General features: G+C 67.4%; 49 protein-coding genes (1 of these 49 only partly in view). 18 read left to right on the forward strand and 31 right to left on the reverse strand.

Annotated elements, in window-relative coordinates; translation table 11 throughout:
• Positions 1 to 115: 115 nt before the first annotated feature.
• The 9 genes from nadC to queE all read right to left on the reverse strand — a co-directional run bounded on the left by nadC (position 116) and on the right by queE (position 8,243).
• Positions 116 to 991, reverse strand: coding sequence for a carboxylating nicotinate-nucleotide diphosphorylase (nadC, locus tag AC3A6M_RS13230; protein ID WP_487853174.1), 876 nt, complete (start codon positions 989 to 991; stop codon positions 116 to 118).
• Entirely contained in the window at positions 988 to 2,130 is a 1,143-nt protein-coding gene (nadA, locus tag AC3A6M_RS13235) for a quinolinate synthase NadA (protein WP_487853175.1), read from the reverse strand. The genes nadC and nadA overlap by 4 nt, the downstream gene beginning before the upstream one ends.
• A gap of 102 nt (positions 2,131 to 2,232) precedes the next feature.
• A complete protein-coding gene (locus AC3A6M_RS13240) occupies positions 2,233 to 3,834 on the reverse strand; it encodes an ABC-F family ATPase (protein WP_487853176.1) in 1,602 nt (533 codons plus the stop codon).
• Between the two features lie 115 nt (positions 3,835 to 3,949).
• Positions 3,950 to 4,549: a hypothetical protein gene (locus tag AC3A6M_RS13245; protein ID WP_487853177.1), complete on the reverse strand. Its 600-nt coding sequence runs from the start codon at positions 4,547 to 4,549 to the stop codon at positions 3,950 to 3,952.
• A 76-nt stretch (positions 4,550 to 4,625) separates the two neighbouring features.
• On the reverse strand, positions 4,626 to 5,555 hold the full coding sequence (gene ldcA, locus AC3A6M_RS13250; RefSeq protein ID WP_487853178.1) for a muramoyltetrapeptide carboxypeptidase: 930 nt from the start codon (positions 5,553 to 5,555) through the stop codon (positions 4,626 to 4,628).
• Positions 5,552 to 6,472 carry an alpha/beta fold hydrolase gene (locus AC3A6M_RS13255; protein WP_487853179.1) on the reverse strand — a complete coding sequence of 307 codons (921 nt, stop codon included), beginning with the start codon at positions 6,470 to 6,472 and terminating at the stop codon, positions 5,552 to 5,554. Before AC3A6M_RS13255 ends, ldcA begins: the two co-directional genes overlap by 4 nt.
• 142 nt (positions 6,473 to 6,614) lie before the next feature.
• Positions 6,615 to 7,151 (reverse strand): tRNA adenosine(34) deaminase TadA, encoded by a 537-nt coding sequence (tadA, locus tag AC3A6M_RS13260; RefSeq protein WP_487853180.1) that lies wholly within the window; start codon positions 7,149 to 7,151, stop codon positions 6,615 to 6,617.
• Positions 7,132 to 7,590 carry a 6-carboxytetrahydropterin synthase QueD gene (gene queD, locus AC3A6M_RS13265; RefSeq protein WP_487853181.1) on the reverse strand — a complete coding sequence of 153 codons (459 nt, stop codon included), beginning with the start codon at positions 7,588 to 7,590 and terminating at the stop codon, positions 7,132 to 7,134. The genes tadA and queD overlap by 20 nt, the downstream gene beginning before the upstream one ends.
• A gap of 17 nt (positions 7,591 to 7,607) precedes the next feature.
• Complete coding sequence (queE, locus tag AC3A6M_RS13270; protein ID WP_487853182.1) at positions 7,608 to 8,243, reverse strand: 7-carboxy-7-deazaguanine synthase; 636 nt, start codon at positions 8,241 to 8,243, stop codon at positions 7,608 to 7,610.
• A 190-nt stretch (positions 8,244 to 8,433) separates the two neighbouring features.
• On the opposite strand from queE, the gene AC3A6M_RS13275 reads away from it, so the two are divergent.
• The 3 genes from AC3A6M_RS13275 to AC3A6M_RS13285 all read left to right on the forward strand — a co-directional run bounded on the left by AC3A6M_RS13275 (position 8,434) and on the right by AC3A6M_RS13285 (position 12,973).
• Entirely contained in the window at positions 8,434 to 8,913 is a 480-nt protein-coding gene (locus AC3A6M_RS13275; protein ID WP_487853183.1) for a hypothetical protein, read from the forward strand.
• 180 nt (positions 8,914 to 9,093) lie between these two features.
• The gene (locus AC3A6M_RS13280; RefSeq protein ID WP_487853184.1) at positions 9,094 to 10,053 is read left to right on the forward strand and encodes a sensor domain-containing diguanylate cyclase; all 960 of its coding nucleotides are present in this window, start codon (positions 9,094 to 9,096) and stop codon (positions 10,051 to 10,053) included.
• A gap of 73 nt (positions 10,054 to 10,126) precedes the next feature.
• Entirely contained in the window at positions 10,127 to 12,973 is a 2,847-nt protein-coding gene (locus tag AC3A6M_RS13285; RefSeq protein ID WP_487853185.1) for a M16 family metallopeptidase, read from the forward strand.
• 121 nt (positions 12,974 to 13,094) lie between these two features.
• Here the strand turns inward: AC3A6M_RS13285 and AC3A6M_RS13290 are convergent, their stop codons facing one another.
• The 4 genes from AC3A6M_RS13290 to AC3A6M_RS13305 all read right to left on the reverse strand — a co-directional run bounded on the left by AC3A6M_RS13290 (position 13,095) and on the right by AC3A6M_RS13305 (position 16,998).
• Entirely contained in the window at positions 13,095 to 15,332 is a 2,238-nt protein-coding gene (locus AC3A6M_RS13290; protein WP_487853186.1) for a DUF2382 domain-containing protein, read from the reverse strand.
• A 22-nt stretch (positions 15,333 to 15,354) separates the two neighbouring features.
• On the reverse strand, positions 15,355 to 15,780 hold the full coding sequence (locus AC3A6M_RS13295) for a YsnF/AvaK domain-containing protein (protein WP_487853187.1): 426 nt from the start codon (positions 15,778 to 15,780) through the stop codon (positions 15,355 to 15,357).
• Between the two features lie 100 nt (positions 15,781 to 15,880).
• A complete protein-coding gene (locus AC3A6M_RS13300) occupies positions 15,881 to 16,147 on the reverse strand; it encodes a hypothetical protein (RefSeq protein ID WP_487853188.1) in 267 nt (88 codons plus the stop codon).
• Positions 16,144 to 16,998, reverse strand: a complete 855-nt coding sequence (locus tag AC3A6M_RS13305; protein WP_487853189.1) for a DNA/RNA non-specific endonuclease — start codon at positions 16,996 to 16,998, stop codon at positions 16,144 to 16,146. The genes AC3A6M_RS13300 and AC3A6M_RS13305 overlap by 4 nt, the downstream gene beginning before the upstream one ends.
• Before the next feature lie 169 nt (positions 16,999 to 17,167).
• Here AC3A6M_RS13305 and AC3A6M_RS13310 point away from each other — a divergent pair, with 169 nt between their 5' ends.
• From AC3A6M_RS13310 to AC3A6M_RS13325, 4 genes are all read left to right on the forward strand, one after another.
• Positions 17,168 to 17,554: a hypothetical protein gene (locus AC3A6M_RS13310; RefSeq protein ID WP_487853190.1), complete on the forward strand. Its 387-nt coding sequence runs from the start codon at positions 17,168 to 17,170 to the stop codon at positions 17,552 to 17,554.
• Positions 17,555 to 17,812: a DUF5985 family protein gene (locus AC3A6M_RS13315; protein WP_487853191.1), complete on the forward strand. Its 258-nt coding sequence runs from the start codon at positions 17,555 to 17,557 to the stop codon at positions 17,810 to 17,812.
• The gene (locus AC3A6M_RS13320) at positions 17,809 to 18,087 is read left to right on the forward strand and encodes a DUF5985 family protein (RefSeq protein ID WP_487853192.1); all 279 of its coding nucleotides are present in this window, start codon (positions 17,809 to 17,811) and stop codon (positions 18,085 to 18,087) included. The genes AC3A6M_RS13315 and AC3A6M_RS13320 overlap by 4 nt, the downstream gene beginning before the upstream one ends.
• An 87-nt stretch (positions 18,088 to 18,174) precedes the next feature.
• Positions 18,175 to 18,486 carry a hypothetical protein gene (locus tag AC3A6M_RS13325; protein ID WP_487853193.1) on the forward strand — a complete coding sequence of 104 codons (312 nt, stop codon included), beginning with the start codon at positions 18,175 to 18,177 and terminating at the stop codon, positions 18,484 to 18,486.
• A gap of 6 nt (positions 18,487 to 18,492) precedes the next feature.
• On the opposite strand, the gene AC3A6M_RS13330 is transcribed toward AC3A6M_RS13325, so the two are convergent.
• From AC3A6M_RS13330 to AC3A6M_RS13340, 3 genes are all read right to left on the reverse strand, one after another.
• Positions 18,493 to 19,335 carry a phytanoyl-CoA dioxygenase family protein gene (locus AC3A6M_RS13330; protein ID WP_487853194.1) on the reverse strand — a complete coding sequence of 281 codons (843 nt, stop codon included), beginning with the start codon at positions 19,333 to 19,335 and terminating at the stop codon, positions 18,493 to 18,495.
• A gap of 143 nt (positions 19,336 to 19,478) precedes the next feature.
• On the reverse strand, positions 19,479 to 19,904 hold the full coding sequence (locus tag AC3A6M_RS13335) for an NUDIX hydrolase (RefSeq protein ID WP_487853195.1): 426 nt from the start codon (positions 19,902 to 19,904) through the stop codon (positions 19,479 to 19,481).
• Positions 19,901 to 23,206, reverse strand: a complete 3,306-nt coding sequence (locus AC3A6M_RS13340; RefSeq protein ID WP_487853196.1) for a response regulator — start codon at positions 23,204 to 23,206, stop codon at positions 19,901 to 19,903. Before AC3A6M_RS13340 ends, AC3A6M_RS13335 begins: the two co-directional genes overlap by 4 nt.
• Before the next feature lie 143 nt (positions 23,207 to 23,349).
• Here AC3A6M_RS13340 and AC3A6M_RS13345 point away from each other — a divergent pair, with 143 nt between their 5' ends.
• The 4 genes from AC3A6M_RS13345 (at position 23,350) to AC3A6M_RS13360 (ending at position 27,479) form a co-directional block, all read left to right on the forward strand.
• Positions 23,350 to 24,462 carry a mechanosensitive ion channel family protein gene (locus tag AC3A6M_RS13345; RefSeq protein WP_487853197.1) on the forward strand — a complete coding sequence of 371 codons (1,113 nt, stop codon included), beginning with the start codon at positions 23,350 to 23,352 and terminating at the stop codon, positions 24,460 to 24,462.
• A gap of 147 nt (positions 24,463 to 24,609) precedes the next feature.
• Complete coding sequence (locus AC3A6M_RS13350) at positions 24,610 to 25,020, forward strand: KGG domain-containing protein (RefSeq protein WP_487853198.1); 411 nt, start codon at positions 24,610 to 24,612, stop codon at positions 25,018 to 25,020.
• Between the two features lie 387 nt (positions 25,021 to 25,407).
• Complete coding sequence (gene glf, locus AC3A6M_RS13355) at positions 25,408 to 26,562, forward strand: UDP-galactopyranose mutase (protein WP_487853199.1); 1,155 nt, start codon at positions 25,408 to 25,410, stop codon at positions 26,560 to 26,562.
• An 86-nt stretch (positions 26,563 to 26,648) separates the two neighbouring features.
• A complete protein-coding gene (locus AC3A6M_RS13360) occupies positions 26,649 to 27,479 on the forward strand; it encodes a metallophosphoesterase (RefSeq protein ID WP_487853200.1) in 831 nt (276 codons plus the stop codon).
• Between the two features lie 16 nt (positions 27,480 to 27,495).
• On the opposite strand, the gene AC3A6M_RS13365 is transcribed toward AC3A6M_RS13360, so the two are convergent.
• From AC3A6M_RS13365 to AC3A6M_RS13375, 3 genes are all read right to left on the reverse strand, one after another.
• Positions 27,496 to 28,767: a lipoprotein-releasing ABC transporter permease subunit gene (locus AC3A6M_RS13365; protein WP_487853201.1), complete on the reverse strand. Its 1,272-nt coding sequence runs from the start codon at positions 28,765 to 28,767 to the stop codon at positions 27,496 to 27,498.
• 76 nt (positions 28,768 to 28,843) lie between these two features.
• Complete coding sequence (locus AC3A6M_RS13370; RefSeq protein WP_487853202.1) at positions 28,844 to 30,088, reverse strand: glycosyltransferase; 1,245 nt, start codon at positions 30,086 to 30,088, stop codon at positions 28,844 to 28,846.
• Positions 30,089 to 30,511: 423 nt separating this feature from the next.
• The gene (locus AC3A6M_RS13375; protein ID WP_487853203.1) at positions 30,512 to 31,729 is read right to left on the reverse strand and encodes a DUF2863 family protein; all 1,218 of its coding nucleotides are present in this window, start codon (positions 31,727 to 31,729) and stop codon (positions 30,512 to 30,514) included.
• Between the two features lie 150 nt (positions 31,730 to 31,879).
• Between AC3A6M_RS13375 and AC3A6M_RS13380 the strand changes: the two genes are divergently transcribed.
• The gene (locus tag AC3A6M_RS13380; RefSeq protein WP_487853204.1) at positions 31,880 to 33,172 is read left to right on the forward strand and encodes an NCS2 family permease; all 1,293 of its coding nucleotides are present in this window, start codon (positions 31,880 to 31,882) and stop codon (positions 33,170 to 33,172) included.
• Here the strand turns inward: AC3A6M_RS13380 and AC3A6M_RS13385 are convergent.
• Complete coding sequence (locus AC3A6M_RS13385) at positions 33,157 to 35,832, reverse strand: GGDEF/EAL domain-containing response regulator (protein WP_487853205.1); 2,676 nt, start codon at positions 35,830 to 35,832, stop codon at positions 33,157 to 33,159. The two genes, AC3A6M_RS13380 and AC3A6M_RS13385, sit on opposite strands and share 16 nt — an antisense overlap.
• Before the next feature lie 300 nt (positions 35,833 to 36,132).
• Positions 36,133 to 36,765 (reverse strand): response regulator, encoded by a 633-nt coding sequence (locus tag AC3A6M_RS13390; RefSeq protein ID WP_487853206.1) that lies wholly within the window; start codon positions 36,763 to 36,765, stop codon positions 36,133 to 36,135.
• A gap of 217 nt (positions 36,766 to 36,982) precedes the next feature.
• Between AC3A6M_RS13390 and AC3A6M_RS13395 the strand changes: the two genes are divergently transcribed.
• Positions 36,983 to 37,789 (forward strand): DUF481 domain-containing protein, encoded by an 807-nt coding sequence (locus AC3A6M_RS13395; RefSeq protein ID WP_487853207.1) that lies wholly within the window; start codon positions 36,983 to 36,985, stop codon positions 37,787 to 37,789.
• Here AC3A6M_RS13395 and AC3A6M_RS13400 read toward each other — a convergent pair.
• The 4 genes from AC3A6M_RS13400 to AC3A6M_RS13415 all read right to left on the reverse strand — a co-directional run bounded on the left by AC3A6M_RS13400 (position 37,777) and on the right by AC3A6M_RS13415 (position 40,449).
• Complete coding sequence (locus AC3A6M_RS13400) at positions 37,777 to 38,202, reverse strand: GFA family protein (RefSeq protein ID WP_487853208.1); 426 nt, start codon at positions 38,200 to 38,202, stop codon at positions 37,777 to 37,779. The genes AC3A6M_RS13395 and AC3A6M_RS13400 overlap by 13 nt on opposite strands.
• Positions 38,199 to 39,497: an MFS transporter gene (locus AC3A6M_RS13405; protein ID WP_487853209.1), complete on the reverse strand. Its 1,299-nt coding sequence runs from the start codon at positions 39,495 to 39,497 to the stop codon at positions 38,199 to 38,201. The genes AC3A6M_RS13400 and AC3A6M_RS13405 overlap by 4 nt, the downstream gene beginning before the upstream one ends.
• The gene (locus AC3A6M_RS13410) at positions 39,494 to 39,817 is read right to left on the reverse strand and encodes a thioredoxin family protein (protein WP_487853210.1); all 324 of its coding nucleotides are present in this window, start codon (positions 39,815 to 39,817) and stop codon (positions 39,494 to 39,496) included. Before AC3A6M_RS13410 ends, AC3A6M_RS13405 begins: the two co-directional genes overlap by 4 nt.
• Before the next feature lie 224 nt (positions 39,818 to 40,041).
• Positions 40,042 to 40,449: a hypothetical protein gene (locus tag AC3A6M_RS13415; RefSeq protein ID WP_487853211.1), complete on the reverse strand. Its 408-nt coding sequence runs from the start codon at positions 40,447 to 40,449 to the stop codon at positions 40,042 to 40,044.
• Positions 40,450 to 40,698: 249 nt separating this feature from the next.
• On the opposite strand from AC3A6M_RS13415, the gene AC3A6M_RS13420 reads away from it, so the two are divergent.
• From AC3A6M_RS13420 to AC3A6M_RS13430, 3 genes are all read left to right on the forward strand, one after another.
• A complete protein-coding gene (locus AC3A6M_RS13420; protein WP_487853212.1) occupies positions 40,699 to 40,881 on the forward strand; it encodes a DUF3606 domain-containing protein in 183 nt (60 codons plus the stop codon).
• Between the two features lie 190 nt (positions 40,882 to 41,071).
• The gene (locus AC3A6M_RS13425) at positions 41,072 to 42,217 is read left to right on the forward strand and encodes a mechanosensitive ion channel family protein (RefSeq protein WP_487853213.1); all 1,146 of its coding nucleotides are present in this window, start codon (positions 41,072 to 41,074) and stop codon (positions 42,215 to 42,217) included.
• A gap of 82 nt (positions 42,218 to 42,299) precedes the next feature.
• Positions 42,300 to 43,169 (forward strand): SDR family oxidoreductase, encoded by an 870-nt coding sequence (locus tag AC3A6M_RS13430; RefSeq protein WP_487853214.1) that lies wholly within the window; start codon positions 42,300 to 42,302, stop codon positions 43,167 to 43,169.
• A gap of 41 nt (positions 43,170 to 43,210) precedes the next feature.
• On the opposite strand, the gene AC3A6M_RS13435 is transcribed toward AC3A6M_RS13430, so the two are convergent.
• The 3 genes from AC3A6M_RS13435 to AC3A6M_RS13445 form a co-directional block, all read right to left on the reverse strand.
• The gene (locus AC3A6M_RS13435; RefSeq protein ID WP_487853215.1) at positions 43,211 to 45,637 is read right to left on the reverse strand and encodes a penicillin-binding protein 1A; all 2,427 of its coding nucleotides are present in this window, start codon (positions 45,635 to 45,637) and stop codon (positions 43,211 to 43,213) included.
• Positions 45,638 to 45,745: 108 nt separating this feature from the next.
• Positions 45,746 to 48,565 (reverse strand): bifunctional diguanylate cyclase/phosphodiesterase, encoded by a 2,820-nt coding sequence (locus AC3A6M_RS13440; protein WP_487853216.1) that lies wholly within the window; start codon positions 48,563 to 48,565, stop codon positions 45,746 to 45,748.
• A 52-nt stretch (positions 48,566 to 48,617) separates the two neighbouring features.
• Positions 48,618 to 49,943 carry a chloride channel protein gene (locus AC3A6M_RS13445; protein ID WP_487853217.1) on the reverse strand — a complete coding sequence of 442 codons (1,326 nt, stop codon included), beginning with the start codon at positions 49,941 to 49,943 and terminating at the stop codon, positions 48,618 to 48,620.
• Positions 49,944 to 50,017: 74 nt separating this feature from the next.
• On the opposite strand from AC3A6M_RS13445, the gene AC3A6M_RS13450 reads away from it, so the two are divergent.
• Entirely contained in the window at positions 50,018 to 50,524 is a 507-nt protein-coding gene (locus tag AC3A6M_RS13450; RefSeq protein ID WP_487853218.1) for a MarR family winged helix-turn-helix transcriptional regulator, read from the forward strand.
• Between the two features lie 159 nt (positions 50,525 to 50,683).
• On the opposite strand, the gene AC3A6M_RS13455 is transcribed toward AC3A6M_RS13450, so the two are convergent.
• Positions 50,684 to 52,099 (reverse strand): metallophosphoesterase family protein, encoded by a 1,416-nt coding sequence (locus tag AC3A6M_RS13455; RefSeq protein WP_487853219.1) that lies wholly within the window; start codon positions 52,097 to 52,099, stop codon positions 50,684 to 50,686.
• Between the two features lie 171 nt (positions 52,100 to 52,270).
• Here AC3A6M_RS13455 and AC3A6M_RS13460 point away from each other — a divergent pair, with 171 nt between their 5' ends.
• Positions 52,271 to 54,697 carry a TonB-dependent receptor plug domain-containing protein gene (locus AC3A6M_RS13460; RefSeq protein WP_487853220.1) on the forward strand — a complete coding sequence of 809 codons (2,427 nt, stop codon included), beginning with the start codon at positions 52,271 to 52,273 and terminating at the stop codon, positions 54,695 to 54,697.
• A 133-nt stretch (positions 54,698 to 54,830) separates the two neighbouring features.
• Here the strand turns inward: AC3A6M_RS13460 and AC3A6M_RS13465 are convergent, their stop codons facing one another.
• Entirely contained in the window at positions 54,831 to 55,388 is a 558-nt protein-coding gene (locus AC3A6M_RS13465; RefSeq protein WP_487853221.1) for a response regulator transcription factor, read from the reverse strand.
• Positions 55,385 to 56,634 carry the 3' portion of an ATP-binding protein gene (locus AC3A6M_RS13470; RefSeq protein ID WP_487853222.1) on the reverse strand. 58 nt of this gene lie beyond the right edge of the window, so the window shows 1,250 of its 1,308 coding nt (coding positions 59–1,308); its start codon lies off the right edge, out of view — the gene reads right to left on this strand; its stop codon occupies positions 55,385 to 55,387. The genes AC3A6M_RS13465 and AC3A6M_RS13470 overlap by 4 nt, the downstream gene beginning before the upstream one ends.

Raw genomic sequence — 56,634 nt, forward strand, 5'->3', positions numbered from 1 at the left:
CCATCAAGCCTCAACCTGTCACCCCTTGGAGAAGCCTGATGATCAGCACAACGTTATTATCCCGGACAGTAGTGCGCCTTCGCGGGAACGACGTTCGATTGCTAACGACGGTTTCCTAGCCGACGATCCGCAACGAGTAGTCCGTCGCCTTCACATCCTTGGTCAGGCTGCCGACCGAGATCCGGTCCACGCCAGTCTCGGCGATCGCGCGCACGGTCTGCATATTGATGCCGCCGGAGGCTTCCAGCAGCGCGCGGCCGTCGTTGATGCGCACCGCTTCGCGCATCATGTCGAGGTCGAAGTTGTCCAGCAGGATGGACATGGCGCCGGCCGCCAGCGCTTCCTCGAGCTCGGCAATCGACTCCACCTCGACCTGGATCGTCACGCCCGCGTTCAGCGCGTTCGCCGCCTGCAGCGCCTGGGTGATGCCGCCGGCCGCCGCGATGTGGTTTTCCTTGATCAGGATGCCGTCGTACAGCGCCATGCGCTGGTTCGCGCCGCCGCCCACGCGCACCGCGTATTTTTGCGCCTGGCGCAGCCCCGGCAGGGTCTTGCGGGTATCGAGGATCCTGGCGCGGGTGCCGGCGATCGCGTCGACGTACTTGCGCGTGCTCGATGCGACGCCGGACAGCAGCTGCAGGAAGTTCAGCGCCGCGCGCTCGGCCGTCAGCAGCGAACGGGGCGATCCTTCGATGGTGCAGACCACGGAATCCGGCGCCATCACGTCGCCCTCGGCATACTTCCAGTCGATCTCGATGTCCTGGTCGACGGCCAGCATGATGCCTTCGAACCAGGGCGCGCCGCACAGCACCGCTTCTTCGCGGACGATCACGCGGGCGTGGGCAACCGGCGCTTCCGGGACCAGCTTGCCGGTCAGGTCGCCGGTGCCGACGTCTTCCAGCAGCGCCGCCAGCAGGTTCTGTTCGAATGCGGCCTGCAGCTTCTCATCGAGCTTGCCTTCTTCCGCGAACGGGTTCTTCAAATTACTCATGCCGGTCCAATTCCCGAGAACAGTTTGCTTTCCTGCTCCAGCGAACCGGTAGGCAGGGCCTTGGCCTTCTTGGCGGCCGCGAAATCGAGCATGCGGTCGATCGCCTTTTTCGCCTGGCGGCCGGTTTCGGGATCGATGTGGATCTCGTTGCGGCCGTCAGTCGCTTCCAGCACGGCGGCCAGGTTCACCAGGCCGTTCATCGCCATCCACGGGCAGTGGGCGCAGCTCTTGCAGGTCGCGCTGTTGCCGGCGGTCGGCGCATCGATGAAATGCTTGCCCGGCGCGGCGGCGCGCATCTTGTGCAGGATGCCGTTGTCGGTGGCAACGATGAAGGTGGTCGCATCCATGGTGCGGGCCGCGTCGATCAGCTGGGTGGTCGAGCCGACCACGTCCGCCTGCTCGACCACATTCGCCGGCGATTCGGGGTGGACCAGCACTTTCGCATCCGGATGCTGGGCGCGCAGCAGGTCCAGTTCGATGCCCTTGAACTCGTCGTGCACCAGGCAGGAACCCTGCCACAGCAGCATGTCGGCGCCGGTCTTCTTCTGGATGTAGGAACCCAGGTGGCGGTCCGGCGCCCAGAGGATCTTCTTGCCCTGCTTGTGCAGGTAGTCGACGATGTCCAGGCCGATCGACGAGGTCACCATCCAGTCGGCGCGCGCCTTCACGGCGGCGCTGGTGTTGGCGTACACGACCACGGTGCGGTCGGGATGCTGGTCGCAGAAGGCCGCGAACTCTTCGGCCGGGCAGCCCAGGTCCAGCGAGCAGGTCGCGTCCAGGTCCGGCATCAGGATGGTCTTTTCGGGGCTCAGGATCTTCGCGGTCTCGCCCATGAAGCGCACCCCGGCAACCACCAGGGTCCTGGCCGGGTGGTCGCGGCCGAAGCGCGCCATTTCCAGGGAGTCGGAGACGCAGCCGCCGGTTTCCTCGGCCAGGTCCTGCAGGTCGGCGTCCACGTAGTAGTGGGCCACCAGCACCGCCTCTTTTTCCTTCAGCAGGCGCCGGATGCGGTCTTTCAGGGCTGCCCTTTCGGCGGCCTCGACGGGCGACGGCACGCGCGCCCAGGCTTCCGAGGTCGAGCACACGCCGCCTACGGGTCGGTCATATTCAAAGGTCTTGATTGGGGCAATCGTATTCATTAGCGATATCACCATATTTCGTGGGCACGGGGTGCCCACCCTACAACCACCGATCGTAGGGTGGGCACCCCGTGCCCACCATTTACGGTCGCGTCACGAGAATTATTCGAGGCCTTGACTCTTCAGGTAATCCTCATAATTGCCCTGGAAGTCGACCACGCGGTCTTCCTTCACCTCGAGGATGCGGGTCGCCAGCGAGGACACGAATTCGCGGTCGTGCGACACGAAGACCAGGGTGCCGGCGTATTTATCCAGTGCGACGTTCAGCGACTCGATCGATTCCATGTCCATGTGGTTGGTCGGCTCGTCGAGCATCAGGACGTTGTGACGGCCCAGCATCAGCTTGCCGTACATCATGCGGCCCTTTTCGCCACCGGACAACACGCGCACCGACTTCTTGACCTCGTCGCCGCCGAACAGCAGGCGGCCCAGGATCGAGCGCACGGCCTGGTCGTCGTCGCCTTCCTTGGTCCACTGGCCCATCCAGTCGGTCAGGTTCAGGTCGGTGGCGAATTCCTCGGTCGGATCCTGCGGCATATAGCCCGGATTCGCGTTCTCGGCCCACTTGATGCGGCCGGTATCGGCGTCCAGGCCGGTGATCTCGTGGCCGCCGATGCAGCGCAGCAGCGTGGTTTTACCCGCACCGTTGGCGCCGATGATGGCGACGCGCTCGCCGGCTTCGATCATGATCGAGAAGTTCTTGAACAGCGTGCGGTCATACGACTTCGACAGGCCTTCGGTCTCGACCGCCAGGCGGTGCAGCTTCTTTTCGCCTTCGAAACGCACGAACGGATAGGCGCGCGAGGACGGCTTGAATTCCTCGATCTTGATCTTCTCGATCTGCTTGGCGCGCGAGGTCGCCTGGCGGGCCTTCGACTTGTTGGCCGAGAAGCGGCGCACGAATTCCTGCAGTTCGGCCACTTTTTCCTTGGCCTTGGCATTGTTCGCCAGCTGCTGGTTGCGGGCCTGGGTCGACGCTTCCATGTAGTCGTCGTAGTTGCCCGGATAGACCTTCAGCGTGCCGTAGTCCATGTCGGCGACGTGGGTGCAGACCGAGTTCAGGAAGTGGCGATCGTGCGAGATGATGATCATCGTCGAGTTGCGCTGGTTCAGCATGTCGGCCAGCCAGCTGATCGTATGGATGTCCAGGTTGTTGGTCGGTTCGTCCAACAGCAGGATGTCCGGATCCGAGAACAGGGCCTGGGCCAGCAGCACGCGCAGCTTCCAGCCCGGCGCCACGGCGCTCATCAGGCCCTGGTGCAGGTCGGTGGCGATGCCCAGGCCGAGCAGCAGTTCGCCGGCGCGCGCTTCGGCCGAGTAGCCGTCGTACTCGGCGACCTTGCCCTCGAGCTCGGCCGCCTTCATGTAGTCTTCGTCGGTCGCTTCCGGATTCGCGTAGATGGCGTCGCGTTCGGTGATCGCGTTCCACAGCTCGGTGTGGCCCATCATGACGACGTCGAGCACGCGCACGTCTTCGTAGGCGAACTGGTCCTGGCGCAGCTTGCCGAGGCGCTCGCCCGGGTCGAGCGAGACGTTGCCGCCCGACGGCTCGAGGTCGCCGCCGAGGATTTTCATGAAGGTCGACTTGCCGCAACCGTTCGCGCCGATCAGGCCGTAGCGGTTGCCGTCGCCGAATTTGACGGAGATGTTCTCGAACAGCGGCTTGGCGCCGAACTGCATCGTAATGTTGGCTGTACTGAGCACTGGAACTTACCTTCCTGCGGAGTTTTCAATTAACCGTGCATTTTACCACCGCGCAGTGCGGCCGGCATCACCGCCGCGCCATTTGCACGCAAGCCGGTTCTCCAGGGGAAGTACCTTATTTGTCGCGCCCGATTTCGCCGGGCGAGGCGTCCTGCACGCCGCTCAGCTTGTTGATACGGCGCAGCCACTCGGCCGCCAGCCCATCCGGCAGCCCTGCGCCGGACTCATGGCGGATCTGCTGGCCGTCGATCAGCCACATATCCCAGGACACATCGGTCGCGTCGCGCGTGCGGATGGCATGCGGCTTGGCCCAGATGCGGTTCGCCAGTTCGACCAGTTGCGGCAGTTCCGATTTCGGCAAGGCCACGGCCTGGCGCGCCTTAGGAACGCCGCGCTTCGGCGGAGGCGCACCCGGCACGCCCGGACTCGGCACGAAGGTGTTTACCAGCATGCCGCGGTCGAGGTCGACGACGTGGTAGTGGCTGCCGTAGCTGAAGAAGCCCCAGGATCCCAGTACGACGCCGTGGCGCGGCAGTTCGACGCCGGGTTTCGGCATGGGGCAATCGGTGCAGATGCGCTCCTTTACGGGTGCGTATTGGGGCAGCTGGATGGGCAGCTGAGCCGGCAGCTGCGCAGGCCGATGGGTCGGCCGGGCCGCGTGGACGGACGTCCAGCCGAGGCACAGCAGGGCGAAGGCGGCGAAGCGGATTGGCATGGGCGGGTCCTTTCACCGCCCAGTCTACGGGAACGCCTGAGCCGAAAACTCACGCTTTATCACCAAAAGTAGTGGATCAGCCTTGCCGGATGGTCGGATAGTCGGACATCGTCAGGCGCCAGCCGGATTCGTCCGACACCAGTCTTCCCTGGGCGCCGAAGGGGATCGTCACGCGGCGCGGGATGTGGCCAAATTCCAGGCCGGTCAGCACCGGGCACGGCAGGGTCGCGCGCAGGTAGGCGAGCATGTTCTCGAAATCGTAGCCGTTGTCGGCCGGCGCCAGCCGGTAGCCGGAAAAATCGCCCAGCACGACCGCCTGCTGGCGCGCCAGCACGCCGGCCTGCATCAGTTGCAACAGCATGCGCTCGACGCGGTAGGGATGTTCGGCGATGTCTTCGAGGAACAGGATGCCGCCGTCGATCCGCGGAAAATACGGGGTGCCCACCAGCGACATGAGCATCGCCAGGTTGCCGCCCCAGACCGTGCCGGCGACGTCGAGCAGAGGGTTGCCGTTGCCCTGCCCTGCCACCGTATGGGTCGGCCCGGCCAGGCAATGCCAGAAATCGTCCAGCGTGAACGCGACCGGCTCGGCGGCGCAGAAATCGCCGGCGAACATCGGGCCGGCGTAGCTGATCGCGCCGCGCCGCGCGTATAGGCCCATGTGGAAGGCGGTGATGTCCGAGTAGCCGACGAAGATCTTGCCGCTGTCGGCCATGCGGTCGAAATCGATGTGCGGCAGCAGCCGGCTCATGCCGTACTGGCCGCGCAGCGCGACCACGACCTGCACGTCCGGATCGGCCGCGGCGGCGTTCAGCTGGGCCAGGCGGGCTTCGTCGGTGCCGCCGAAGCGCAGGTGGCGCTGTGCGTGGTCATAGTAGTTGTGGACCAGGATGCCCTGGGCTTCGAGGCGGGCGATGCCGCGCGTTACCGCTTCCGGATCGGGCGCGTAGCCGCCCGGTGCGACCAGCGCGATGCCGAGTCGCTGTACGAGTTGTGGAGTGATCACTGTTTGACGAAGAGCCGTGGTGTCGAGTCGGGCGCCATCTTACCGTGGGCATGGGCGTCGATCAAGGCGAGCAGCCTCTCCAGCAACTGGGTCGGCAGGTCATGGCCCATTCCTTCGATGATCTCCAGGCGCGCATTCGGTATCGCCTCGGCGGTATCCAGGCCGCAGGCAGGCGGCACCATCGGGTCGGCCGCGCCGTGGATCACCAGGGTCGGAGCGACGATGGTGCGCAGCAGCGGCGTGCGGTCGCCGCTGGCGGCGACCGCCAGGATCTGGCGCACCACCCCGCCCGGGCAGCAGTTGCGGCGCAGCGCGCGCGCCACCCGGCGGCGCAACTGCTTTTCCGGGGTCGGATAGGTGGGGCTGCCGATCGCCTGCAGCAGGCGCACGCCGTGCTCGACCATCGCGTCGGCATCGAGGCCCGGGCGGCGCATCATCGCGCGCTTGACGGCGGGCGTCGGTCCGGGCAGGCCGCGCCGTCCACTGCTGGACATGATGGAGGTCAGGCTCGACACCCGCGTGGGGTGCCTGGCGGCCATCAGTTGGCCGATCATGCCGCCCATCGAGACGCCGACCACGTGGGCGCGCGCCACGCCCAGCGCGGACAGCACGCCGACCGCGTCGTCGGCCATGTCTTCGAGGGTGTACGGCGGGCGCAGCGGCCAGCGCACCAGCGACTTCAGCCAGGCGAGGCCCAGGCTCGGCGTGCCGGCATGCTCGAATTTGGTGGAGAGGCCGACGTCGCGATTATCGTAACGGATCACGTAAAAGCCGAGCTCGACCAGTCCTTCGACGAACTCGTCCGGCCAGGCCGTCAATTGCAGGCCGAGGCCGGAGATCAGCAGCAGGGGCACGGCTTTCGGATCGCCGGCAGTGTCGAAGGCGATGCGGATGCCGTTGGCGTTCAGGCTAGGCATGGCGGCAACACCATCGGTAACGGCGGCGCGCCGAATGGGAGCGGAAGGGATGGCGAGTGATGGGCGATTGGTCCACGCGGGTCTCCGCGCCGCTATGCGCGCGGCGTGAAACCAGCATACCATTTCCGGCAAATCGGGGGCGTTACGGGAGGGCTTTGCGTGCGGCCCGGCGCTCGGCGAAGAAGCCCTTCAGCATGGCGCCGGCCTCGTCCGCCAATACCCCGCCGACGACCTCGGTGTGATGGTTCAATTCCTCGCGCGCAAAAAGGTCGAGGACGGAGCCGCAGACACCGGTCTTGGGGTCGGTGGCGGCATACACGACGCGCGCCAGGCGCGCATGCATCATCGCCCCCGAGCACATCGCGCAGGGTTCCAGCGTGACGTACAGTTCGCAGCCCGGCAGGCGGTAATTGCCGAGCTTTTCGGCGGCCGCGCGCAGGGCCACGATTTCGGCATGCGCGGTCGGGTCGTGGCGTCCGATCGGCTGGTTGAAGCCGGCGGCGACCACCTCGCCATCCTTGACCACCACGGCGCCGACCGGCACCTCGCCGGCCGCCCAGGCCTTGCGCGCCTCGAGCAGGGCCAGCGCCATGTAGGCGCCGTCGCCGTCGCGCGCGGCGGAGCCGGCCTCGGGCGGCGCCGCGGCCGGGATGGCGGAATCAGGCGCCGGCGCGGTCATCGGTGATTTCGGCCCAGCAGTTCGGGGTTTCGTGCAGCACCAGTTTCTGCAGGCGCAGGCCGGTGCCGAAACGGTCGGTATAGGCCGCCTTCAGGATGCCCCAGGCCACCTGCGCCAGGTTCTCGACGGTCGGGATGCGGTCGATGATCACGGTCTTGTGACCCGGCAGGCTGGCCAGGAAGTCGCGCACCTTCTCGTCCTTTTCGTAGACCAGGAAGGCGTGGTCCCAGACGTCGACCAGGTGTTCCTTGGCGAGCGCCTTGATGTCCGAGAAGTCCATGATCATGCCGTTGTCGGAACTGCCTTCCGAATCGATGACGGCGCCCGTCAGCGTGATCTCGAGGGTGTAGCGGTGGCCGTGCAGGTTGCGGCACTGGCTCTTGTGGTCGGGAATGCGATGGCCGGCATCGAATTCCAGCTTGCGGGTAATGGTCAGCATAAATAGGCCAATGAGGCTCAGGGGATTTGCAGGAGTTTGTGGGTCTGGATGCTCAGCTTCCACTTGGGGTTGCGGCGGCAGGTTTCGATCGCCAGGCGGGTGTTCTGGGCCGCCAGCGGACCGTCCATCGGCTGGACGTAGAAGTTGTCGAAGTCGAGCGCTTCGTAGGCGGCCAGGTCCTGGCCGGGCTGCGGGATCACCACCTTGATCTCGTTGCCCTTGCCGACCACCAGCTTCGAGCCCATCTTCGGGCTGACGCAGATCCAGTCGACGCCTTCCGGGACCGGCAGGGTGCCGTTGGTCTCGATGGCGATGGTGAAGCCGCGCGCGTGCATGGCGTCGATCAGGGGCTTGTCCAGTTGCAGCAGCGGTTCGCCGCCGGTGAAGACGACATACTTGCTGGCCGCGTGGGTGGCCGGCCACAGGCCGTCGATCTCGGCGGCGAGGCTGTCCGGATCCTTGAACTTGCCGCCGCGCTCGCCATCGGTGCCGACGAAATCGGTATCGCAGAACTGGCACACGGCGCTGGCGCGGTCGCTTTCGCGGCCGGTCCACAAGTTGCAGCCGGAAAAGCGGCAGAATACCGCCGGACGGCCGGCGTGTGCGCCTTCGCCCTGCAGGGTATAGAAAATTTCTTTGATGCTGTAAGTCACGGTAAAAGTCCGGTTAAGCCTCTCGTCAACCTTCCATTATACCCCGCACCGTGGCCGGTGCAGAAGACCCGGCGGATTTATACCGCTGGGCCGGAGCGCCGCAGGATTATTGACCTCTGGCAAAAACTGTCCTCTCGGAAAGTCGTACCTTTTCTTAGCGGAAAGTTCCTACCACTTTAGGAGGCTGACCATGAAGACCATGATGCGCCAGGCCCTGTACGCACTGATCGCCGCCCTGCTGCTGGCCGGCCTGTGGCGTGCCGGGGTCGATACCGCGGTGGCGCCGCTGCCGACGCGCCTCGGGGCGGCTGCCCTGCTCCTGCTGGGCATGGGCATCCTGTTCTTGACGCTGTGCCAGCGGCTGCGCAGCGAAGACCGGCTGGCCGGCCTCGAAGCCGCGCTGTGCCGGGAACAATCGGCGCGCAGCCAGGCCGACCAGGCGCTCGCCGAAGCGGACCTGCTGCTGGCCCGGATGACGGCCCGCGCCACCGGCGACTGCACCGGCGATCCGGCCGGCCAACTGGTCATCATCCAGGCCGAGTTGACGCAGATCCAGCAGCGCTGCAGCGCCGACCAGGCGATCCGCGGCCGCTTCGAACTGCTGCGGTCCCGCCTCGACCGCCTCGGCAACAGCCTGCGCCGCGATGCCCGCGCCGCCGAGCCCGGCTAAGCCGGCCGGATAAGATTCGCTGCTTTCGTTCAGGAAATTCCGGGCCAAAAATCTTCTTGCCTTAAATCAATAAGGCGCCGTGTGCCGTCCAGCACAATCCGTTCTTGTCAGCAATCAACTGATTGCCCTACGGACAGACTAAAAGGACGGCACATGACAGGCACGACAATACAGCGGCTCATGGATTCCTCCAGCGCGAACGGCGACCGCGCCTTCGCGCACCAGCTCATGGAAATGCTGGCAATCCCGGTGTTCGTGCTCGACATCAATTGCCGCGTGATGATCTGGAACCGCGCCTGCGAACGCCTGACCGGCGTCGCCGCCAGCGAAGTCATCGGCACGCGCGACCACTGGCGCAGCTTTTTCGAGGAGCCGCAACCCACGCTGGCCGACCTGCTGATCCAGGAACGCGGCGGCGAGATCCCCAGCATCCATCCGCGTCCCGCGCCGGGGCAACCGGGTCACCTGTCGGCCGAAAGCTGGTTCGACATGCCGCGCGTGGGCCGGCGCCGCTACCTGGCGCTGGACGCCAGCCCGATCTACGACGAGCGCGGCCGTCTTACCGCCGTGGTCGAGACCCTGCGCGACATGACCGACGAGAAAACGGCCCAGATCGCCCTCGAGCAGCTGGCCACGCGCGACGGACTGACCGGGCTGGCCAACCGCCGCTGCTTCGACGACACCCTGCAGGCTGAATGGGCGCGCGCCCTGCGCCAGCGCCAGCCGCTGTCGCTGTTGATGGTCGACGTCGACAATTTCAAAGCCTATAACGATGCCAACGGCCACATCGGCGGCGACGAGTGCCTCAAGCGCATCGCCACCGCCGTCGCCAGCGAGATGCGCGCCAACGACCTGGTCGCCCGCTACGGCGGCGAAGAATTTGCCGTGATCCTGCCGAACCAGTCGCTGAAGGGCGCCGCCAGCGTGGCCGAGCGCATCCGCACCCGGGTCGAGCAGCTGCGGGTGCCGAACCGGCTGGCCATCGGCCAGCACGTGACGGTCTCGATCGGCGCCGCCACGGCCCTGGCGGCGCCCGACAACAGCCCCGGCGAACTGGTGGCGACCGCCGACGCCGCCCTCTACCGCGCCAAGCACATGGGCCGTAACCGGATCAGCCTGCCGCTGACGGAACCCGGCTGAGCTTGATACTTCTATATCTTTCGTCGGGAATCCACTATGCTGTCGCGCACAGCATTTTTCCCGAGGAGATCGCGTGTCCCAGTTGTCCAAATTCGCCCCGCTGGCGGCAGTCGGCCTGTCCATCGCCGTGCCCGTCTTCGCCGCTCCCGCAGCGGCGCCGTCGAAGTCCGACGTCCTGCCGTTCAAGGCCACCGAAAAGCAGCTGCCCAATGGCCTGAAGGTGATCGTGGTGCCGACCGGCTTCCCCAACCTGGTGTCGGTCACCATCCCGGTCCAGACCGGCTCGCGCAATGAAGTCGAGCCGGGCAAGTCCGGCTTCGCCCACTTCTTCGAGCACATGATGTTCCGGGGCACCAAGGCTTACCCGCCCGAGAAATACCAGGACATCATCACCAAGGCCGGCGCGCGCCAGAACGCCTACACCAGCGACGACCTGACCAACTACTACACGACCTTCGCCAAGCAGGACCTGGAGACGGTACTGAAGGTCGAGGCCGACCGCTTCCAGCACCTCGACTACGCCGAGGCCGCGTTCAAGACGGAATCGCGCGCCGTGCTGGGCGAGTACAACAAGAACAGCGCCAACCCGATGCAGAAGCTGTTCGAGGTCCAGCGCGACGCCGCCTTCAGCACCCACACTTATAAACACACCACGATGGGCTTCCTGAAGGACATCGAGGACATGCCGAACCAGTACCAGTACTCGAAGGTCTTCTTCGACCGCTGGTACCGCCCGGAGCGCACCACCATCATCATCGCCGGCGACGTCGATCCGAAGAAGGCGGTCGCGCTGGTCGAAAAATACTGGAGCGGCTGGAAGCGCGGCTCGTACCACGCCGCCGTGCCTGCCGAGCCGGCCCCGGCCGGCGCCCAGTACCGCCACGTGGACTGGCAGAGCCCGACCCTGCCGCTGGTCACGGTGGCCTTCCGCGCGCCGGCCTTCTCCGACACGCGGAAGGACCAGGCCGCGCTGTCGATGCTGCTGTCGCTGTCGTTCGGGAAAACGTCGCCCCTGTACAAGCGCCTGGTGCAGGACGAGCAGAAGGTCGACCAGCTGTTCGACTACACGCCGGCGCGCGTCGACCCGTCGCTGGTGACGATCGGCGCCCGCGTCAAGAAGCCGGAGGATGCGCTGTACGTACGCAACGCCATCCTCGAGACGGTCGCGAAGCTGCGCGACACCCCGGTCACGAAGCAGGCGCTGGAAGAGGCCCAGTCCTCGGAAAAATACGGCTTGATCCGCACCCTGGACAACACCGACACGATCGCCCAGACGCTGGCGTCCTACGTCCACTACAACCGCTCCTATGACACGATCAACCGCTACTACCGCCTGATCGGCACCCTGACCCCGGCCGACCTGCAGGCCGCGGCGCGCACCTACCTGGTCGACGAGTCGATGGTGGTGACCACCCTGTCGCACGAGGCGCTGCCGGCGGGGATCGAGACCCTGCCAAAGCTGGCCGACATGGCCCCGAAGGCCGCCGATGCGAAGTTCGACGTGCTGGTGCAGAAGACCGCCCTGCCGCAGGTCCGCTTCAAGCTGCTGTTCGAAGCCGGTTCGGCGCAGGACCCGGCCGGCAAGGAAGGCCTGGCGGCGCTGACCGCGGCGATGGTGGCGCGCGCCGGTTCGACCGAGCGCAAGTACGACGAGGTGAGCAAGGCCCTGTTCCCGATCGCCGGGGCTTTCGGCGAGCAGACCGACAAGGAAATGACCACCTTCACCGGCACCATCCACAAGGACAACTGGAACCAGTTCCTCGACATCGCCCTGCCCCAGCTTCTGAGCCCGGGCTTCCGCGAAGACGACTTCCGGCGCCTGAAGGATGCGCAGAAGAACGCCCTGGTGCTCGACCTGAAGGACAATAACGAAGAGGAGTTCGGCAAGGAGCGCCTGCAGGCCAACATTTTCGCCGGCACGCCCTACGGCCATCCGGTGCTGGGCACCAGCAAGGGCATCGAATCGATCACCCTGGACGACGTGAAGAACTTCTACCGCCAGGCCTATGCGCAGGGCGCCCTGCACGTCGGCATCTCCGGCGACGTCAGCCCCGAGATGACGGCCCAGCTGAAGACCCGCCTGGCCGGCCTGCCGGACGGCGCCGGCCTGCCGCGCATCGCCGCGCCGCGGGGCCACATGCCGCAGGGCCTGGAAGTCGAGATCATCGAGAAGAACACGCGCGCGACCGCGATTTCGTTCGGCCTGCCGATCGACGTGAACCGCGCCCACCCGGACTTCCCGGCCCTGTGGCTGGCCAAGACCTGGCTGGGCGAACACCGCGCCTCGAACTCCTATCTGTACCAGCGCATCCGTGAAACGCGCGGCATGAACTACGGCGACTACGCCTATATCGAAGCCTTCCCGCGCGGGATGTTCGGCTTCTTCCCGAGCCCGAACCTGGGCCGCAAGTCGCAGATCTTCGAAGTCTGGATCCGCCCGGTCGCGCCGCAGAACGCGCACATGGCGCTGCGCATCGCGCTGACCGAGCTCGGCAAGCTGATCGACCAGGGCCTGAGCCAGGAACAGTTCGAATCGACCCGCGACTACCTGATGAAGAACGTGTTCGTGATGACCGCCACCCAGGACGCCCAGCTCGGCTACGCGCTGGATTCGCAGTGGTACCGCACGCCGGAATTCACCCAGATGATGCGCGACGGCCTGTCGAAACTGACGGCGGCGGACGTCAACGCCGCGATCCGCAAGCACCTGTCGGCGAAGAACCTGTCGGTCGTGTTCATCACCAGGGACGCGGCCGGCCTGAAGGACAAGCTGCTGAGCGACGCCTTCTCGCCGATCACCTACGACGCTGCCAAGCCGCAGGCGCTGCTGGACGAGGACAAGGCGATCGGTGCGATGAAGCTGGGGATCCGGCCGGAGGCGGTCAGGGTCACGCCGGCGGCGCAGGCGTTCGCGCAGTAGGAGTTCCCGGCATCGTCGCCTTCGCGCACGATCGTCGTCCCCGCGCAGGCGGGGACCCAAGTAGTCCTTGATAAAAAACGCCGGCAAAAGCCGGCGTTCTCCATGGCGCTGGCGTGTGCGATCAGTGCGCGACCTTGTCCCAGCCGCGGCGCACCGCCGCCTTCATCCGATCCCAGGTCGAAACGCCACCCGTGCTGTAGCGGCTGTCCCAGTCGCTGCGCAGGTCGGATTCGACGTCGTCCCAGTTGCGGCCCTGGTAGCGGGCGTCGCTGCGCATCTGGGTGCCGTAGCGGTAGGCCGGCTCGTAGTCGTCGTAGGTGTCGCCCGAGCTGGCGTAGCTGCTGTTCCAGTGGGAGCGGTAGTAGGAGTCGTCGTCGCTGTCCGGGGTGATCTTGTCCCAGCCGCGGCGTACGGCCGCCTTCATCTTTTCCCAGGTCGAGCTGCCGCTGGAACCGTAGCGGCTGTCCCAGTCGCTGCGCAGGTCGGACTCGACGTCGCTCCAGTCGCGGTCGCGGTATTTCTCGTTGCGGCGCATCTCGGAACCGTAGCGGTAGGCCGGCGCATAGTCGTCGTAGCTGCCGCCCAGGCTGGAATAGTTGGTCTGCCAGTCGTTGCGGTAGTAGCTGTCGTCGTCATGCATGTCCGGGGTGATCTTGTCCCAGCCACGGCGCACGGCCGCCTTCATCTTTTCCCAGGTCGAGCTGCCGCTGGAACCGTAGCGGCTGTCCCAGTCGCTGCGCAGGTCGGACTCGACGTCGCTCCAGTCGCGGTCGCGGTATTTCTCGTTGCGGCGCATCTCGGAACCGTAGCGGTAGGCCGGCGCATAGTCGTCGTAGCTGCCGCCCAGGCTGGAATAGTTGGTCTGCCAGTCGTTGCGGTAGTAGCTGTCGTCGTCATGCATGTCCGGGGTGATCTTGTCCCAGCCACGGCGCACGGCCGCCTTCATCTTTTCCCAGGTCGAGCTGCCGCCCTTGCCGTAGCGCGTATCCCAGTCGCTGCGCAGGTCCGACTCAATGTCGTCCCAGTTGCGGTTCTGGTAGCGTGGGTCGCGGCGCATCTCGGAACCGTAGCGGTAGGCCGGCGCATAGTCGTCGTAGCTGCCGCCCAGGCTGGAATAATTCGTCTTCCAGTCGTTGCGGTAGTAGCTGTCGTCGTCCGTCGCGCCCAGGTTCTCGACCTGCACTTCGGTGTGGCGCACGGTGTCGTGGATGTTTTCCTGGCGCTGGGTGGTTTCCTTGCCGACCCGGACTTCCTCGACCACGCGCGCCGTTTTCTGCACCACGGCTTCCTCGGCTTTTTCGCGCATCTCGATCGTCTGTTCCTTGAAGGCGGACGCGTCGGCGCCGGAAAGCGGCCTGTCGACCGGGCGGCGCTCCACGTTCACGTGTTCTTCGCGCAGGTTGACGGTCTGGTCGACCGGGGTCTCGACCACGCGCGAGAACACGCGCACGCCGCCGCGCTGCACTTCGCGCTTGCCGACCTTCAGGTCTTCCTGCACGACCGGGATGGCGGTGCTGCGCTGTTCGTTGAGCTGTTCGCCCATGTCGCGCTGCATCGAGTCGGAGCGGAGGGTATCGGAGCGCGCGGTGTCGCGCTGCATCGAGCCGGTCTGGATGGTGCCGCCCAGCGAGGCGTCGCTCGAACCCTGCAGCGACGAGGTGCCCTGCAGCGTCCTGCCGGTCGAGTTGTCGAGCGTGTTGCCGGCGATCTCGCTGTCCATCGAGCCGCCCGCCTGCAGCGAATCGCCGGCGCGCATCGAGCCGCCCATCGGCTCCTGGTAGGTCTGGCCCTTCGGCACCGGATCGTTCAGGTCCTGGGTGGCGAAGGAATTGCGCTCGCCCGTCTCGCCGCTCAGCGAACCGGAGCCGTAGGACGGCTCGCGGTACTCCGATTGCGAGGACATCGAGGACTCGCGCTGAATGCCGCTGCCGCCGGCCGCGCCGGCCGCCAGCATGGCCGGATCGAGCGAGCTGGCCGAACCGGTCAGGTCGTGGCGCTCGTCGAGGTCGACCGGACCGAAGCGCTCGATGATGTCGGCGGCGCGTTCGACTTCCGGCTCGGAGTCGGTGACCAGGGTCAGCACGTGGTGGCCGCGGCTGACGACGTCCGAATAACGGGCGACGTGGTCGTCGTTGTCGGAGCCGAACAGGCCGGTGAAGAAGTGCTTGATCTGCGCCCCGATGCTTTCGTGGACTTCGCTGGTGTGGTTGGTGGTGCCTGTCACGCTGTCGGTCTGCCCGGTCGGGTCTGCGCTGGAGACGTTGACGTCGGTGCGGGTGAAGCCCGAGGCCAGCAGTTCGTCCATCGCATTCTGGGCGTCGCTACGGTTGTCGAAAACCGCTACTAAAGTATGTTGCATGATGGTTCCTCCGGTTGAGAGTTCACTCTGATGGACGGCCGCCCGCATCGTCGAAGCGCTCCACGCTGGCCTGCTCGGACTTGAGCATGACGGTTTCCGCGTGACGCTCCTCGCGCCGGGTCCGGGTGATGCGAAGCTCCTCCTTGATGCGCACGCGGCGTTCGACCACGAGCACTTCTTCGAGGATCGGCACCACCAGGGTATCGCCTTCGTAGCGCGTGGCGGGCGCAGCGTCGAGCGGGACGATGCGGTCCACCGGTACGTGGCTGACCTCGACATCGTCGCGCAGCAGGCGTTCGTCGATGTGGCAGGGATGCTCGGCGACAGTCTTGTGGATGCGCACGCCGCGCCCCGTGTCGACGACCTGCTTTTCGACCTGCACTTCCTCGCGGACCACCGGTACTTTCAGCGGCTCCTGCCCGTTCGGTTGCACTTGGTCAATTGGCACAGTCCATCTCCCCGAGATCACGACGCTAGAGCAATCGAGGTTACTCCAAAAGTCGACTGAGCCCGCGCACCATTGACTCTCTACAAACTATGAGGATGGTTCAGGCAAAAGGATTGTCGACCGTCTCCACCTGGGGCGGCGGCAACTGGTCCGGGAGCGGCCTGCTTTCGAGGCTGGCGACGACCTGACCGAGCAAGGCATGCAGGCGGCGCGCCGCCTCCAGGCCGCGCTTGTCGGCGGTGAGGTCGACGTCGCCGGAGATGGTGATGCGGTCGAGACGGTTTTCCAGCATCAGGTGGCCGATCTCGAGCACATCGGCTTCGTTCGCGTAAGGGACGAACGCGGGCGCGTCCTCTTTCTTGGTCATGACGGTTTCCTCCTGTCGCCATTCTTCTGGCGGATAGTCGGCAGGCGCAGCATGCGCTCCTTTTCTTCCTCGCTGAGGGCGGGAAGGAGGTTGATGCCGATGATGCGTTCGAGTTCCGGGATCGGGATCACGGTCGCCTTGGCGTCGGCCGTGTTCTCGACGAACCACGCGGCGCCGGCTTTCTGGCGGGGACTGTACACCAGTTTATACAGGTGGGTCGGCACCAGGACGTTGCCGACCTTGCGCAGGTTGCTGCCGAGGAAAACCGGCCCGGTGATCACGTACAGGTCGCCCTCTTTCTTCGCCATCTTGCGCACCACGCCTTCGATGCCGGCCCACAGGTGGCGGTTGTTCTCGCCGTCCTGGGGCACGATGTTGGCCAGGCTGAAGCTGTCGCGCTGGCTGTCGCGGTCGGGCATGTCGCCGTTCGGCGCCATGTGGCCGCGGTCGAAGCCGCTGCGCGCATAGTCCGCCAGTTCGGCGCGCTGGCCGGCCGGCAGGCGCTGCTCGGCGTGGAAGGAATTTTCGCGCGTGAGCTGCTGCGCCGATTCGACTTCCTGCGCTTCGAGGTGCTCTGCCGACCATAGCGGCGTGCGGGTCACCCCCGAGTGCATCACGCTGAATACGTTGAAGCACAACTCCTTCGTGGCCGGGGCCAGTTTCGGATTCTGGATCTGCGGCGCGCGCCCGTCCAGGTAGTGGTCGGCGCAGGCTTCGCGGGCCGGCCGGGCGCCGGCCTGTTCCGTCGCCGGCGTGGCCGCGCGCGGCAGGTCCGCACGATGCCGTTCGCAGCCGGCGGCTGTCAGCAGGGTGGACAATAAAACAAGGGGAGCTAACAGCTTATGGAGCATGGCGATGGCAATGAATCAAAGGTCTTGCCATTGTAGCCGAGCGCTGTTTGCGCGCCCACAAAGCATGGATCCAACACCGCGCACGTTTGAAATGCGCATTTCCGATCGGAATGTTATAGAATTCCAGCCTTTCCAAAAGCTAAAGTGCATTTGAGCAAATATAGTGGCAATGGATAACATCTCCATTCCCGAGGATCTCCGGCGCTTCGTGCTGACCAGTATCCCATCGGTGCCGTTCCTGGAAGCCCTGCTGCTGATGCGGGCCCATCCGGACCAGCCATGGAGCCGGGACAGCCTCGCACGCCGCCTCTACGTGCGCGACAAGGTCGCGGAAGGGCTGCTGGCCGAGCTGTGCCGTTCCGGCATGGCCGCGCCTTGCGCGGATCCCGACGCCTATTGCTACCGGCCGCGCGAGGACGCCCTGCGCGAGCGGATCGACCGCCTGGCGGACCTGTACGCGACCCACCTGGTCGAAGTCACTCACCTCATCCATTCTTCCCTCGACCGCAAGGCACAGCAGTTCGCCGATGCCTTCAAATGGCGAAAGGATTCCTAAGTGGCGTTTACCATCTATACACTGTGTACCCTGACCTCGCTGGCCTGCGCCTGCCTGCTGCTCGTCAGCTATCGGCGCACGCGCCACCGCCTGCTGTTCTGGAGCGGCTGGTCCTTCGTCGCAATGACGGTGAACAACCTGTTCCTGGTGCTCGACAAGGTCGTCTTCCCCGACGCCGACCTGCTGCCGGTCCGCCTGGTGGCGGCGCTGGTGTCGATGCTGCTGCTGCTGTACGGCCTGATCTACGAAAAGGAATGACCGTGACCGATATGCTCACCGGCGCCATCGCCATGGCCTCGACCGTGATCGCGCTGTTCTTCCTGCGTTTCTGGCGCAACACGCGCGACCGCTTCTTCATGTACTTCGCGCTTTCCTTCGGCATCGAGGGCGCGCACCGCGTGTACTCGGCCCTCACTTACCAGGATGCCGAGGATTCGGCCCTGCATTACCTGATCCGGCTGCTGGCCTATGGCCTGATCATCTGGGCGATCCTGGAAAAGAACCTGCCGGCGCGGAACAAATCCGGGAACTGAGCCCCGGTAGCGTGCGCCCGCGCCCTCCCCCGTGCGCCATAATCGGCCGGACGACAAACCGATCCGCTATGCGCACAGGAGGAAACGATGGCGAACCAGCAGACCCCGCAGAACCCGCAGGACCAGTCCCGGCAACAGCAGGACCGGCAGAACCAGCAGCGCGCCACACCGGACCAGAACGGCGGGATCAGCCGTTCCGAAGACCTGCTGCCGGCCGGCGCCGCCGACAATCACCCGGAGAACAGCGCCGACGGCCGCTTCGAAGTGGCCGAGGAAGTCAGCCTCGACCAGCAATCCGACGCCACCCGCCGGGTCGGCAAGGCGCCGCAAGGCATCGCCGCCGATGCCCTCGCCGGTTCCCTCAAGCCGGACGCCAACAAGGACGACAGCGGCACCTGACGCCGCCTACATCGTCAGCCCCATCTTCAGGCCCTCGATGGTGTGGGCCTGGTAGATATCTTCCAGCGACGCCACCACCCGGCAGGTCAGGTGCTTGCGCACTTCTTCCGGCAGCCCATCCCAATAGGCCTGCGTGACCTGCAGGTCGTGCTTCTCGGCGTTGCGCGCATCCGGCGCATCCACCCCGAGCACGAACACCGGGCGCGACTGCTGCGAACGGTTGGCGGTGCCACGGTGGATGGTCAGCGCCGAGCGCGCCGAAATGTCGCCCACCTGCGGCAGCTTGCGCTGGGCGCGCGCCTCGTAGCGCGGATACAGCTCCTTCGCCGGAAACATCGGGTCGCCTCCCGCCAGGTCGTCCCACTGGGTGCCCGGCGCGATCTCGAAGGGACCGATTTCTTCCGTCACGTCGACGGTGGTGATATTGAAGGCCAGCGAATTCAGGCGCCGGCCGACCAGGGTCGCTTCCGGCGCCGCGAAATCGCGGTGCCAGGGCTGGTGCATGGCCCCCGGGAACGGGATGTCGAAGCCGGCCTCCACGACCTTGTAGTCCGGGCCCAGCACGGCGCGGCAGACCGCCGTCACCCACGGATGCGTGACGAGGTCGACGAAGCCGCGCACGCGCTCGGGATGCACCTCGACGTAGTAACGGTTCGGCCCGCGCTCGAGCGCGCCGCCGGGCCGGGCCCGCGCCTCCGCGAACAGGGTCTCGATGTCTTCCTTCAGCGCGGCCACCCATTCCCTGGTGAAGGCGCCCTTGCAGGCGATGATGCCGTCCCCGTACAGGCCGCCCATGATGGCGCCCACGTCATAGTCCGGGGCGCCGGCGCCGCCGATTCCATTGCTCATGATTCTTCCTCCTGGACCGTCATCCTAACGCCACGCCGGCGAGCGCAGCGCACGGCGGAAGGTTGACATTTTGTCGGACTCACCAAGCCGGCTACCGTGGAGGCGATCGAGGACGCGCTGGCGCCCGGCCCTGCCTGCCTGAGCTACCAGGACAGCGACAGCAGGCGCGCCGCCATGCGCGGCCAGCACAGCGTCGCCACCTCGTCGCGCTTGGCCCAGCGGAAGCCGTCCATCTCGGGCGTGTCCTTGCCGGTCACGTGGTGCGGGAAGAAGCTGCGGCACGCCAGGTGGCCGAGGTCGCACAGCGCCTCGCCCACCTCCACCTTGTACAGATGCAGGCATTTGTCGCGCCGGTAGTCGAAGCGTCCCAGTTCGACGAAGCGCGCGGCGTCGAAGGCCAGCCCGGTCTCCTCGTACAGCTCGCGCATCGCGGCCGCCAGCAGGTTTTCGCCCGGATCCTGCAGGCCCTTCGGGATATCCCATTTCGGGGTGCCGGTGACATGCCCCAGCAGCAGGCGGCCGGCACCGTCGACCACCAGGGTGCCGCAGGAGACGGCCATCCTGCTCATGGCAGGCTCCGCAGCGCCGCCGCCAGCGCCTGTTCCAGCGCTTCCAGGCTGACCGGCTTGGTCAGGTGCTGGTCGAAGCCGGCTTCGTGCGATTGCTCCTGGTCGCTTTGCGAACCCCAGCCGGTGAGCGCGATCAGCACCGGCTGGCGCTGCGTCTGCGCGCGGCGGATCTCGCGCGCGACCTCGTAGCCGCTCATCCCGGGCAGGCCGATATCGAGGAACACCAGGTCGGGCAGGAAGCTGCGCGCCGCCAGCAGGCCTTCGACGCCGTCATGCGCCACGGCCGCCGCGTGGCCCAGCATTTCCAGCAGCGCGACCAGGCTCTCCGCGGCGTCGGCGTTGTCGTCCACCACCAGCACCCGCAGCGGGCCGCCGGCGCCCGGCACCGGCGCCGCGCCGCCCGGTGCGGCCGGCTCCAGCGCATGCGGGGTGCCGGGCCGCAGCGGCAGGCGCACCGTGAAGGTGCTGCCCTGGCCGCGTCCGCCGCTGAAGGCGCTGACGCGGCCGCCGTGCAGTTCGACCAGGCGCCGCACCAGCGACAGGCCGATCCCCAGCCCGCCCTGGGCGCGGTCGAGGCTTCCGCGCACCTGGGTGAACATCTCGAACACCGAGCCGATGCTCTCCGGCGGAATGCCGATGCCGCTGTCGGCGACCGCGATCACCGCATGGCCGTCGTCGCGCCAGGCCGACAGCACGATGCGCCCGCCCGCCGGCGTGTACTTGGCGGCGTTGTTGAGCAGGTTGGACAGCACCTGCACCATGCGCGTGACGTCCGCCTCCAGCTCCAGCGGCTCGGCCGGCAGCTCCACGCTCAGGCGGTGGCCGTGCGCCTCGATCAGCGCGGTGCTGGTCTCGACGGCGGTGGCGACGATGGTGCGCAGCAGGACCGGCTCCTTCTTCAGTTCGATCTTGCCGCGCGTGATGCGGGCGATGTCGAGCAGGTCGTCGACCAGGTGGATCAGGTGGCCCAGCTGGCGTTCCATCATGCCGTGCACGCGCGCCGTGGTCTGCTGGTCGGAAGTCCCCATGCGCAGCAGGTCCAGGCCGGTGCGGATCGGCGCCAGCGGGTTGCGCAATTCGTGCGCCAGGGTGGCCAGGAATTCGCTCTTGCGGTGGTCGGCCTCCGACAGGTCGGCCGCGACCCGGCGCAGCTCGTCCTCGGCGCGCTTTTGGGCGGTGATGTCGCGCGTGATGGTGGCCAGGCCGATGTTCTGGCCGCCGGCGTCGCGCACCGCGAAGCCCTTGAAGTACACCGGGATCGGCGCGCCGCCGTGCGGCCGCGCCAGGCGCAGTTCGCCCTCCCACTCGGCCTGCTCGCCGGTAAGGGCCGCCATCATGTGCTCGCGCACGAAGGCGCGGTCTTCGGGCGGGAAGAAGTCGAGCATGCGCCAGTCGGCGATGTCGGCGCGGTCGTCCAGGCCCGCCATGCGCCGCCCGGCCGGATTCAGGTAGATGCCGCCGGCGTCGGGCGTGAAGATGCCGATGAAGTCGGACGACTGCTCGGCCACCGCGGCCAGGCGCCGGATGCCCTCTTCGGCGCGGCGGCGGTCGGTCTCGTCGCGAAAATAAAGAGCCAGGCCCTGTTCGTCGCCCGTGCCGGGCGACTCCATCGGGAAGGAATTGATCTCGAACCAGCGCCCTTCGGCCTCGTCGTAGACCTCCAGGCGGGTGCGGGTGCGTTCCTGGGCGCTGCGCCGCAGCGCCTGTTCGTTGGCGCCGCCGCGCAGTTCCGGGAACAGGTCCCAGAACTGGCCGCCGACCAGGTCGTCGCGACGGCGGCGGGTGACCGCCTCCAGGGCGCCGTTGGCATAGGTGATGCACCATTTGCCGTCGAGGGCGACGAAGCCCTCGCTCATGCTCTCCAAAATGGCGCGCGAGCGGTGTTCGGCGGCCTGCCGCTCGGCCGCCTCGTGGCGCTGGCCGATCACCAGGGAAGCGGTGTTGGCCAGCAGGGCCAGCGAGGATTCTTCCTGCGGCGCCAGGTGGCCGGCGTCGCGGTAATACAGGCTGAAGGTGCCGAGCACGGTCCCGGACGGCGCCAGGATCGGCAATGCGCGGCAGCCGCGCAGCTCGTGCGCCAGGGCCAGTTCGCGCAGGCCTTCCCACAGCGGGTCGGCGGCGATGTCTGCGCTGGCGACCGCCTCGCCGCGCCAGGCGGCGGCGCCGGCGGTGCCGGCCAGGGGTCCGATCCGCACCGCGTCCGCCGCGAGCTGGAATTCGAGCGGCAGCGAAGGCGCGGCGGCGTGGCGCAGGTACTGGCCGTCGGCGGAGATGAGCTGGACGGAAGCCAGCGCCGCGCCGCCGCTGTAGTCTTCGGCGGTGCGGGCCAGCACGTCCAGCACGTCGCCCAGCGGGGCATCGGTGACGGCCAGTTCGAGGGCGCCCCGCTGGCCCACCGCAAGCGCATTCGCGCGGGTGCGCTCGGTGACGTCGACCCCGTGCAGCAGCACGCCCGAGACCTTGCCGTCCGGCTCGCGCAGCGCCATGCAGACGAAATCCAGGAAGTGCTCGTCCAGCCCGGCGCGCGGGGCGCCGGCGCGCAGCATCAGGCGCGCATTGCTGGCTTCGCAGGCTTCGCCGGTCCGGTACACCCGCTCGATCAGTTCGACGAAGTCCTGGCCCTCCAGCTCCGGCATGGCGGCGCGCAGCGGCAATCCGGCCAGCGCACGGCCGCCGGCCAGCTCGGCGAAGCGCTGGTTGGCCATCTCCACCACGTGCTCCGGGCCGGTCATCACGCACATCAGGGCCGGCGCGCGCTGGAAGATGTCGCGCATGCGCTCGCTGGCGGCCTGCACTTCGCGGTACAGCCGTTCGCGGTCGGCCTGGGCCTGGCGTTCGGTGTGGGCCAGCTTTTCGTCGCGGGTCCGGAGCGCGGCGCGGTGCCGTTCCTCTTCGATGCGCGCGAGTTCGGCGCGCTTGCGGTGCAGCTCGATGAAGACCCCGGTCTTGGCCCGCAGCACCGTGATGTTGAAGGGCTTGGTCATGTAGTCGACCGCGCCCAGGGCATACGCGCGCTCGATCGGAAACTCTTCGGCGTCGCCGGCGGTCAGGAAGATGATGGGCAGAGCCTGGGTGCGCGGGTGCTGGCGGATCAGCTCGGCCAGCTCGAAGCCGTTCATGGTCGGCATGCGCACGTCCAGCAGCACCACCGCGAAGTCGCGCGCCAGCACCTCGCGCAGCGCGGCTTCGCCCGAGGTCACGGACACGAGCTCCTCGGCCAGCCCGGCGAGGGTGGCTTCGAGCACCGCCAGGTTGGCGGGCTGGTCGTCGACGAGGAGGATGCTGGTGTGGTCGTTGGCCATGCAGGGCGGACAGGCGGTGCGCGGTGGATGATGCAAACAAGGCAATGTATGCCGGGACCTGCCGAAAGTCAATTGTGCGCACCCTGAGGCCGGGCGCCCGCAAACTAGCGCGGGTATGTCGTGCTGAACCGGAGAGTGTATTGATGAGTGTACCCACCCTGGCGTCCCTGCGCCAGTTTTCCTTCCTGAACAATTCCCTCGAAGACTGGGCGATCGCCCTGATCGTGGCGCTGTTGGCGAGCGCCGCGATGGCGTTCGTGCGCTCGCTGGTGCTGCGCCGCCTGGCCGCGACCTCGGCCCTGACCGAAGCCCGGCTCGACGACCTGGTGGTCAAGATGCTGTCCCGCACCTATCTGCTGTTCATCGTCGCCTTCGGGCTCTATTTCGGCAGCACCTTCCTCGAACTGGGGCGTGCGCGCGCGCTGCTGGTGTCGCGGGTGGCGGTGGCGGCCCTGCTGATGCAGCTGGCGATCTGGGGCGACGTCGGCCTGCGCGCATGGCGCGACCAGCTGCGCCTGGCCCAGGACGGCACGCGGCGCAACTCCAGCGCCATCCTCGGCTTCATCCTGCGCCTGACGCTGTGGGTGATCGTGATGCTGATGGTGCTGGATAACTTCGGCGTCAACATCACCGCCCTGGTGGCCAGCCTCGGCGTGGGCGGCATCGCGGTGGCGCTGGCGGTGCAGAACATCCTCGGCGACCTGTTCGCTTCGCTCTCGATCACGCTCGACAAGCCGTTCGAGATCGGCGACTTCATCATCGTCGGCGACGTCCTCGGCTCGGTGGAGCACATCGGCCTGAAGACCACGCGCCTGCGCGGCCTGGGCGGCGAGCAGGTGGTGTTCTCGAACGGCGACCTGCTGAAAAGCCGGATCCACAACCACAAGCGGATGGAGACCCGGCGCGTGGCCTTCGTGCTGCGCATCGCCTACGGCACCAGCGAGGAGCAGTTGTGCAGGGTGCCGCGCATCATCCGCGAGATCATCACGGCCAAGCCCAACATCGACTTCGAGCGCGCCCACTTCTTCATGTGGGGCGAGTGGTCGCTCAACTTCGAGGTCGTGTACCACTTCCGCAGCCCGGACTACATCCTGCACATGGACGCCCAGCAGGACATCTTCCTGGAGATCTACCGCCGCTTCGAGAAGGAAGGGATCCGCTTCGCGCACCCGCTGTCGATCGTGAAGCTCGCCGATCCGCCCGCGGGCCTGCAGGTCGTGGCCGGCCCGCCGCCGGGGCCGGCGTGGCGTCATTGAAGTGTTGCAGGCTGAGCCGGACTCATCCTACAGGGCTGCCATGGAATGTCCTATACACGTCCTTATGCGTGCTGCATAAGATGCACTCACCTCCCCGACACACAGACCGGGGATCGCATGGCAACCATTCATTAAAGGAGAATGATCATGGCACAAAACAACCAACAGAACGGCAACAACGGCAACCGCGGTTTCGCAGGCATGGACCCGCAAAAGCAGCGCGAGATCGCGTCCGAAGGCGGCAAGGCCGCCCACGCTTCGGGCAACGCCCACGAGTTCACCTCGGAAGAAGCGCGCCGCGCCGGTTCGATGAGCCACAAGAACGACGGCAACCAGCAGAGCGGCGGCAACACTGGCAACACTGGCAACAGTGGCGGCAGCGGCGGCACCCGCGGCGGCTCGCCGGAGCAGCATGCCCGCGCCGGCGCCCAGAGCCACAAGAACGACGGCAACCAGCAGAGCGGCGGCAACAATGCCGGCAGCGGCGGCACCCGCGGCGGTTCTTCGGAACAGCACGCCAGGGCAGGCTCGCAGAGCCACAAGAACGACAAGCGCTGATTCCGGCGCCTGAGAACTTGTTTCATGAACTGCCGGCAATGCCCGGCAGTTTTTCTGTGAATACGGCGCATTTTCCGCAACGCATCACGGGAATTTGCCCGGCCTGCTCTCCTCCCGCCTCCATTCCGGACGCATCCAATTGTGCGATGCCGAACGGGTGATCAATGATATATTTTTGGCACGATATTGAACGCCGCGCCCCGCGCCCTGCGGCATGCCCCGCATGCAAACGGAGCCGCGCCCGGCGGGCCGCGCACGCGAACCCTGCAAGCAGGTTGCCGTCGTAGTCAGCCCTTCGTCGCACCCATGTTCTTATCCGGCACTAAAGCTTCAGCTCCTGCGGCCGCCGCAGGATTACGGATTCAACTCAACAGTCAGGATAAACAGATGAAAAAGAATATCGCCATCGTTGGCGCTGGATTTTCGGGAGCCGTGATCGCAAACCAGCTCGCGCACGCGGGCTACCAGGTCGAAGTCTTCGAATCCCGTCCCCACGTGGCGGGCAATTGCCATTCCGAACGCGATCCCGAAACCGGGGTCATGGTCCACGTCTACGGACCGCACATCTTCCACACCGACATCGAACGTTCCTGGGAGTTCGTGAACCGCTACATGGAGTTCATGCCCTACGTGAACCGCGTAAAAGCCATCACCAACAACGCCGTCTACACGCTGCCGATCAACCTGCTGACCATCAACCAGTTCTTCGGCAAGACCATGCGTCCGGCCGAAGCCCAGGAGTTCCTGGCGAAGCTGGGCGACAAGTCGATCGAGAACCCGACCACCTTCGAGGAACAGGCGCTGCGCTTCGTCGGCCGCGAGCTGTACGAAGCCTTCTTCAAGACCTACACCATCAAGCAGTGGGGCCTGCACCCGAGCGAACTGCCGGCCAGCATCCTGAAGCGCCTGCCGGTGCGCTTCAACTACGACGACAACTACTTCAACCACAAGTACCAGGGCATGCCGAAGGATGGCTACACGGTGCTGGTGGAACGCATCCTCGACGTGCCCGGCATCACGGTGCACCTGAATACCCGGTTCGATCCGGATGCGAAGGTCGACTACGACCACGTGTTCTACAGCGGCCCGATCGATTCCTGGTTCAAGCATGCCGAAGGCCGCCTGCCCTACCGCACGCTGGACTTCGAAGTCTTCCGCGCACAGGGCGACTACCAGGGCAACGCCGTCATCAACTACTGCGACGACGCCCAGCCCTACACCCGCATCACCGAGCACAAGCATTTCTCGCCATGGGAGCAGCATGAAGGCTCGGTCATGTACAAGGAATTCAGCCGCCAGTGCGAAGAGAAGGACGTGCCCTACTACCCGATCCGCCAGGCGCGCGAGAAGGCGCAGCTGGAGCGCTACGTCAACCTGGCCAAGGACGAGGCCAACGTGACCTTCGTCGGCCGCCTGGGCACCTACCGCTACCTCGACATGGACGTCACCATCAACGAGGCGCTGACCACGTCCGACAAGTTCCTCGAAGCCGCGCGCCAGAACGCCCGCATGCCGGCCTTCGCGATCGACCCGCTGGCCTGACCGCAGTCAGGCCGCCGCCTGCGCCCGGGCCTTCCGGCGCGGGCGGGGCGTTGCCGCTGGCGGCGTTCCGCTATACTGGCCCGATCATGCGAATTCAGCTATTTTCGGACCTGCACCTCGAGCGCGATCCCGCTTTCCAACCCATCCTCCATCCCGGCACCGACGTGGTGGTGCTGGCCGGCGACATCGGCTCCTACCAGGCGCGGTCGCGCCTGCCGGACGACGATTTCGGCCTGGCGCGCTTCGCGCCGCGGCACACGGGTTCTGCGGCGAAGGTACTGTACGTCCCCGGCAACCACGAATTCGACGGCCTCGAACACGACGATGCCTACGCGCGCCTGCGCCGCGTCTGCGACTACCTCGGCATCGCGTGGCTGGACCGGGAGAGCATCGTGGTCGACGGCGTGCGCTTCGTCGGTACCACCTTGTGGAGCGACTTCGACGCCGTCGCCATCCAGGAACAGGAGCCGGACAAGCGGCTGCAGGCGCGCGGAAAAGCCTTCCGGGCCGCGAACTACTACCTGAGCAAGAACACCACCTTCCGCAACGGCAAGCCGGTGCTGGCCGAAGAACAGCGGGAGATGTCGCTGGCCTGCCAGGAGTGGCTGCGCGCCGCATTGGCGGAACCCTTCGACGGGCCGACCGTGGCCGTGACCCATTACGCGCCCAGCCTGCGCAGCGCCGATCCGCGCTACGGCGTCACGCCGGGCACGGCGGGCTTCTGCAATGCGATGGACGAGCTGATTCCGTTCGCCGACGTGTGGATGCACGGCCACCTGCACTGCACCAACGACTATGTGGTCGAAGGCGACGCCGGCGGCCGCCGGCGCAGCTGCCGCGTGGTCGCCAATCCGCTCGGCTATGCGAACAAGGGCGAGCAGGCCGCGTTCCGCCCCGACCTGGTCATCGACATCTAGACAGACATTCCCGGGCTTATTCGTAGCGCAGCGCCGCTGCAGGCTGCAGCCGCGCGGCCGACCAGCTCGGGTACAGCGTGGCCACGAAGGCGAGCAGCACCGCCACGCCGCCGATGCGGCCGACGTCGGCCCAGCGCAGGTCGCTCGGCACTTCGCTGATCAGGTAGATGTCCTTGGCCAGGAACTGCACGCCGAACAGGTGCTCGATGGCCGGCACGATGACGTCGACGTTCATTGCGACCAGCACCCCGAAGGCGACGCCAAGCAGGGTCCCGAGCACGCCCACCAGGGTGCCCTGGATCACGAAGATCTGCATGATGGAGCGCGGCGAGGCGCCCAGGGTGCGCAGGATCGCGATGTCGGCCTGCTTGTCGCGCACCGTCATCACCAGGGTCGAAACCAGGTTGAAGGCGGCCACCGCGATGATCATGGTGAGGATCACGAACATCATGCGCTTCTGCGACTGCACGGCCGCGAACCAGGTGGCGTTGACGCGGGTCCAGTCGCGCACCAGGAAGCGCTCGTCCAGGCCGCGCGCCAGTTCCACCGCCACGCGCGGCGCCGCGTACATGTCGGCCAGGCGCAGGCGCAGGCCGGACGGCCCGGCCAGGCCCTGCAGCGAGATGGCATCGTCGATGTGCACGAAGGCCAGGGCCGAATCGAACTGGTAGTTACCGGAATCGAAGACGTCGGCCACCGTGAACACGCGCTGGCGGGTCGCGATCTGGCCCGGCTGGCCGGCCGCACCGGGAGCCGCCACCAGCAGGCGCACCTTGTCGCCGGCCTTCACCGCGAGCGAACGCGCCAGCTCGCTGCCCAGCACCACGTTCGACGAGCCGGATGCCAGCGCCGCCAGGTTGCGGGCATGGGTCTGGCCCGCGATGTCGGACACCTTGACCTCCGCCTCGGGCAGCACGCCGCGGATCACCACCGGCTTCATCGTGTCTTCGCGCAGCAGCATGCCCTGCAGTTCGGCGAAAGGCGCCGCGGCCTTGACCTCGGGATTGCGCAGCGCCTGCGCTTCGAGGGTGCGCCATTCGGGCATGGCGCCGTCGGCCGCCAGCACCTCGACGTGGGCGAGCACCGAGAGCATGCGCGCGGTGACCTCCTTCTCGAAGCCGTTCATCACGGACAGGACGACGATCAGGGCGGCGACGCCGAGGGCGATGCCGGCCACGGAGATCAGGGAAATGAAGGACAGGAAGCGGTTGCGGCTGGCGCGCTTGGCGGCGCGGGTGTAGCGCAGGCCGATCAGCCACTCGTAAGGCAGACGGTGCAGGATACTCATCCGCGCATTTTGCCATAAAAGCAAAAAAGCCGCCCACGCATTCCCGCGCGGGCGGCTTCGTCCGGAGGCCGGCCGCTTATTCGGCGGCCTGGGCCTTCTTCGGTGCGTCGGCGATGTCGACGGCCGGGGCAGCCTGCTTGTGCGCTGCGCTGAGCGGCAGCGCGCTGACCTTGTCGCCGGCGCCGGCGATGTCGGCCAGGTCGGCGGTCAGGCGCTGGGCCTTGTTGCCCGGCTCGGTGGTCTGGATCAGCTTGTGCATCGCGCTGGCGGTGATGTCCCACGAGGTGCGGGCGACGATCGCGCGCATGCGCTCGGCCAGGGCCGCCTTCTGTTCCGCGCTCGCGTTCAGCATGCGCTCGCAGGCGGCGATGAACTCGGCCGGGGTCTCGGCGATGGCGACCACGTCGCCGTAAGGCACCTTGACGTCGGTGATCGGGGTGCTGACCGACGGCAGTTCGGCGGCCATGTACTCCAGCACCTTGGTCGGGCTGATGAACTTGGTCGACTCGTTCAGGGCGAACGGCAGCAGGCAGACGTCCCAGCCGGCCAGGAACTTCGGCAGTTCGTCGTAGGTGCGCTGGCCCATGTAGTGGATGTTGGCCGCCTGCGGCAGGTGCGCCGGGTCGATCTTCACGACCGGGCCGACCAGCACGATCTGCCAGTCGGGACGGGCAGCCGCCATCTCGCGGATCAGTTCGGTGTCGAAGCGCTCGTCGATCACGCCGTAGAAGCCGAGGCGCGGATGCGGGATGTTCGCCTGGTCGGGGTGGCTGTACGAACGGTCCTGGGCCTTCTGGAAGTGCTTGGCGTCGACGCTGCTCGAGAAGCAGTGGGCGTTGGCGTGGCGTTCCTTCTTCGACTGGTACAGGCTCGGGCCGCCGGTGAAGCAGAGGTCGGCGATGTTCAGCAGTGCGCTTTCGCGCTGCACCAGCTGCTTCGGCGGATTCTTGAAGGCGGCCAGTTCGTCCATGCAGTCATAGACAACCAGCGACGGTTCGAAGCTTTGCAGCAGCGGCAGCGCCATCGGGGTGTAGAACCAGACCACCGGCTTCTCGCCTTGCGGCACGAGGTCGGCCAGCAGGGTTTGCAGGGTCGGGATCTGGTCGTCATGGAAGCCCGGCGCATGGATCGCGGTATGCGGCTGGCACACCGTGATGTTCGGCGCGACGGCCGTCTTCTTCAGGTGTGCCTGCCCTTCGTGGTACACCGGTTCCTCGACGATCAGGATTCGGTAGTGTTCGGCCATGCGGGTCATCAGGTGCTGGGGACGCTGAAACACAAAGTCCCAACGCAGGTGGCAAAACACGATCAGGGTTGGCATTTTTCAAGTTCCTTTCGCCTTCGGGCGTTCTCGTTTGTCTGGGATTCAACCGGGCGGGATTGACTGGGAATGCGGTCGCATGCACCAGGAATCGGCGTGCCGGACCGGAGAATCGTAACATGCAATATTCTCAAGATTTTCATTTACCAATTGCAATATTGACAATAGGTAACGAAAATCTGCCGGCGAGGGTCCGGCTCCCTAGGGAACTTGTGACTGTTGGTCAAAAATGTAGGTTTAGTCCTACGATCATTCAAGAAAAACTACTACGAAAATCCATCGTGCACTCAAGCGTGCGCAGGGGTTAAGTGGCGAACAGAAGTATTAAAAAATCGTATTTACTGGAAGGAATCGGGCGAAAAACGCGCCGGCGCGACACAGTTAACGTCGTCCCCGCGAAGGCGGGGACGACGGGCAAGGCCATCAATCGCTCAAATACGCCTCCGCCCCCTCCGGCTGCCCGCCCTCATCGAATCCGCGCGCCACCAGCACTCCGTCCAGCCCGACCGTACCCAGCGCATCGCACAGGTCTTCCATCTCCGTTTCCAGGTCGGCCGCCAGGTCGAGCGGCTTGTCGATGGTCGCCAGCGGGGCGCCGCCGTCCAGCGGGTAGAGGTTGATGCGCAGCGCCGCGTGGTCGCCGAGGTCGACCGGGGCCACCACCGCCTTGATGCGTTCCGCTTCCAGCTCCAGCTCGTCCAGGCGGCCGTTCACGTCGGCCAGCGTGGCCAGCATCGCCAGCTCGGCCACGCCCTGCTCTTTCGCGCCGTAGAACAGGTCCTGGTACAGGAAGTTCAGCTCGATGTGCAGCGGGTCCGACGACAGGCAGCGCGCCAGCAGCGGAGCGATGCTGCCGGCCCACATGCGGTAGCGCGCCATGCGGGCTTCGAAATAGGCGTCGGCCGCGGCTTCGTCCTTCGGCACCCTGTAGAAGGGGTCGTCGGCATGCTTCAGCGAAAAGCCCAGCAGGAAGCGCAGTTCCATCGCCTCGTCGTCCGGGCCATAGCCGCTGGCGTGCCAGCCGCGCATGCTGGCTTCGATCGCGGGCGCCGCCACCAGCTTCCTGCTGCGCATGGTGGCCGCCGCTTCCTTCAGCATCTGCTGCAGGTCGCTGTAGCCGATGTGGTCGACCTCGTCCAGGTCGTACAGGTAGCGCACCAGCACCACGCGGCTGTCGGCGCTGGCCAGGCCGGTGTGGCGGAAGCTGTCGCTCAGCTCTTCGAAGGCGGCATCGTCCTGGAACACCTCGGCGGCTTTCAGCCCGCCCGTGCTGCTCACGAACAGCGGAATCATGAAGGCATCGATCTCGAGCTCGGCGCCGTCCTCGTCGCGCAGGCGCAGGGTCGCGGCTTCTTCCTCGATCTGCTCCTGCAGGTAGCGGCAGCACTCGGGGTCGGTGTAGCGCGCGGCTTCGATCGCGCCGTACAGCACCTCGTCGTGCTGGCGGCGCAGCGCGCGCCGGACCAGGGTCAGCAGGTCCTGCTCGTACTGCGGCTTGCGCGCGGCGGCCTGCAGATCATCGGGGTCGGTCTCGGTGATGTCCAGCGCGAGATCGACCAGGTTCTGGGCCAGCGCCTCGTGGTCTGGCTCCGCCGCCGGCTTCACGGTTTTGCGGGGAGCTGGGCGCTTGTTTTTGGGCATGGCGGCAATCGTAAAGAGTGAATGAGGCACCATGTTATCAAATGGGACCGGAAAGCCGTGCGGAATGCTTGCCGGCCCTGCCAAACGCTCGGCCAATCGCGCGCCAGGTGTTATGCTTCGCCCATCCCTTCCTTCACGCACAAAAACAATATGCTTGAACGCCTTTTCAACCTCAAACAGAGCGGCAGCGATACGCGCACCGAAATCCTGGCCGGGCTCACCACTTTCCTGACGATGGCCTACATCATCTTCGTCAACCCGTCGATCCTCGGCGACGCCGGGATGCCGAAGGAAGCCGTGTTCGTCGCCACCTGCCTGGTGGCGGCGCTCGGCAGCGCGGTGATGGGCCTGTATGCCAACTACCCGATCGCGATGGCGCCTGGCATGGGCCTGAACGCCTACTTCGCCTACGCCGTCGTGCTGGGCATGAAGGTGCCCTGGCAGGCGGCGCTGGGCGCGGTGTTCGTGTCCGGCTGCCTGTTCATCCTGGTGTCCGTGTTCGGCCTGCGCGCCATGATCGTGAACGGCATTCCGCGCTCGCTGCGGGTCGCGATCACGGTCGGCCTCGGCATGTTCCTGGCCCTGATCGCCCTGAAGAACGCTGGCATCGTGGTGGCCAGCGAACCGACCCTGGTGAAGGTCGGCGACCTGCACCAGGGCGGCGCCATCATGGCCATGATCGGCTTCCTGCTGATCGTCACCCTCGACCGCCTGCGCGTGCGCGGCGCGATCCTGATCGGCATCATCGCGGTGACGGTGCTGAGCTTCTTCTTCGGCGGGAACGCCTTCCACAACGTGGTCTCGGCCCCGCCCTCGCTGGCCCCGACCTTCATGAAGCTGGACGTGCCGGCCGCGCTGGGCGTCGGCATCCTGAACGTGATCCTGGTGTTCTTCCTGGTCGAGCTGTTCGACGCCACCGGCACCCTGATGGGCGTGGCCGGCCGCGCCGGCCTGCTGGTCGAAGGGAAGATGGAGCGCCTGAACAAGGCCCTGCTGGCCGACAGCGCCGCGATCGTCGCCGGCGCCACCCTCGGCACCTCCAGCACCACGGCGTATCTGGAGTCCGCGTCCGGGGTCCAGGCGGGCGGCCGCACCGGCCTGACCGCCGTCACCGTCGCCGTGCTGTTCCTGGCCTGCCTGTTCATCGCGCCGCTGGCCGGCGTGGTGCCGCCGTACGCGACCGCGCCGGCGCTGCTGTTCGTCGCCTGCCTGATGCTGCGCGACCTCGGCGACATCGAATGGGGCGACACCACCGAGGCGATTCCGGCCGCGATCACCGCGCTGACGATCCCCTTTACCTATTCGATCGCCGAGGGCATCGCCTTCGGCTTCATCACCTATGCGGTGCTGAAGCTGACCACCGGCCGCGTGCGCGAAGTCGCGCCGGTGGTGTGGGTCATCGCGGCGCTGTTCGCCTTCAAGATCGTCTACATCGGCACCTGATGCGCGCTGCCTGATTCCTCGGCCTGGCCTTGCCGCAGCGGCGCCAGGTCGAGCATCGCGCCGTCGCGCAGCATCCTGCCGAAGTCCTCGGCCGGCAGCGGCCTGCTGAAGTAATACCCCTGCATCATGTCGCAGCCGTGTTCGGCCAGCACCGCCAGCTGGCCGGCCGTCTCCACTCCTTCCGCCACCACCGTCAGGCGCAACCCGTGCGCCATGGCGATCACCGCGCGCGGGATCGCCAGGTCGTCGCCGCTCTTCAGGATGTCGGCGACGAAGGACTGGTCCAGCTTCAGTTTGTCGACCGGGAAGCGCTTCAGGTAAGTCAGGTTCGAAAAGCCGGTGCCGAAATCGTCGATCGACAGGCTGACGCCCATGTTCTTGAGCTGGGCCAGCAGCGCGCAGCTCTTGTCCGCATCCGCCATCGAGGCGCTTTCGGTCAGCTCCAGTTCCAGCAGGTGCGGCTCGACGCCGTACTGCTCCAGCACGCGGCCGACGGTGGCGACGATGCGGTCGTCGAACTGGTGCGCCGACAGGTTGACCGAGACCGGCACCAGCGGCAGCCCGGCCTCGCGCCAGGCGCACTGCTGGCGGCAGGCGGCGGACAGTACCCAGTCGCCCATCGGTACGATCAGCCCGGTCTCCTCGGCCAGCGGAATGAACACCCCGGGCGACACCATGCCGCGCTCCGGATGGCGCCAGCGCAGCAGCGCTTCGGCGCCGACGATGCGGCCGCTGGCCAGGTCGACCTGGGGCTGGTAATGCAGCACCAGTTCCTCGCGCTCGATGGCGCGGCGCAGCGCGCTCTCCAGCTTGAAGCGCTCGTTCGCGTCCTGGTTCAGTTCCGGGCGGTAGAACGCGACGCGCTGGCCGACGTCCTCCAGCGCCTGGCGCAGCGCCGCCTCGGCGCCGCTCGCCAGCGCTTCGTATTGCACGCCGTCGTTCGGAAAGACGGCGATGCCGATCGCCGGATCCAGGTGCAGTTCCTGGTCTTCCCAGGCGAAGGGCTTGCCGACCGCGGCCAGCAGGCGCCGCGCGCTCAGGCCCAGGTCCTCGGCCACCGTGCACTGGGCCAGCACCGCGAAGGTGTTGTCGGAAAAGCGCCCGGCCACGTCCGCGCCCGCCGTCTCGCGCAGCCGCCCGGCCGCTTCCTGCAGCAGCGCCTGTTCGGCGGCCGGCCCCAGCGCCTCGCGGATCAGCGGCATGCGCCCGAGCCGCAGCAGCATGAAGCCGAGCACCTGCCCCGCGCCCTTGGCCTGGGCCTTGAGTTGGCGCAGGCGCTCGCGCAGCAGCAGGCGGTTCGGCAGGCCGGTCTGGGTATCGAAGTTGCTGACGTAGCGCAGGCGCTCCTCGGCGCCGCGCAGCTCGGTGGCGTCGATGCCGGTGCCGAGCACGTATTCGACGCTGCCGTCGTCGCGCCGCAGCAGGGTCATGGTCCAGATGATGGAGCGCGGGCGGCCGGTCCGGGTATGCCATTCGCCCTGGATGCGGGCGCGCGGCGGCATGCCGTCCAGGTCCTGGAACACGCGCCGCACCGCCAGCTCGTCCTCGACCCGGCGCACCACGTCCCAGCACGGGCGGCCGATCGCCTCGTGCGACCTCCAGCCCAGCGCCTCTTCGCAGGCGCGGTTGAACATCACGATATGGCCGCTGGGCGCCGCCAGCAGCACCAATGCGCCGGCCGTGTCCACCACCGCCGACAGCCGGTTGCGCTCCGAGCGCAGGGCATCGGTGCGCTCGACCACCAGCGCTTCCATGCAGCCGTACAGGCGCGCGCGCTCGAGCGCGGAACCGAGCTGGGTGGCGGCGCTGTCGAGCAGCGAACGCTCGGTGTCGCCCAGCACCGGGCCGGACGGCAACAGTTCCAGCACGCCGACTTCCTGCCCCTGGGCCAGCAGCGGCAGGCGCACCAGCGGCGAGCCGATTGCCGCGCCAGGCGGCATGCCGCGCGCCGCCAGCGTGCGCACGCCGCCGTCCGGCCCGATCGCGCCGATCGCGGCCCCGGCCAGCCCCGGCAAGGCCAGCAGGTGGGCCAGCGCGGCCTCGGCGACGGCCTGTTCGCCGACCGCCCCGTTGAGCGCGGCCGCCATCCCGTGCAGGGTCGCCAGCGAGCGGCAGGAACGTTCCAGCACGCCGCGCTGCTCGGCCAGTTCGGCATTCATGCGCAGGGTCTGGGCGTGGGTGGCGACCAGCAGCTCGTAGATCTGGCGCCGTTCGGCGGCCATGAATTCGAGGGGGCGGTCGGGCGCGCCGAGCGCGCAATCCTGCAGGATCCGGCGCAGGCGCTCGCGCAGCTGGACGCCGTCGTAGGGCTTGCGCACGAAACTGTCGGCGCCCGATTCGAGCGCCCGGACGATGTCGTTCAGGCTGCTCATGCGGGTCAGCAGGACCACCGGCAGGTTGGCGTAGACCGGGTCGTCCTTCAGCGTCCGGCACAGCGTAAAACCGTCCATGCCGGGCATCGCGATGTCGCTGATGATGAGGTGGGGCCGGCGCCGCGCCACTTCGGCCAGCGCGCCCGAGCCGTCGCCGGCGATCCTTGCCTGCCAGCCGGGTTCGCTCGTCAGCAGGCGCGCCAGGTGCTGCGCCTGGGTGGGACTGTCTTCCACGACCAGGATGTCCACCGTCTCCCCGGGCCGGGCTTTTTCTCGCTTGATGATCATCTGTCCTGAATCCAGGCTACGCGGACAGCCGCCGCGCTGCAGGGCGGCCACATACTTGCGACATTGATAGGCAAGATGGATAAGTTATAACATTGTGACGCGCGAATGCACGAGGCCGGCTGTTGCGCGCAACGTACGTACCGGCTCCCGGCCGGACGCGCCGAGCCCCCGGCGCCAGCCTCTTCTTCATAGGGAAAACCGGGTGCGGCGCGGGCCGCTGCGGGGCCGCGCCGCAGCGCTGCTGTCGTGAATTCAACGACATCCGATCATTCACATTGTTGCCTATTGGCAACGCTGGATTCAGCCTGCCAGTCCGTTCCGGAGGGCGTAGCGGATCAGGGCCGCATTCGACGCCAGCCCCATCTTGCGGAAGATTCGGTTGCGGTAGGTGTTGACGGAACTGATGCTGATGCCGAGCTCGGCGGCGACCTGCTTGATCTGCAGGCCGGTCCCGATCAGGGTCACGATCTCGACCTCGCGCGGCGTCAGCACCTGGTGCGGCGGCGCTTGCGGCGGGCGGGTCGCCTCGCGCGCCAGCAGTTCGGCGACGCGCGATCCGATCCAGGGCGTGCCCTCGCCCGCCTTGCGCAGGGCCGCCACCAGGTCGTCCGAGACGGCCGCCTTCGAGACATAGCCGAAGGCGCCGGCGCGCAGGGCCGCCACCGCATACCGTTCTTCCGGGTGCCCGCTCAAGAGGATGACGCGCAGGTCGGGATAGTGGCGGCGCAGTTCGGTCAGGCCGTCGAGTCCATCGCAATCGGGCAAGGTAATGTCCAGCAAAACCATGTCGGGACGCACCTGGGCCACCAGCGCGAACACCTGGTTCAGGTTGGCCGCTTCGCCAACGATCTTCAGGTCGGCACAATTGCGCAGGATTTTCTTGACTCCCTCGCGAATCAGCTCGTGGTCATCGGCAATGACTAGCCTGGTCAATCTCTTTCGTCCCCAAAGTCACACATACACGCCGGCGTGCCCGGCAAAACGGACGATTTTAGGCGCTAATTACATTCGATTGCAAATGCAATCAATCACTATTTAACACTTAGTGCAACTTTTTGTAGAAATTTCGTCTGAAAAATGTTGCACCAGATGCGCCCGGGGCCGGCTTTGGTTTACAATGTCGGGCCATCCAATGAACCTCGGGATGCTCATGAAATTTCCGATGCTTTGCGCGCTGGTGCTGGCCGGCGCAACCGGCACGGCGCTTGCCGCGCCTGACGACTTCGCCGATACCCCACCGGCAACCAATATCTTCACGCAGGCCCCGACGATCGCCATCCCGGAAGGCAGCAACTGGTATACGTCCGCCGAACTCGGCGCGATCACGACCTCGGGCAACACCACCGGCACCTCGGTGACCGGCAAGATCGACGCCCGCCATGAGATGAGCAACTGGAGTAACGAATACATCTTCAGCGGCTTCTTCAAGGAAGACGAGGTGGTCAACGAAGACGGCAGCCGTACCCGCAACCGCTCGGCGGAACGCTGGCAAGTCTCGGCCAAGGCGGCCTTCAAGCTGCTGGAAGACGGCAACCGCGCCTTCGTGCTGGGTTCCCACGTGAACGATAAATTCGGCGCCTATACCCGCTACTCGACCCTGGCGGTCGGTTACGGCACCCAGCTGCTCAAGCGCGAAGACAAGACCGTCGACGTCGAAATCGGTCCGGGCTATTTTCACGGCGAGAGCGCGTCCGGCGAGCAGGAAGCCGGCATGACGGTGCACGGCGCCGCCCAGCTGCGCTGGCGGGTCAGCCCCTCCGCGGCCTTCAGCCAGACCGTCAGCGTGGAACGCGGCACGACGAACGTGCACACGGTGGCGGAAACCGCCCTGAGCACCAAGATCGCCGGCACCATGCAGATGAAGGCGGCGTTCAGCGCGCGCAGCGACAGCAAGGTCCCGGAAGACAAGAAGAACACCGACACCCAGACCTCGCTGACGCTGGTCTATTCCTTCTGATCCGGTAGGGGTCCGCCCTCGCCGCGCGTGCGCGGCCAGGCGGGCAAGTCGTCCACCCGCATCCAGGCCAGCCGCTGCGAGGCGAAGGTATGGTCCTGCGGTGACGCCGCCTCCGGTTCGTCGAGGCTGCAGGTGGTGACGTCGACCTCGTCCGGCGTCGCGTCGTTGCGGTAGGTGAGCGGCGTGCCGCAAGCCGCGCAGAAGCTCCGCTCGACCTGTGCGCTGGAGCGGCGCACGGCAGGCGCGCCGCGCACGTAGCGCAGCGCCGCCACCGGCACGCTGAACCAGGCCACGGCCGGCGCCCCGGCCGCGCGGCGGCAATCCACGCAATGGCACAGCGTGCGGTGAAACGGCGCGGCCTCCGCTTCATAGCGTACCGCGCCGCAGGAACAGCCGCCCGCCAGCGCCATCATGCCCCCTGTTTTTCGACTGCGCTGCGCACCGGCAGCAAGGCCAGGAGGCTGATCAGCGCCGCGGCGCTCAGGTACCAGCCGACGGTCGGCAAGCCGTGGGTGGTCGCCAGCCAGGTCGCCACATACGGCGCCAGGGACGCGCCCAGGATGCCGGCCAGGTTGAAGGTCAGCGAGGCGCCGGTGTAGCGCACCTCGGCCGGGAACATCTCGGACAGCAGCGTCCCCAGCGGTCCGTAGGTCATGCCGATCAGGCACTGGCCGAGCACCATGAACAGGGTCACCATGGCCAGCGAGCCGGAGCCGAACATCGGCCCGAAGGCCAGCCCGAACACGGCGATCGCCGCCGACACCCCGATCATCACGCGGCGCCGGTCGAGCCGGTCGGCCAGCACGGCGGCCAGCGGAATCGTCAGGCCGAAGAACAGGATCGCGAACAGCTGCAGCAGCAGGAACTGCTGGCGCGAGTAATGCAGGGCCGTGGTGCCCCAGCTCAGCGCGAACACCGTCATCAGGTAGAAGATCACGAAGGTCGCCAGCGCGGCCAGGGTGCCCAGCACCAGCGCGCCCGGATGCGACCTGAACACGACCGCCACCGGCAGGCGTACCCGTTCGTTCCGCTCCAGGACCTTCTGGAAGTCGGGCGTTTCGGTGATCTTCAGGCGCACGTACAGGCCGACCACGACCAGCAGCGCGCTGGCCAGGAAGGGCACGCGCCAGCCCCAGCGGAAGAAGTCGGCATCGGACAGGGTCTGCGACAGCACCAGGAAAGTCGAGCCGGACAGGAAGAAGCCGAGCGGCGCGCCCAGCTGCGGGAACATGCCGTACCAGGCGCGCTTGCCCGGCGGCGCATTCTCGGTGGCGAGCAGCACCGCCCCGCCCCACTCCCCGCCCAGGCCCAGGCCCTGGCCGAAACGGCACAGCGCCAGCAGCAGGGGCGCCAGGGTGCCGATCGTCGCATAGGTCGGCAGCAGGCCGATCACGACGGTGGACAGGCCCATGGTGAGCAGCGCCGCGACCAGGGTCGCCTTGCGCCCGATGCGGTCGCCGAAGTGCCCGAACACGGCCGAGCCGACCGGGCGCGCGAAGAACGCGATCGCGAAGGTCGCCAGCGACTGCAGGGTCGCGGCGGCCGGATCCGCGGCCGGGAAGAACAGCTTCGGGAACACCAGCACGGCGGCGGTGGCGTAGATATAGAAGTCGAAGAACTCGATGGTGGTGCCGATCAGGCTGGCGAACAGCACGGTGGCCGGACGGTTCATGGCGGCGCGCACCGCTTGCGGCTCGGCCACGCTCATGCGGCGCCCGCCTGTGCCAGTGCATCCTTCAATTCCCTGGCGTCGGCCGGGCGCACCACCCGTGCGACTTCCTGGCCATCCTTCATCACCACCACGGTCGGCCACAGCTTCACGCGGAACGAGCGGCCCAGCGGGCGGCCCGGGCCGTCCTCGGCCTTCAGGTGCTGCACGCCGGGATAGTCCTTCAGCGCTTCTTCGATATGGTGTTCGGCCGCCTTGCAGTAGCCGCACCAGTTGGTGCCGAAGTCGACGGCTACGACACCGGGCATCGCGTCGACCGCGCTGCGATCGGGCTGGGCGGTTTCATAGGGCTTGGTCATGCATCCTCCTTCTTGTTCTGGTTGTACGAATGACAGTAGCGTACCTCAAATGCATGCCGGCCGCGATAGCTGCGGCGCCTCCCTGCCCTGGCGGCTGCTTTTTGCTGGTCGCCTGGCGTCTGTGGGTTAGTTGCAGATTAATGGATCAAAAAAGCCCGCAGCCGCACGGCCGCGGGCATGAACCGGCTCCGGCGCCTCGATCCGGACCCGGCTACCAACACGGTTCAATCGGCGTGCCGCCCATCCTCCGCGCACTCGGACGGATGGCTGCGGCAGCGCGCCTGCCAGGCCGACAGCGCCGCCGGGGTGCTGAATGGCGCCAGGATCTCGGCCAGCGTATATGCCCTGCCCATGTGCCAGTCGGTGATGCGGGTGGCGCTGCCGCCCGTGGACCGGATCACCCACAGCGCGCCCTGCGCCGAAAACACGATGTGCCTGCCGTCCGGCGAGGGCGCGGCCGCCATATTCGTCCCTTCGCGCAGTTCGACCCGGAAATCCTGGGTCGGTCCGCGCAGGTCGTCGAGCTGGTCGACGCGGCCGCCGCCATGCAGCTGGCAGGCCGAGACCAGGAAGCTTGCCGCCGCCACGGCGAGCGCGGTCCTGCGGGTGGTCGAACGATGGTGATGCGTCATGGCTCCCTCCGGAAGTTGCCGATTTGCACCAACTTGGTGCAGACCTCGCCTTGATCCTACTGCCGGACTCGCAGGGCCATGCTGGTATTGCTGGGTTTTCTGATCGCGATCAAGGCTTATTGCTGACGCATGGGAACTTTTTCCGCACAAAATCAATTGCATAGCGTGAGCCAGCGAACGGAAACCCTGGACGGCCGGTGGCATCCTGAAGCCGTACTCGTCTCACACTTGTCGAAAAAGGAGCTGACCATGTCCGATAACCTGCAAAACCGCGGCCAGCAAGACCGCGCGCGTATCAACATGCATGAAAAGCACGAGATCCAGTACTGGACCAAGGCGCTCGGCGTGACCGAGGAAGAACTGGCGCAGGCCGTGAAACAGGCCGGCAACAGCGCAGACGCGGTCCGCGAGCACCTGCGTACGAAACACTGAACGCCGCCGGCAAGCAGTAAGCTGCTACCGGGCCGGCGCAGAGCCGGCCCGGTCGGGGCGCCGGCCGGCGGCGCCCTTCTCCCGGCCCGCCCGGCCGGCTGCGCGCCCGCGCGTTCCCCGGCTGCGCAGGCCCGCTCTCCCCGGCGCATGCCCCGCTCCGCACGAACCCCGGTAACACGAAAGGAGCCCAATGGACTTCCGCGGCTATTTCACATCCCTCGACATCGGCTGGACCAACGCCACCTTCGCGGCCGTGGTCGCAGTCCTCAGCTTCGTCCTCATCCACGGCGCCGTGATCCTGTTCCGGCGCCGCCTCGGCCAGCTCTCCGACGAGCGCGCCCAGCGCCCCATCGCCGACGTGCTGGCGCACACGCTGGCGCGCACCAGCAACCTCGCGGTGCTGGCGACCTCGCTGCTGATCGGCGCCACCATGCTCGACCTGCCGCCACCCTGGGACCAGCGCATCAATCACCTGTGGTTCATCACCCTCGGGGCCCAGCTGGCCTTGTGGCTGCACCGCGCGATCGGGGTGACGGCGCGGCGCTATTTCCGCGTGCACGGCAAGAACAAGGAAAACGAGCAGGTCACGGTGGCGCACACGCTGATGATCTGGGCCCTGCAGTGGAGCGTCTGGACCGTGTTCCTGCTGGCGATGCTGGCCAACCTCGGCATCAATGTCACGACCTTCGTGGCCAGCCTGGGCATCGGCGGCGTGGCGGTCGCGCTGGCGGTGCAGAACGTCCTCGGGGACCTGTTCGCCTCGCTGTCGATCGCGGTCGACAAGCCCTTCGAGGTCGGCGATTTCGTCTCGGTGCCGGAATTCTCGGGCTCCGTCGAGCACGTCGGCCTGAAGACCACCCGCATCCGCGCCCTGTCCGGCGAACAGATCGTGATCGCCAACGCCGAGCTGCTGCGCAAGGTAGTCCACAACTTCAAGCGCATGAACACGCGGCGCGTGCAGTTCAACCTGCGCATCAACCCGGCCACGCCGCCGGAACTGGCCGCCAAGCTGCCGCCGCAGCTCTCGAAGATCATCGAAGGCAAGGAGAAGGCCAGGCTCGACCACGTCAACCTGACCGTGCTCGACCAGAACTTCATCGAATACGACATCGTCTACAACCTGAGCGACGCCGATTACGGGCTGTTCCTCAGGACCCAGCAACAGGTCCTGCTCGAGGCCATGCAGCTGTGTCGCGAACTGGGCATCTCGACCGCCCCGCGCGCCCAGCAGCTGGTGCTGGGCGAGGCGGCCGGCCCCGAGCAGGCCGCGAACGATGGCAGCGATGTCAAGCGGCCCGACGGGCGCGGCCAGCCCCAGGCGCGGCCCTTGCGCTAGCGCGTTTGCCGGGCGGCAGGCTGGCGCCGCCGGCCTGCCGGCCCGCATAGAATCGACGGCCAGTGTTTTCGATGGAGGATGTATGGTCCAGCAGCAGTCGCAACAGCAGAACCGGCAGAAGGCACGGGAGCAGTCCCCGCCGCAGACCCCGCCCGGCACCGAAGCCCTGCTGGTACCGAAGGCCGACCACGGCGAAACCAGCTACGTCGGCCACGGCCGGCTGAAGGACAAGAAGGCCCTGATCACGGGCGCCGACAGCGGCATCGGCCGCGCGGTCGCGCTGGCCTTCGCGCGCGAGGGCGCGGATGTCCTGATCGCCTACCTGGACGAGCACGAGGATGCGAAGGAAACCGCGCGCCTGGTGGAGGAAGCCGGCCGCAAGGCGGTAACGGTGCCGGGCGACCTGGCCAACTGCCGGCTCCTGGTCGACCGCGCCGTGCAGGAATTCGGACGCATCGACGTACTGGTGAATAACGCCGCCTTCCAGATGAGCCACGAGGCCATCGAGGACATTCCCGACGAGGAGTGGCGCCACACCTTCGCCGTCAACATCGACGCCATGTTTTACATCTGCAAGGCGGCGGTGAAGCACATGGGCCCGGGCTCGTCGATCATCAACACCACCTCGATCAACTCGGACAAACCGAAACCCACGCTGCTGGCCTATGCCACGACCAAGGGCGCGATCGCCAACTTCACGGCCGGGCTGGCCCAGCTGCTGGCAGACAGGGGCATCCGCGTGAACTCGGTGGCGCCGGGGCCGATCTGGACCCCGCTGATCCCGTCGACCATGCCGCAGGAGGAAGTGGCGAGCTTCGGCCAGCAGACGCCGATGAAGCGCGCCGGACAGCCGGCCGAGCTGGCGCCAGTGTATGTGATGCTCGCATCGGATGAGGCGAGTTATGTGTCGGGGGCGCGGATTGCGGTGACTGGCGGGACGCCGATCCTGTAACGGTCAGCGTGGGCACGGGGCGCCCACGCGTCAACCTGCGATCATGCGTCGTTCGGGAAGCGGTTCCCCACATCCTGCGCCCGCGGGTGCTCCTCGTCCTCGTCCTTCGGCTCCGGCGGCGGCTGCGGCAGGTCGGCCGGCGGACCGCCTTCCTGCTGCATGTCGTTGCCCTCTTCCATGTCTTCCTCCGGCTCCTCGTGGCGCACCACCGGTTCCGGCTTGCGGTAGCCCGGGAACTGGGCGTCGGCGCTGACCTTGCCGCTGTCCAGCGCGGACCTGAAGAAGTCGCCCACCAGCAGGATCGCGCTGTGGCCGCCCTGGCCCCAGTAGTTCGAGCGCATCGTCACGCGGTTGTCGTTGAAGCCCACCCATGCGCCGGCCACCAGGTTCGGGTGGATCATGATGAACCAGCCGTCGGCATTGTTCTGGGTGGTGCCGGTCTTGCCGGCGACGTCGCCGTTGATGCCGAAGCGGGTCCGCACGGCGGTGCCGGTGCCGCGGTTGACGACCCCGCGCATCATGTCGATCAGGGTTTCGCTTGATGCCTGCGAGAGCACCCGTTGCGGGGTCTGGCTGGCGAAGTCGGCGACCACCTTGCCGTCGCGGTCGGTGATGCGGCGCACGAACACGGGGCGCCGGTATTCGCCCTGGGCGGCGATGGTCGAATACGCGCTGACCATCTCCAGCAGGGTCACCGGGCTGGTGCCGAGCGCGATCGAGGGCACCGCCGACAGCTTGCTGGTGCGGACGCCCATGTCCTGGGCCAGCTTGACGATCGGCTTCACGCCCACGTCCTGCATCACCTGGGCCGTGATCGTGTTCTTCGAGTACACCAGGCCGTCGCGCATGGTCAGCCGGCGGCCGGTGGTGCCGCTGTTGTCGGTCGGGCGCCAAGTCGTGCCGTTCGGGTCGCGGATCGTCGTCACCGCGTCCAGGTAGGGATGGTCCGGCGTGATGCCGCTTTCCAGCGCGGCGGCGTAGACGATCGGCTTGAAGGTCGAGCCGGGCTGGCGCGAGGCCTGGGCCACGTGGTCGAACTGCTCGCGCTGGAAGTTGCGGCTGCCGACCCAGGCCTTGACCTCGCCGGTGGCCGGGTCCATCGCCACGAAGCCGGCCTCCAGGCGCGCCTTGGCGGTCTTCAGCTGGCGCATGAAGTCGCGGTCGGCCTTCAGGCGCTTGAGGGCCGCGTCCGGCGCTTCGCCGCCGTCGACCGCGTGCCGGTACTCGCCGGACTCGCGCACGAAGGCGTCGAGCAGCTCGGCGTGCGACTGCCAGTAATAAGCGAAGGGCGTCACACCCTCGCGCATGTCGGCATAGGTCTGGGGCGAGGTCGAATTGACCGGCCATGCATGGGCCCAGTCGACGTCGGCGATCGCCTGCAGCGCGTCGGCCTGGCGCTCGACGGCGCGCTGGGCGGCCTGCTGCAGGTCGTAGTCGAGCGTGGTCTGCACCACCAGGCCGTCCTGCTGCAGGTTGACGTCGTTCTTGTCGGCCCAGTCGACCAGCCACTTGCGGACATAGGCCGTGAAGTGGTCGTCCTTGCCGGTACGCTCGGCCTGGCGCGTGAAACGCACCTTGAGCGGACGCTTGACCAGCTGCTCGTAGCGCTTCTCGTCGAAGGCGCCGGCCTTCAGCATCTGCGCGAGCACCACGTTGCGGCGCGCCTTCGAGCGCTCGGGATTCGTCACCGGGTTGTAATAGGCGGTGCCCTTCAGCATGCCGACCAGGGTCGCCGCCTCGACTTCATTCAGCTGGGCGGCCGGCTTGTCGAAATAGGTGCGCGCCGCCATCTCGATGCCGAAGGTGTTGTACAGGAAAGGCACCGTGTTCAGGTAGGCTTCCAGGATCTCGGTCTTGCTGTAGGTGTTCTCGATCTTGAACGCGGTGATCAGTTCCTTCAGCTTGCGGTTGATGTTGCGCGCATTGCCGATCTCGTCGCGGAACATATTGCGCGCCAGCTGCTGGGTAATGGTCGAGCCGCCCTGGGCGTCGCCCTTCAGGTTGGCCAGCATGGCGCCGGCGATGCGGGTGAAATCGACGCCGTGGTGCTCGTAGAAACGGTGGTCCTCGGTCGCGACCAGGGCCGTGATCACGTGCGGCGAGATCTGCGACAGCCGCACTTTCTCCTGCAGGCCCTGCTCGAAGCTCGCCAGTTCGCGGCCATCGCTCGACACCACCACGGTCGGGCGCGCGACCCGGGCCTGCTTCACGTCCTCGATGCCCGGCGTCAGCGGGAACAGCAGCGCCACATAGATGGCGAACAGCACCATCAGGGCCAGCAGCGACCACAGGCCGATCAGCAGCCAGCGCTGCAGCGGCGGGCGCGCCATCAGGCCCGCCTTCACCTGCGCGTAGCGGGCCCGCGCCCGCGCCGCCGCGGCGCCAGGCCGGCGCCGGTCCAGGCCGGGGTAGCCCATCGGCGGCTGTTCCTGCTGCTCTTGTTCTTCGTTCTTGTTATGGTCGTCCACGTGATTCCTGCCTGCTCCTGATCGTTACCGCCGCAAGTATAGCCGAGGGCGCACAAACCTTCGGTACGCCACCGCGCTTAAGGAAGGCGATGGCCGCCCGCGCCGCGCCTAGGCGGCGGCGTCCTGCGGCTGGACGCGGCGGCCCGTCCGCAGCAGGGCCTCGACGTCGGCGCCCGGCGCCGCGCGCGCATACACATGGCCCTGCACCTCGTCGCAGCCGCGCTGTTTCAGGTAGTCGAGCTGGGCCTCGGTCTCCACCCCTTCGGCGATCACCCGCATGCGCAGCCCGCGCGCCAGCTCGATGATGGCCGCCACCATGGCCGCGTCGTCCTCGCTGCTGGTGATGTCGCGGACGAAAGAGCGGTCGATCTTCAGCACGTCCACCGGAAAACGGCGCAGGTAGGACAGGCTGGAATAACCGGTGCCGAAGTCGTCGATCGACAACTGCACGCCCATGCCCTTGAGTTCGCCCATGGTGCGGATCGCGCCCTCGACGTCCTCCATCACCAGGCTTTCCGTGATTTCGATCTCGAGGCAGGACGGCGCCAGGCCGGTCTCCTCGAGCACGCGCGCAATCTCGCGCACCAGGCCGGGCTGGGAAAACTGGCGCGCCGACAGGTTGACCGCGATCCGCAGCTGCCCGAAGCCGGCATGCTGCCACGCGCGGCTCTGGCGGCAGGCGGTGCGCAGCACCCAGGACCCGATCGGCACGATCAGGCCGGTCTCCTCGGCCAGGTTGATGAAACGGTCGGGCCGCACCATGCCCATGCTCGGGTGGCGCCAGCGGATCAGCGCCTCCAGCCCCACCACCGAACCGCTTTCGAGGTCGACCTGGGGCTGGTAGTAGAGCTCGAACTCGCCGTGGTGCAGGGCGTTGCGCAGCGCGCCTTCCAGCGCGATCCGTTCGCGGGCGCGCGCATTCATCGCCGGCGTGTAGAACTGGACCGCGTTGCGGCCGGCATCCTTGGCGCGGTACATCGCCACCTCGGCGTGCTGGATCAGCGCGGCGGCGTCGTGCCCGTCGGCCGGCCAGGCGGCCAGGCCGGCGCTGCCGGTCATCACGATGTCCTGGCCGTGCAGGCGCAGCGGCTCGGACAGCGCTTCCAGCACCGCCTTGACGGTGGCCGCCGCCTCGTTCTCGGCGGCGCGGCCGGGCAGCACCAGCACGAACTCGTCGCCGCCGGTGCGCGCCACGGTATCGGCGCGCCCGACCACGCCCTGGATGCGCGCCGCGACCGCCTTCAGCATCTCGTCGCCGGCGCCGTGGCCGAGGGTGTCGTTGACGTACTTGAAGTGGTCGAGGTCGAGCGTCGCCACCCACACCGTGGCGGCGCTGCCGGCCAGCGCGATCGCGGCCTCGATACGGTCCTGCAGCAGCACCCGGTTGGCCAGGCCGGTCAGGGTGTCATAGCGCGCGCGCACTTCCAGCTCGGCCTCGTAGCGCTTGGCGGTGCTGATGTCGTACTGCGTGATCACGAAATGGCCCACCTCGCCGTTTTCCTCGCGCACCGGGGCGACATACACTTCGGCGTACAGTTCACGCCCATCCTTGCAGCGCAGGCGCATGGTGGCGTTGCCTTCGCGGCCCTCGCGCATGGCCTGCAGCAGCTCGGCCACCGGCGCCTGGTCGGGCTCCCGCAGGGCTGCCTCGAACAGGCGCCGCCCGACCGCTTCGGATGTCTCGTAGCCGCGCATGCGCTTCAAGGCCGGATTCACGTACTCGATCGGGAAGCCGGGCTGTCGCGCATCGACCAGCATCACCACGTTGGCGCTGGCCTCGATCGCGCGCAGGTAGAGGTGCATCTGGCCGAGCGCCCGTTCGAGGTCGGCGGTGCGGCGCTCGACCAGGGCTTCGATGCGGCCGGTGCGCTCGAAGCGACCGCGCACCCAGGCCGCCAGCCCGGCGCTCAGCACGCAGCCCATCAACAGGACCGCCAGCGGCGCGGCGCCGCCGGCCATGCCGCCCGAACGGCCGGACATGCGCAGCTCCCAGCGCTGGCCCGCCACCTCGAGGGGACGGCGCACGGTGAAGACCTCCTCGCCCAGCCACTCCTGCCAGGCCGGCGCCGCGCGCCGCTCCAGGTGGTTCCAGCGGAAGGCGGTGCGCATGCCCTGCTCGCCCATCCCGGCCAGTTCGATCGCGATCCCGTCGTCATCCAGCAGCCTGGCGCCGGCCAGGTTGCGTCCCACCAGTTCGCCGACGTCCACCGCCACCGAGGTGTCGCCGAGCACGCTGGCGCGGCGCGCCGCGGCCCCGGGCGGCACCACGGCGCCCCGGTAGACCGGCATCACCAGCACCACCCCCGTATGGGGCCGCTCGCCATTCTTGCTCAGCAGGGGCAGCAGCACGCTGGCCGCCGCCCCGCCGCTGTCGACCGCGCGCTCGAAGGCCCGCGCCTGCGGGGCGAAGGACAGGGCGTCGTAGCCGACCACTTCCTCGTAGACGTCCGACGGTTCGATGTATTCGGCCACCAGGTAGCGCCGGCGCGCACCGGCCGGGGCCAGGCCGCCGGCGCGGCGCTCGAGGATCCGGAAGCCCGGCCGCAGGCGGCCCTGCCCGGCTTCGTAGCCGCTGCGGCCGGCGGTCTCGACCACGCGGTGGAACACCACGTCCTCGAGATAGGGATGGCTCTTCAAGAGTGGCCGAACGAAGGCGCCGAACTGTTCGCGCCCGACCGTGCCGCCCGACTCGAACAGGGCATTCGTGGCTTGCAGGACGACAAGCGCATCGCCGAAGCTGTTGGCGACCGCGGCATAGTGGGCTTCGGAGCGCTGCAGGAATGCGAAGCGGGCCCGTTCATGTTCGGCCGCATGCAGGCCGGCTGCGAGCGCGAATGCGATCGCAACGCCGCCTAGCAGGGTGAGCGCGGCGGCGACATCCGGTGGCCGCGGACGGACGCGGCCAATGCGCGCGATCCATTTCGACATATCTCATGGTAGCAGGGATGCGCCCCGCGCACGCCGGATCCGCCGCGCGCGCCTATTCCTCTGTGCGCTTCGGCAGCCGCTCGAGCTGGAATCCGGCCAGGGTCGGGTACAGCGGCGGACTGATGGCGCGCGCCACCAGGTAGGCCACCAGGGCGCAGGCCATCAGGCTCAGCACCATGGCATGGCCGTCGACCATCTCCATCACGATGATGAACGCGGTCAGCGGCGCCTGGGTGGCGGCCGCCAGGAAGCCGACCATGCCGAGCGCGATCAGGGCCGGCATCTGGATACCGTACAGCAGCAGCGCGACGTCGTTGCCGATCGCGGCGCCGATCGCCAGCGAAGGGGCGAAGATACCGGCCGGCACCCCGGACCAGGTGGTCAGCCAGGTCGCCAGGAACTTGAACAGGGCGTAGGCCGGCGGCATCGCCGCCTTGCCCTCGATCATGACGCGGGTCGCGCCATAGCCGGAACCGAAGGGCGCGCCGCTCGATGCCACGCCGATCACGGCCACCGCCAGGCCGCAGGCGGCGGCGAACAATACCGGCTTGCGCGCGCGCAGGCGGCTGAACACATCGGTCGAGCGTCCCGACAACGAGGCGATCAGCAGGCGCGAGAACAGGCCGCCGGCGATGCCCGCCAGCACCGCCAGCATCAGGCCCGGCAGCAGCAGATCGAGGCCGGGCGCGGGGGCATGGATGACACCGAAATAGGTGCCGTTGCCGTGCGCGGAGACCGCCACCAGGCCGGCCAGCACGATCGCGGCGATGATCAGGCCGCTGCTGCGCCGCTCGGGCGAACGCGCCAGCTCCTCGATCGCGAACATCACCCCGCCCAGCGGCGTGTTGAAGGCGGCGGCGATGCCGGCGGCGCCGCCGGCCACCAGCAGGCCGTGGATCCCGACCGGCGCGCCGGCAGGCATGAAGCGGCGAACCTGCAGCATGATGCCGGCGGCGATCTGCACCGACGGCCCCTCGCGGCCCAGCGACAGCCCGCCCAGCAGGCCGGCGGATGTCAGCAGGATCTTGGCCACGCTCAGGCGCAGCGAGACGAACAGCCCGCGCTCGGCGTCGCCGACTTCCTTCTCCAGCGTGGCCATGACCTGGGGAATGCCGGAACCGGCGGCCCCGGGAGCGAAGCGGCGGGTGCACCAGACCACGGCGGCGGCGCAGGCCGGCGCGCACAGCAGCGGCGCCCACCACGCGTACGCGCGCAGCACCCCGAACCAGCCGCTGGCCGTCTCCGCCAGCCAGGTGAAACCGACCACGGTCAGGCCGGCCGCCACCGCGGCCGCCACCACCAGGGCCCGGGCCAGCCAGAGGCGCCAGTCGGCCAGTTCCTGGCTGAGCGCTTCCTTCAGGGCGCGCGGCGCCTTCATCGCACGTCACCCCGCGCAACATTCCAATAGCGCGGCACTGGGCTTGTACCTACATTATCCGTTATGATCCACATATGTCCTCTTTATCACAACCGCCCCAGCCCGCCGACGCCGCGCCGGCTGCACCCGCGAACCGCGTCCTGCGCCAGTTCCGCGTGGTATTCAATTCCGTCAAAACCCATTTCCGCCAGGTCGAGCGCGAAGCCGGTGTCGGCGGCGCCCAGCTGTGGGCGCTGTCCGTGATCGAGCGGCGGCCCGGCATCGGCGTGACCGAACTGTCGCGCGAGCTCGACATCCACCAGTCCACCGCCAGCAACCTGATCAAGAGCCTCACCGAGCGCGGCCTGGTCACCGCGGCGCGCGAAGGCATGGACCGCCGCAGCGTGTCCCTGCGCATCGCGGCGCCGGGCGAAGCGGTGCTGCGCAGCGCCCCGATGCCGTTCTCCGGCGTGCTGCCCGACGCCCTGTCCAGCCTCGATCCGGAGACCCTGGGGCGGCTGGAACAGGACCTCGCCAAGCTGATCGTCATGCTGGAGGCGGACGAATCCGCAGCCAACGTGCTGCTGTCCCAGCAGATGTAAATAAAAAAGGCTCCCGGACGGGCCGGGAGCCGAATAGATACAAAGTATCCTCATCGCTGATCACGAAGACGTCCGAACCGATCCAGGCGCCCCGCTCACGAATACATTGTGACACATGTTATGTATCTGTGGCAATCACATTTGGGCAAATACATTGTCTCAATGCGCGTCCGCGCGCGGCACCTGCGGCAGCGCGCAGCGCGAGTGACGTCCTGCCACCGTGCAGGTATTGCGCTCGCGGCCGTCGCGGTCGTGGATCACCACATCCCAGCGGTCCGGCCCGCGCCTTTCCATGGTCATGAAGCCGAAGCCGTCGATCCATGAGCTCATGGCTTCGACCACCGCGCCCGGCGCCGGCGTGGTGCCGGGCGGGACGCTGGCCGGCAGCGGCACGATGTCTTCCGCCGTGCCCGCGAAGCCGCTGACGAACTGGGTCGGGTAATCCGACGAAAAGCTGACCTGCTCCCACAGGTGCACGTGGCCGGACAGCAATACCTCCACATTCGCCGGCAGCAGGCGCGGCTGGATCGCGCCGAAGGCCTGGATCAGGCCGGCATCGCCGCCGAACAGCCTGATGGCGCCGGTCTTCCTGTCCTGTTCGGCGCCGAAGCCGTACAGCGGGTGGTGGTCGACCGCGATATTGTGGCGCGCGCGGCCGGCCAGCGCTTCCAGCTTGCGGTAAGTGTCGGCGTACCGTTCGCGGCGCAGATCCCCGGCCGGGAACCCCTTGTAGCTGGTATTCGCACTGTCGAACACCAGCAACTGGGCGTCGCCGCCGAGCGGCACCGCGTACGGATCGCTGAAGTCGGCGATGGCGTCCCGGGCCGGGTCGTCGCAGCTGGTCTCCGGCCGCAGCGGACGCGGATCGAGGAAGCGCCACCAGCCCTGCCCGCCGCGTGAGCAGCTTTCGTGGTTGCCGCGCGCAAGCACCCAGGGTGCGGCGGCGAGGAGCGTCCGCGCCGGCGCGAAGAAATCGGCGTTCCAGGCATCCCAGCCATAGCCGAAGGGACTGCCGGCGCAGCCCGGGCGGTCGGCCGGGCACGGGTCTTCGCGGTAATGGTAATCGCCGACGTGGATCACCAGGTCGGGCTTCCAGGCCGCCGCGCTGGCCGCCACCCGCGCGAACGGGAAGGCCCCGGCATCGTTACAGTCCTGGAATTCCTTCCCCTTCAGGCGGCAGCCCGTGTCGCCGATCACGACGATGCGCTTCGGCTCGGCCGCCGGCAAGGGCAGCGCACGGCCGGCCACGGCCACGCTGCGCGCACCCGCCGGCAGCGCGGCCTCGCAGCTCTGCACCGCCGACGATACCGCCGCCGGCCGCCCGGTCGCCGCCGCCTGCGGGCGCAGCGGAATCGCCGACAGCGGAGAACGCACCGCCATCGCCGCGGCGCGGCCATCGATCTCGATCGCCGGGCAGGCCGGCGCGGTGGTGATGGCGCGCGCGATGGCCGCGCCGTCGTCGCCGAGGATGACGAAGGCTGCCTGCAGCGGCGCCGGCGCCGGCGGCTGGAAACCGGCGCAACCGGCCAGCGCGGCCGCGCTCAGGAGGGCAAGGGGAAAGCGGTGGAAAGACATGGGGCCGTCCGGAAAAAATTGAAAAGTTACCACATTCCTCGCATGCAAGCTGACGCTTATCCGGTTTGGATATAAGCATAATTCGAATCGTTATTGGCCAGGAACCTTTCCTGCCTGCTAAGCTCGCGACCCTCCGCAGCCATGGTGCTGCGCAACAAACGAAAGAAGAACATGAGCGTCAAGTATTCCCGTCCCAACCCCGCGCGCGCCCTTCTCGCGCTGGGCCTGATCGCCTCCACCCTGCCCGCCGCCCGCGCCCAGGAAGCCGCTCCCGCCCAGCCCGCCGCCAGCGGCGAGCTGCAGGCCGTGGTCGTCACCGGCACCCGCTCGCTGAACCGCCGCACGCTCCAGACCGAATCGCCGGTCGACGTCATCTCCAGCCGCGAGCTGCTGGGCACCGGTTCGAGCGAGCTGGCGACCGTGCTGTCGCGCCTGCTGCCGTCGATGAACTTCCCGCGCCCGGTCGGCGCCGACGCCAGCGACGCGGTGCGTCCGGCCCAGCTGCGCGGCCTGTCTCCCGACCAGACCCTGGTGCTGGTGAACGGCAAGCGCCGCCATACCTCCAGCGTGGTCAACGTCAACGGCAGCATGGGCCGCGGCTCGGCCCCGGTCGACCTGAACGCGATCCCGCTGGCCGCGATCGACCACATCGAAGTGCTGCGCGACGGCGCCGCCGCCCAGTACGGTTCCGATGCGATCGCCGGCGTGGTCAACATCATCCTGAAGAAAGGCGCCGACGGCGGCGAGGCTGAAGTCAGCTACGGCCAGTTCTCGAAAGGCGACGGCGAGCAGGCCACGGTGCGCGGCTCGACCGGCGTCAGGCTGGGCGACAAGGGCTGGCTGCGCGTGGCGGTGGAAGCCGCGAACCGCAATCCGACCAACCGCGCCTTCGCCGACCCGCGTCCGGAGGCCGGATCGCGCCAGGGCACCCTCACCCAGCGCTACGGCGACCCGGACAGCCGTCCACGCAGCCTGTTCCTGAACAGCCAATACAGCCTGACCGACGACATCGACTGGTACGCCTTCGCCAACTACGGCGAGCGCAAGACCTCGTCCGCCGCGACCTGGCGCACCGCCTACACCACCCCGTTCGATCCGAACAACAAGCACCTGCGTTCGACGCTGTACCCGGAAGGCTTCCTGCCGCTCGAGGACAGCACATCGACGGACGCCTCGCTGGTCACCGGCCTGCGCGGCGAAGCGGCCGGCTGGCGCTGGGATGCGAGCCTGAACGTTGGCCGCAACCGCTTCAGCCTGGACGTCGACAACACCACCAACCTGAGCAAGGACTTCCCGAGCCCGGCCCAGACCAGCTTCTACGCCGGCAAGCTGATCTCGACCCAGGAACTGGCGAACCTGGACGTGGCGCGCGACATCCCGGTGTCGTGGATGGCCGGTCCGCTGACCGTGGCGCTGGGCTTCGAGGCCCGCCACGAGTCCTATGAGATCGGCGCCGGCGAGCCGAACTCCTACTTCGGCGGCGGCGCCCAGGGCTTTTCCGGATTCCGTCCCGAGAACGCGGGCAAGAACAGCCGCAACAACCAGTCGCTGTACCTGAACCTGGAAGGCGACATCACGAAGCAGCTGTCCGGCTCCCTGGCCGTGCGCCACGAGCGTTACAGCGACTTCGGCAACACGACCTCGGGCAAGGCCTCGGCGCGCTATGCATTCACGCCGCAGTTCGCGCTGCGCGGCACCGTCTCGAACGGTTTCCGCGCACCGTCGCTGGCCCAGGAGTTCTACACCATCACGACCACCAACTTCCTGGTCATCAACAGCCAGAACACGCCGATCGAGACCGGCACCTTCCCGGTGAACAGCGCCGCGGCAGCTGCCCTCGGGGCCCAGGCGCTGAAGCCGGAACGCGCGCGCAACCTGAGCTTCGGCGCGCAGTGGCAGCCGGTCCGCAACTGGACCACCACCGTCGACCTGTACCGCATCGACATCGACGACCGCATCGTGTTCTCGTCCAACCTGCAGCTGGCGAACGCGCCGAAGCTGGATGCGACCCTGAAAGCCAGCGGCATCTTCGTCGGCGCGGCGCGCTACTTCACCAACGCCGTCGATACCCGCACCAGGGGCGTGGACGTGGTCAGCACCTACCGCCTGAACCTGACGCAGGGCGCGCGCGCCGACTTCACGCTGGCCTACAACCACAACGACAACGAAGTGCGCCACGTGGCCGCCACGCCGTCCGTGCTGGGCGACGAGAAGCTGGTGCTGGTCGACCGCCAGTCCGTCAACCGCCTGACGGTCGGTTCGCCGAAGGACAAGCTGACCCTGGCGGCCGACTACAGCCGCGGCATCTGGAGCGGCCACGCCAACGTGACGCGTTACGGAAAATTCACGGTCCCGCAAAACAACCCGGCGCTGGACCAGACCTACGATCCGCAATGGACGCTGGACGTGTCGGGCTCGGTGCGCCTGGCCGGCAACTGGCGCCTGACCGCGGGCGTGGACAACCTGACCAACCGCTACCCGGCCCAGGTCACCTCGACCGGCAACCTGAACGTGGCCGGCACCCAGCCTTACAGCATCTGGGCGCCGAACGGCTTCAATGGGCGGTTCATGTATGTGAAGGCTGGCTATAGCTGGTAAAACCTTCGTCGTTCCCGCGAAGGCGGGAACCCAGGTTTGCATGCGTTTCGACTGCTCACGCAGAACTTGGGTCCCCGCCTGCGCGGGGACGACGTTGATACGCCGCGGGACTACGTTGATCGCCTGTGGGCGCTTATTTGACCCGCTGCTTCTCCAGCTTCCGCGCCAGCGTCCGGCGGTGCATCCCCAGCCTGCGCGCCGCTTCCGAGATGTTGAAGTCGGTCTCGGCCAGCACCGCGTGGATGCGTTCCCATTCCAGGGTCTTGATCGAGGTGGAGCGGTTCGTGAGTTCCAGCTCGGTGCTGCCGGCGACGTGGCCGAAGGCGGCTTCGATGTCGTCGGTGTTGGACGGCTTGGCCAGGTACTGGCAGGCGCCCAGCTTGATCGCTTCGACCGCGGTGCCGATGCTGGCGAAGCCGGTCAGGACCACGATCAGCATCTCCGGGTTGTGCGCAACCAGCATCTGGACGCAGGCCAGGCCGGAGCTGTTGCCCTTCAATTTCAGGTCGACCACCGCATAGCCCGGGGTGTGGTCCTTCAGCAGCGCCTCGGCTTCGTCCAGGCCGGGCGCCTGCAGCACCTTGTAGCCGCGCCGTTCGAAGGAGCGGCCGAGGGTGCGGGCGAAGGCCTCGTCGTCCTCGATGATCAGGAGCAGCCGTTCGGCGTCCTGCAGGGTGTCTTCTTGGTTCATTCGTTCTCCAGCGCGATCGCCTTCAGCGGCAGGGTCAGGCGCACCTCGGCCCCGCCCTCCGGCCGGTTCGCGGCCGATACCGTACCGCCCAGGGTGCGCGCCACGTTCACCACCAGGAACAGCCCGAGGCCGCCGCCCGGCCGGCCCTTGCTGGACTGGTAGGGTTTGCCGAACTGGGCCAGCATGGCCGGGGCGAAGCCGGGGCCGCGATCCCGCACCGACAGCAGCAGCGTGCCATCCTCGGCGCTCGCTTCCAGGCCGACCCAGTCGGGCGAGGCTTCCAGCGCATTATCCAGCACATTGTCGATCATCTGCTTGAGGGCCGAGTCGAAGGCCACCGGCAGGTCGTGCGTGATCCGGTTCACGTAGGAGAATTCGCGCACGGGCCGGCTGTCCTGCCACTCCTCGGCCAGCTTGTCCATGAAGCCGCGGATGGTGGTGCGCACCGCCGATTCGCCGCGCGCCTCGCCGGCCGACAGCAGGATGCCGCTGACGATCGACTTGCAACGCTTGAGCTGGGCCTGCATCTCGTCGATCTCTTCGATCAGGTCGGGGTTCTGCTTGAACTCGCGCATGCGCTTCCAGTCGCCCAGGATCACCGAAAGCGTGGCCAAGGGCGTGCCCAGTTCATGGGCGGCGCCCGAGGCCAGCAGGCCCATGCGGACGATATGCTCTTCCTCGGCGGCGCGCTGGCGCAGGTCGGCCAGCTGGGCCGCCTTGCCACGCAGGGTGGTCGAGATGCGCGAGATGAACACCACCAGCAGCGCGGCGTTCAGCGCGAAGCAGATCAGCATGCCCTGCACGTACAGGCTGGAAATGCCGCGCGCGTGGTCGAAGGGCAGCGGCAGCGGCTTGGCGAAAATCGAGAGCCCGGCCAGGCAGGCCAGCGTGATGCCGACGATGGTCCAGGTCGACCAGGCTTCCAGCAGCACCGCCGACAGGATCACCTGCAGCAGATAGAGGAAGGCGAAGGGATTGGTGGTGCCGCCCGACAGGTAGAGCTGCATGGTCAGGCTGGCGACGTCGACCAGCAGGGCCAGGAACAGTTCGTTGTTGGTGACGGGACGGTGTTCGTGCCAGCGCAGGTGGCTGGCGACGTTGAAGGCGATCAGGCAGGCCAGCACCTCGAGCATCTGCACCAGCGGCAGGCGGACGTCGAACACCAGGATGGCGCCGGCGATGGTGGTGATCTGGCCGATGACGGCGATCCAGCGCAGCTCGATCAGCTGCAGCATGTTCTTGTGGC

It is taken from the genome of Telluria sp. Soil_C_11 (assembly GCF_057657395.1).

Bases quoted from the DNA above. Each gene is read 5' to 3' on its own strand.
- AC3A6M_RS13420 (WP_487853212.1), top strand. From the start codon at position 40,699: ATGTCCGATAACCTGCAAAACCGCGGCCAGCAAGACCGCGCGCGTATC.
- AC3A6M_RS13345 (WP_487853197.1), top strand. From the start codon at position 23,350: ATGAGTGTACCCACCCTGGCGTCCCTGCGCCAGTTTTCCTTCCTGAAC.
- AC3A6M_RS13325 (WP_487853193.1), top strand. From the start codon at position 18,175: ATGGCGAACCAGCAGACCCCGCAGAACCCGCAGGACCAGTCCCGGCAA.
- AC3A6M_RS13465 (WP_487853221.1), bottom strand. From the start codon at position 55,388: ATGAACCAAGAAGACACCCTGCAGGACGCCGAACGGCTGCTCCTGATC.
- AC3A6M_RS13310 (WP_487853190.1), top strand. From the start codon at position 17,168: ATGGATAACATCTCCATTCCCGAGGATCTCCGGCGCTTCGTGCTGACC.
- AC3A6M_RS13350 (WP_487853198.1), top strand. From the start codon at position 24,610: ATGGCACAAAACAACCAACAGAACGGCAACAACGGCAACCGCGGTTTC.
- AC3A6M_RS13335 (WP_487853195.1), bottom strand. From the start codon at position 19,904: ATGAGCAGGATGGCCGTCTCCTGCGGCACCCTGGTGGTCGACGGTGCC.
- AC3A6M_RS13455 (WP_487853219.1), bottom strand. From the start codon at position 52,099: ATGTCTTTCCACCGCTTTCCCCTTGCCCTCCTGAGCGCGGCCGCGCTG.
- AC3A6M_RS13415 (WP_487853211.1), bottom strand. From the start codon at position 40,449: ATGACGCATCACCATCGTTCGACCACCCGCAGGACCGCGCTCGCCGTG.
- AC3A6M_RS13395 (WP_487853207.1), top strand. From the start codon at position 36,983: ATGAAATTTCCGATGCTTTGCGCGCTGGTGCTGGCCGGCGCAACCGGC.
- AC3A6M_RS13255 (WP_487853179.1), bottom strand. From the start codon at position 6,472: ATGCCTAGCCTGAACGCCAACGGCATCCGCATCGCCTTCGACACTGCC.
- nadA (WP_487853175.1), bottom strand. From the start codon at position 2,130: ATGAATACGATTGCCCCAATCAAGACCTTTGAATATGACCGACCCGTA.
- AC3A6M_RS13360 (WP_487853200.1), top strand. From the start codon at position 26,649: ATGCGAATTCAGCTATTTTCGGACCTGCACCTCGAGCGCGATCCCGCT.
- AC3A6M_RS13440 (WP_487853216.1), bottom strand. From the start codon at position 48,565: ATGTCGAAATGGATCGCGCGCATTGGCCGCGTCCGTCCGCGGCCACCG.
- AC3A6M_RS13365 (WP_487853201.1), bottom strand. From the start codon at position 28,767: ATGAGTATCCTGCACCGTCTGCCTTACGAGTGGCTGATCGGCCTGCGC.
- AC3A6M_RS13370 (WP_487853202.1), bottom strand. From the start codon at position 30,088: ATGCCAACCCTGATCGTGTTTTGCCACCTGCGTTGGGACTTTGTGTTT.
- AC3A6M_RS13425 (WP_487853213.1), top strand. From the start codon at position 41,072: ATGGACTTCCGCGGCTATTTCACATCCCTCGACATCGGCTGGACCAAC.
- AC3A6M_RS13290 (WP_487853186.1), bottom strand. From the start codon at position 15,332: ATGCAACATACTTTAGTAGCGGTTTTCGACAACCGTAGCGACGCCCAG.
- AC3A6M_RS13340 (WP_487853196.1), bottom strand. From the start codon at position 23,206: ATGGCCAACGACCACACCAGCATCCTCCTCGTCGACGACCAGCCCGCC.
- AC3A6M_RS13460 (WP_487853220.1), top strand. From the start codon at position 52,271: ATGAGCGTCAAGTATTCCCGTCCCAACCCCGCGCGCGCCCTTCTCGCG.
- AC3A6M_RS13245 (WP_487853177.1), bottom strand. From the start codon at position 4,549: ATGCCAATCCGCTTCGCCGCCTTCGCCCTGCTGTGCCTCGGCTGGACG.
- AC3A6M_RS13385 (WP_487853205.1), bottom strand. From the start codon at position 35,832: ATGATCATCAAGCGAGAAAAAGCCCGGCCCGGGGAGACGGTGGACATC.
- tadA (WP_487853180.1), bottom strand. From the start codon at position 7,151: ATGACCGCGCCGGCGCCTGATTCCGCCATCCCGGCCGCGGCGCCGCCC.
- nadC (WP_487853174.1), bottom strand. From the start codon at position 991: ATGAGTAATTTGAAGAACCCGTTCGCGGAAGAAGGCAAGCTCGATGAG.
- AC3A6M_RS13275 (WP_487853183.1), top strand. From the start codon at position 8,434: ATGAAGACCATGATGCGCCAGGCCCTGTACGCACTGATCGCCGCCCTG.
- AC3A6M_RS13450 (WP_487853218.1), top strand. From the start codon at position 50,018: ATGTCCTCTTTATCACAACCGCCCCAGCCCGCCGACGCCGCGCCGGCT.
- AC3A6M_RS13300 (WP_487853188.1), bottom strand. From the start codon at position 16,147: ATGACCAAGAAAGAGGACGCGCCCGCGTTCGTCCCTTACGCGAACGAA.
- queD (WP_487853181.1), bottom strand. From the start codon at position 7,590: ATGCTGACCATTACCCGCAAGCTGGAATTCGATGCCGGCCATCGCATT.
- AC3A6M_RS13400 (WP_487853208.1), bottom strand. From the start codon at position 38,202: ATGATGGCGCTGGCGGGCGGCTGTTCCTGCGGCGCGGTACGCTATGAA.
- AC3A6M_RS13320 (WP_487853192.1), top strand. From the start codon at position 17,809: ATGACCGTGACCGATATGCTCACCGGCGCCATCGCCATGGCCTCGACC.
- AC3A6M_RS13380 (WP_487853204.1), top strand. From the start codon at position 31,880: ATGCTTGAACGCCTTTTCAACCTCAAACAGAGCGGCAGCGATACGCGC.
- AC3A6M_RS13410 (WP_487853210.1), bottom strand. From the start codon at position 39,817: ATGACCAAGCCCTATGAAACCGCCCAGCCCGATCGCAGCGCGGTCGAC.
- AC3A6M_RS13280 (WP_487853184.1), top strand. From the start codon at position 9,094: ATGGATTCCTCCAGCGCGAACGGCGACCGCGCCTTCGCGCACCAGCTC.
- AC3A6M_RS13330 (WP_487853194.1), bottom strand. From the start codon at position 19,335: ATGAGCAATGGAATCGGCGGCGCCGGCGCCCCGGACTATGACGTGGGC.
- AC3A6M_RS13305 (WP_487853189.1), bottom strand. From the start codon at position 16,998: ATGCTCCATAAGCTGTTAGCTCCCCTTGTTTTATTGTCCACCCTGCTG.
- AC3A6M_RS13430 (WP_487853214.1), top strand. From the start codon at position 42,300: ATGGTCCAGCAGCAGTCGCAACAGCAGAACCGGCAGAAGGCACGGGAG.
- glf (WP_487853199.1), top strand. From the start codon at position 25,408: ATGAAAAAGAATATCGCCATCGTTGGCGCTGGATTTTCGGGAGCCGTG.
- AC3A6M_RS13445 (WP_487853217.1), bottom strand. From the start codon at position 49,943: ATGAAGGCGCCGCGCGCCCTGAAGGAAGCGCTCAGCCAGGAACTGGCC.
- AC3A6M_RS13375 (WP_487853203.1), bottom strand. From the start codon at position 31,729: ATGCCCAAAAACAAGCGCCCAGCTCCCCGCAAAACCGTGAAGCCGGCG.
- AC3A6M_RS13405 (WP_487853209.1), bottom strand. From the start codon at position 39,497: ATGAGCGTGGCCGAGCCGCAAGCGGTGCGCGCCGCCATGAACCGTCCG.